The sequence below is a fragment of the Streptomyces argenteolus genome, assembly GCF_042902585.1.
GTDB lineage: Bacteria > Actinomycetota > Actinomycetes > Streptomycetales > Streptomycetaceae > Streptomyces > Streptomyces argenteolus.
In genome coordinates, this window is record NZ_JBIBEG010000019.1 from 1 (window position 1) to 48,820 (window position 48,820).

General features: G+C 68.4%; 43 protein-coding genes and 8 pseudogenes. 26 read left to right on the top strand and 25 right to left on the bottom strand.

Annotated features, from left to right (window positions below; all coding sequences use genetic code 11):
* A pseudogene (locus ACFY8O_RS33640) lies at positions 1-193 on the top strand (TetR/AcrR family transcriptional regulator); the annotation flags it as partial.
* Positions 194-289: 96 nt separating this feature from the next.
* Here the strand turns inward: ACFY8O_RS33640 and ACFY8O_RS33645 are convergent.
* A pseudogene (locus tag ACFY8O_RS33645) lies at positions 290-443 on the bottom strand (response regulator); the annotation flags it as partial.
* Between the two features lie 148 nt (positions 444-591).
* On the opposite strand from ACFY8O_RS33645, the gene ACFY8O_RS33650 reads away from it, so the two are divergent.
* The 3 genes from ACFY8O_RS33650 (at position 592) to ACFY8O_RS33660 (ending at position 4,352) form a co-directional block, all read left to right on the top strand.
* Positions 592-2,322: a sensor histidine kinase gene (locus tag ACFY8O_RS33650; RefSeq protein ID WP_387909091.1), complete on the top strand. Its 1,731-nt coding sequence runs from the start codon at positions 592-594 to the stop codon at positions 2,320-2,322.
* 474 nt (positions 2,323-2,796) lie between these two features.
* On the top strand, positions 2,797-3,699 hold the full coding sequence (locus ACFY8O_RS33655; protein ID WP_387909092.1) for a universal stress protein: 903 nt from the start codon (positions 2,797-2,799) through the stop codon (positions 3,697-3,699).
* Entirely contained in the window at positions 3,696-4,352 is a 657-nt protein-coding gene (locus ACFY8O_RS33660) for a CBS domain-containing protein (RefSeq protein ID WP_387909094.1), read from the top strand. Before ACFY8O_RS33655 ends, ACFY8O_RS33660 begins: the two co-directional genes overlap by 4 nt.
* A gap of 41 nt (positions 4,353-4,393) precedes the next feature.
* Here the strand turns inward: ACFY8O_RS33660 and ACFY8O_RS33665 are convergent, their stop codons facing one another.
* The 3 genes from ACFY8O_RS33665 to ACFY8O_RS33675 all read right to left on the bottom strand — a co-directional run bounded on the left by ACFY8O_RS33665 (position 4,394) and on the right by ACFY8O_RS33675 (position 6,591).
* On the bottom strand, positions 4,394-4,849 hold the full coding sequence (locus ACFY8O_RS33665) for a universal stress protein (RefSeq protein WP_387909096.1): 456 nt from the start codon (positions 4,847-4,849) through the stop codon (positions 4,394-4,396).
* Positions 4,850-5,320: 471 nt separating this feature from the next.
* Positions 5,321-5,509: a universal stress protein gene (locus ACFY8O_RS33670; RefSeq protein ID WP_387909098.1), complete on the bottom strand. Its 189-nt coding sequence runs from the start codon at positions 5,507-5,509 to the stop codon at positions 5,321-5,323.
* A 44-nt stretch (positions 5,510-5,553) separates the two neighbouring features.
* On the bottom strand, positions 5,554-6,591 hold the full coding sequence (locus ACFY8O_RS33675) for an alcohol dehydrogenase catalytic domain-containing protein (RefSeq protein ID WP_387909101.1): 1,038 nt from the start codon (positions 6,589-6,591) through the stop codon (positions 5,554-5,556).
* A gap of 343 nt (positions 6,592-6,934) precedes the next feature.
* On the opposite strand from ACFY8O_RS33675, the gene ACFY8O_RS33680 reads away from it, so the two are divergent.
* The 3 genes from ACFY8O_RS33680 to ACFY8O_RS33690 all read left to right on the top strand — a co-directional run bounded on the left by ACFY8O_RS33680 (position 6,935) and on the right by ACFY8O_RS33690 (position 8,739).
* Entirely contained in the window at positions 6,935-7,441 is a 507-nt protein-coding gene (locus ACFY8O_RS33680) for a flavodoxin domain-containing protein (RefSeq protein ID WP_387909103.1), read from the top strand.
* The gene (locus ACFY8O_RS33685; RefSeq protein ID WP_387909105.1) at positions 7,404-8,030 is read left to right on the top strand and encodes an Rv1733c family protein; all 627 of its coding nucleotides are present in this window, start codon (positions 7,404-7,406) and stop codon (positions 8,028-8,030) included. The genes ACFY8O_RS33680 and ACFY8O_RS33685 overlap by 38 nt, the downstream gene beginning before the upstream one ends.
* Before the next feature lie 79 nt (positions 8,031-8,109).
* Positions 8,110-8,739 (top strand): CBS domain-containing protein, encoded by a 630-nt coding sequence (locus ACFY8O_RS33690; RefSeq protein ID WP_387909106.1) that lies wholly within the window; start codon positions 8,110-8,112, stop codon positions 8,737-8,739.
* A 35-nt stretch (positions 8,740-8,774) separates the two neighbouring features.
* Here the strand turns inward: ACFY8O_RS33690 and ACFY8O_RS33695 are convergent, their stop codons facing one another.
* Positions 8,775-9,635, bottom strand: a complete 861-nt coding sequence (locus tag ACFY8O_RS33695; RefSeq protein WP_387909108.1) for a universal stress protein — start codon at positions 9,633-9,635, stop codon at positions 8,775-8,777.
* Positions 9,636-9,871: 236 nt separating this feature from the next.
* Between ACFY8O_RS33695 and ACFY8O_RS33700 the strand changes: the two genes are divergently transcribed.
* The 3 genes from ACFY8O_RS33700 to ACFY8O_RS33710 all read left to right on the top strand — a co-directional run bounded on the left by ACFY8O_RS33700 (position 9,872) and on the right by ACFY8O_RS33710 (position 13,334).
* Positions 9,872-11,302: a nicotinate phosphoribosyltransferase gene (locus ACFY8O_RS33700; RefSeq protein ID WP_387909109.1), complete on the top strand. Its 1,431-nt coding sequence runs from the start codon at positions 9,872-9,874 to the stop codon at positions 11,300-11,302.
* A gap of 83 nt (positions 11,303-11,385) precedes the next feature.
* A complete protein-coding gene (locus ACFY8O_RS33705) occupies positions 11,386-12,321 on the top strand; it encodes a universal stress protein (protein ID WP_387909111.1) in 936 nt (311 codons plus the stop codon).
* Between the two features lie 20 nt (positions 12,322-12,341).
* Positions 12,342-13,334 (top strand): Acg family FMN-binding oxidoreductase, encoded by a 993-nt coding sequence (locus ACFY8O_RS33710; RefSeq protein WP_387909113.1) that lies wholly within the window; start codon positions 12,342-12,344, stop codon positions 13,332-13,334.
* A gap of 35 nt (positions 13,335-13,369) precedes the next feature.
* Here the strand turns inward: ACFY8O_RS33710 and ACFY8O_RS33715 are convergent, their stop codons facing one another.
* Positions 13,370-14,056 (bottom strand): helix-turn-helix domain-containing protein, encoded by a 687-nt coding sequence (locus tag ACFY8O_RS33715; RefSeq protein ID WP_387909115.1) that lies wholly within the window; start codon positions 14,054-14,056, stop codon positions 13,370-13,372.
* A 52-nt stretch (positions 14,057-14,108) separates the two neighbouring features.
* A complete protein-coding gene (locus ACFY8O_RS33720; protein ID WP_387909117.1) occupies positions 14,109-14,984 on the bottom strand; it encodes a universal stress protein in 876 nt (291 codons plus the stop codon).
* A gap of 362 nt (positions 14,985-15,346) precedes the next feature.
* Here ACFY8O_RS33720 and ACFY8O_RS33725 point away from each other — a divergent pair, with 362 nt between their 5' ends.
* The 3 genes from ACFY8O_RS33725 to ACFY8O_RS33735 all read left to right on the top strand — a co-directional run bounded on the left by ACFY8O_RS33725 (position 15,347) and on the right by ACFY8O_RS33735 (position 18,867).
* Positions 15,347-16,051, top strand: coding sequence for a response regulator (locus tag ACFY8O_RS33725; protein WP_387909119.1), 705 nt, complete (start codon positions 15,347-15,349; stop codon positions 16,049-16,051).
* A gap of 875 nt (positions 16,052-16,926) precedes the next feature.
* Positions 16,927-17,931 carry a DMT family transporter gene (locus ACFY8O_RS33730; RefSeq protein WP_387909121.1) on the top strand — a complete coding sequence of 335 codons (1,005 nt, stop codon included), beginning with the start codon at positions 16,927-16,929 and terminating at the stop codon, positions 17,929-17,931.
* 3 nt (positions 17,932-17,934) lie between these two features.
* Positions 17,935-18,867 (top strand): LysR family transcriptional regulator, encoded by a 933-nt coding sequence (locus tag ACFY8O_RS33735; RefSeq protein ID WP_387909123.1) that lies wholly within the window; start codon positions 17,935-17,937, stop codon positions 18,865-18,867.
* A 249-nt stretch (positions 18,868-19,116) separates the two neighbouring features.
* Here ACFY8O_RS33735 and ACFY8O_RS33740 read toward each other — a convergent pair.
* A pseudogene (locus tag ACFY8O_RS33740) lies at positions 19,117-19,715 on the bottom strand (IS5 family transposase); the annotation flags it as partial.
* A gap of 64 nt (positions 19,716-19,779) precedes the next feature.
* Between ACFY8O_RS33740 and ACFY8O_RS33745 the strand changes: the two are divergent.
* From ACFY8O_RS33745 to ACFY8O_RS33775, 8 genes and pseudogenes are all read left to right on the top strand, one after another.
* Positions 19,780-19,928, top strand: a pseudogene (locus ACFY8O_RS33745) (IS1380 family transposase); the annotation flags it as partial.
* Positions 19,929-20,198: 270 nt separating this feature from the next.
* The gene (locus ACFY8O_RS33750) at positions 20,199-20,732 is read left to right on the top strand and encodes a ricin-type beta-trefoil lectin domain protein (protein ID WP_387909125.1); all 534 of its coding nucleotides are present in this window, start codon (positions 20,199-20,201) and stop codon (positions 20,730-20,732) included.
* A 120-nt stretch (positions 20,733-20,852) separates the two neighbouring features.
* A pseudogene (locus ACFY8O_RS33755) lies at positions 20,853-21,654 on the top strand (transposase family protein).
* Between the two features lie 62 nt (positions 21,655-21,716).
* Positions 21,717-22,033 (top strand): annotated as a pseudogene (locus ACFY8O_RS34480) (IS630 family transposase); the annotation flags it as partial.
* 106 nt (positions 22,034-22,139) lie between these two features.
* Complete coding sequence (locus ACFY8O_RS33760) at positions 22,140-22,487, top strand: hypothetical protein (protein WP_387909127.1); 348 nt, start codon at positions 22,140-22,142, stop codon at positions 22,485-22,487.
* Positions 22,488-22,960: 473 nt separating this feature from the next.
* The gene (locus tag ACFY8O_RS33765; RefSeq protein ID WP_387909170.1) at positions 22,961-23,479 is read left to right on the top strand and encodes a beta-ketoacyl synthase N-terminal-like domain-containing protein; all 519 of its coding nucleotides are present in this window, start codon (positions 22,961-22,963) and stop codon (positions 23,477-23,479) included.
* A 515-nt stretch (positions 23,480-23,994) separates the two neighbouring features.
* Positions 23,995-24,192 (top strand): hypothetical protein, encoded by a 198-nt coding sequence (locus ACFY8O_RS33770; protein WP_387909129.1) that lies wholly within the window; start codon positions 23,995-23,997, stop codon positions 24,190-24,192.
* Between the two features lie 176 nt (positions 24,193-24,368).
* Positions 24,369-25,832, top strand: a complete 1,464-nt coding sequence (locus tag ACFY8O_RS33775) for an SDR family oxidoreductase (protein WP_387909131.1) — start codon at positions 24,369-24,371, stop codon at positions 25,830-25,832.
* Positions 25,833-25,990: 158 nt separating this feature from the next.
* Here ACFY8O_RS33775 and ACFY8O_RS33780 read toward each other — a convergent pair whose 3' ends face one another.
* Both ACFY8O_RS33780 and ACFY8O_RS33785 read right to left on the bottom strand, forming a co-directional pair.
* Positions 25,991-26,506, bottom strand: coding sequence for an AfsA-related hotdog domain-containing protein (locus ACFY8O_RS33780; protein WP_387909133.1), 516 nt, complete (start codon positions 26,504-26,506; stop codon positions 25,991-25,993).
* Between the two features lie 662 nt (positions 26,507-27,168).
* Positions 27,169-28,254, bottom strand: coding sequence for an acyl-CoA dehydrogenase family protein (locus ACFY8O_RS33785; RefSeq protein WP_387909135.1), 1,086 nt, complete (start codon positions 28,252-28,254; stop codon positions 27,169-27,171).
* Between the two features lie 397 nt (positions 28,255-28,651).
* On the opposite strand from ACFY8O_RS33785, the gene ACFY8O_RS33790 reads away from it, so the two are divergent.
* The gene (locus ACFY8O_RS33790; protein ID WP_387909137.1) at positions 28,652-28,984 is read left to right on the top strand and encodes a hypothetical protein; all 333 of its coding nucleotides are present in this window, start codon (positions 28,652-28,654) and stop codon (positions 28,982-28,984) included.
* A gap of 53 nt (positions 28,985-29,037) precedes the next feature.
* Here ACFY8O_RS33790 and ACFY8O_RS33795 read toward each other — a convergent pair whose 3' ends face one another.
* From ACFY8O_RS33795 to ACFY8O_RS33805, 3 genes are read right to left on the bottom strand one after another with little or no spacing between them, the layout of a single operon-like run.
* A complete protein-coding gene (locus tag ACFY8O_RS33795) occupies positions 29,038-29,892 on the bottom strand; it encodes an EamA family transporter (protein ID WP_387909139.1) in 855 nt (284 codons plus the stop codon).
* The gene (locus ACFY8O_RS33800) at positions 29,889-31,064 is read right to left on the bottom strand and encodes a M24 family metallopeptidase (protein WP_387909141.1); all 1,176 of its coding nucleotides are present in this window, start codon (positions 31,062-31,064) and stop codon (positions 29,889-29,891) included. The genes ACFY8O_RS33795 and ACFY8O_RS33800 overlap by 4 nt, the downstream gene beginning before the upstream one ends.
* A complete protein-coding gene (locus ACFY8O_RS33805) occupies positions 31,061-32,566 on the bottom strand; it encodes a pyridoxal phosphate-dependent decarboxylase family protein (protein WP_387909143.1) in 1,506 nt (501 codons plus the stop codon). The genes ACFY8O_RS33800 and ACFY8O_RS33805 overlap by 4 nt, the downstream gene beginning before the upstream one ends.
* A 410-nt stretch (positions 32,567-32,976) precedes the next feature.
* Between ACFY8O_RS33805 and ACFY8O_RS33810 the strand changes: the two genes are divergently transcribed.
* The 3 genes from ACFY8O_RS33810 (at position 32,977) to ACFY8O_RS33820 (ending at position 35,338) form a co-directional block, all read left to right on the top strand.
* Positions 32,977-33,543 (top strand): hypothetical protein, encoded by a 567-nt coding sequence (locus ACFY8O_RS33810; protein ID WP_387909145.1) that lies wholly within the window; start codon positions 32,977-32,979, stop codon positions 33,541-33,543.
* Positions 33,544-34,055: 512 nt separating this feature from the next.
* Positions 34,056-34,973 (top strand): hypothetical protein, encoded by a 918-nt coding sequence (locus ACFY8O_RS33815; RefSeq protein ID WP_387909147.1) that lies wholly within the window; start codon positions 34,056-34,058, stop codon positions 34,971-34,973.
* Positions 34,970-35,338: an SET domain-containing protein-lysine N-methyltransferase gene (locus ACFY8O_RS33820; protein ID WP_387909149.1), complete on the top strand. Its 369-nt coding sequence runs from the start codon at positions 34,970-34,972 to the stop codon at positions 35,336-35,338. Before ACFY8O_RS33815 ends, ACFY8O_RS33820 begins: the two co-directional genes overlap by 4 nt.
* A 325-nt stretch (positions 35,339-35,663) precedes the next feature.
* Here the strand turns inward: ACFY8O_RS33820 and ACFY8O_RS33825 are convergent, their stop codons facing one another.
* From ACFY8O_RS33825 to ACFY8O_RS33840, 4 genes and pseudogenes are all read right to left on the bottom strand, one after another.
* Positions 35,664-36,206 carry a hypothetical protein gene (locus ACFY8O_RS33825; protein WP_387909151.1) on the bottom strand — a complete coding sequence of 181 codons (543 nt, stop codon included), beginning with the start codon at positions 36,204-36,206 and terminating at the stop codon, positions 35,664-35,666.
* 910 nt (positions 36,207-37,116) lie between these two features.
* Positions 37,117-38,309, bottom strand: a pseudogene (locus tag ACFY8O_RS33830) (IS110 family transposase); the annotation flags it as partial.
* Between the two features lie 709 nt (positions 38,310-39,018).
* Entirely contained in the window at positions 39,019-41,196 is a 2,178-nt protein-coding gene (locus tag ACFY8O_RS33835) for a polyprenyl synthetase family protein (RefSeq protein WP_387909153.1), read from the bottom strand.
* A 920-nt stretch (positions 41,197-42,116) separates the two neighbouring features.
* Positions 42,117-42,548 carry a winged helix-turn-helix transcriptional regulator gene (locus ACFY8O_RS33840; protein WP_387909155.1) on the bottom strand — a complete coding sequence of 144 codons (432 nt, stop codon included), beginning with the start codon at positions 42,546-42,548 and terminating at the stop codon, positions 42,117-42,119.
* Positions 42,549-42,644: 96 nt separating this feature from the next.
* Between ACFY8O_RS33840 and ACFY8O_RS33845 the strand changes: the two genes are divergently transcribed.
* Positions 42,645-42,995: a DoxX family protein gene (locus ACFY8O_RS33845; protein ID WP_053629749.1), complete on the top strand. Its 351-nt coding sequence runs from the start codon at positions 42,645-42,647 to the stop codon at positions 42,993-42,995.
* Positions 42,996-43,132: 137 nt separating this feature from the next.
* On the opposite strand, the gene ACFY8O_RS33850 is transcribed toward ACFY8O_RS33845, so the two are convergent.
* The 8 genes and pseudogenes from ACFY8O_RS33850 to ACFY8O_RS33885 all read right to left on the bottom strand — a co-directional run.
* On the bottom strand, positions 43,133-43,978 hold the full coding sequence (locus ACFY8O_RS33850) for an IS630 family transposase (RefSeq protein ID WP_387909158.1): 846 nt from the start codon (positions 43,976-43,978) through the stop codon (positions 43,133-43,135).
* A gap of 21 nt (positions 43,979-43,999) precedes the next feature.
* Positions 44,000-44,194: a helix-turn-helix domain-containing protein gene (locus ACFY8O_RS33855; RefSeq protein ID WP_387909160.1), complete on the bottom strand. Its 195-nt coding sequence runs from the start codon at positions 44,192-44,194 to the stop codon at positions 44,000-44,002.
* Between the two features lie 81 nt (positions 44,195-44,275).
* A pseudogene (locus ACFY8O_RS33860) lies at positions 44,276-44,409 on the bottom strand (IS21-like element helper ATPase IstB); the annotation flags it as partial.
* A gap of 13 nt (positions 44,410-44,422) precedes the next feature.
* Complete coding sequence (gene katG / locus ACFY8O_RS33865; protein WP_387909172.1) at positions 44,423-46,645, bottom strand: catalase/peroxidase HPI; 2,223 nt, start codon at positions 46,643-46,645, stop codon at positions 44,423-44,425.
* A 154-nt stretch (positions 46,646-46,799) separates the two neighbouring features.
* Positions 46,800-47,090: a DUF6510 family protein gene (locus tag ACFY8O_RS33870; RefSeq protein WP_387909162.1), complete on the bottom strand. Its 291-nt coding sequence runs from the start codon at positions 47,088-47,090 to the stop codon at positions 46,800-46,802.
* Between the two features lie 48 nt (positions 47,091-47,138).
* Complete coding sequence (locus tag ACFY8O_RS33875) at positions 47,139-47,849, bottom strand: ferredoxin reductase (RefSeq protein WP_387909164.1); 711 nt, start codon at positions 47,847-47,849, stop codon at positions 47,139-47,141.
* A gap of 2 nt (positions 47,850-47,851) precedes the next feature.
* On the bottom strand, positions 47,852-48,451 hold the full coding sequence (locus ACFY8O_RS33880; protein ID WP_387909166.1) for a sulfite oxidase-like oxidoreductase: 600 nt from the start codon (positions 48,449-48,451) through the stop codon (positions 47,852-47,854).
* 121 nt (positions 48,452-48,572) lie between these two features.
* Positions 48,573-48,820: alpha/beta fold hydrolase (locus ACFY8O_RS33885; protein ID WP_387909168.1), on the bottom strand; the 248-nt coding region annotated here is incomplete at its 5' end.

Consider the following 48,820-nt stretch of genomic DNA (forward strand, 5'->3'; position numbering starts at 1 on the left):
GTCGGCCGCGGCTGTGACGCTCGTGTGCGCCTTCTTCGGGCTCTGCACGCTGACCGACGACCTGCCGGGCGGGCGGGCCGTGGGGGAGCAGATCGGTCAGTGGTGGCTGCTGACGCTCAAGTCCCTACAGGCGACACCAGACCCAGCCGGCTTGCTCGCCCGTGCCCGGGTACGGATCCCCGTGCAGCGATAAGGGAGGCGGGACAAGACGGAGGCCAGGAGGTGAACCGCGGTGTCCGGGACGGTAGCGGGCGTAGTGGGTGGCCCCGGGCCCGAGCAGCGCATCAGAACCTGCTGCTCCCGCCATGATGGAATCGGCTAGGGCCTCCTCCTCGTCGAACGAGGTCAGAGAGGCAGGCAAGATCCGGCATGCGAGAACGCAGTTCTCTGCAGACGGTTATGCCGTCGCCGTCCGTCAACCGCACGTCGAGCACGACGACGTCCGTATCCCCCCCACGTGACGCCTGCTCGGCTCGGAGGAGGGTTTCCGCAGTTCATGACCGGTCGATCGCGTGGAGCGCGCGGCTTGTCTCCACCGGCCATACGGTGGAGGCGGATACCTTTGACCGGCGCTCACAGGAGGTGCCTGTCGTGAGTGAGGCTGATCCGGAGACCGGGCCGAGAGCGGATGAATCGTTGAGCCGGCTCCACGCCCGACTCGACGCGTCCCGCCGTGGCTCCGTTGATCGCGTACTCAGTCTTCTCGAGGCCGTTCTCTCGGTCGGTCGTGAACTTGAGCTCGCGCAGGTGCTGCGCCGCATAGTCGAGGAAGCCACTGCCCTCGTGGACGCCGAGTACGGTGCGCTCGGCGTGATCGGTGATGACGGCGGGCTAGCTGAGTTCATTCCGGTGGGCGTGAGTGACGAGCAGCGGGCCGCCATAGGCGAGCTACCCGTCGGTCACGGCTTGCTGGGCGAGGTGATCCGTCACCCGACACCGCTGCGACTGCCGGAACTGTCCGCGCATGCGGCGTCGGGCGGTTTTCCGCCGCATCATCCGCAGATGCATTCTTTCCTCGGTGTTCCGATCCGGGTCAAAGGCCAGATCTTCGGCAACCTGCATCTCACCGAGAAGCGCGGCGCTGCCGAATTCGATGCGGAAGACGAGTCGGTTCTGCTGACGCTGGCCGTTGCTGCGGGTATAGCCATCGAGAACTCACGACTGTACGAGGAGTCGTGTCGCCGCCAACGCTGGCTGGCAGCGAACTCCGAAGTCACGAACAGTCTGCTGTCCGGCTGCCCCAGGGCCGAGGTGATGGCCTTGATCCTCAACCGTGTCTGTGCGAACGTCTCCGCCGACCTCGGCATGATCGCGGTTCCCGTCGAGGGGACGAGCAAACTTCGGATCGTCCTGGCCGGCGGTGACGAGGGGGAACGGCATCACGGGGCGTTCGTGCCCATGCGTCGCGGCTACCTCGGCACCGCCTTCACTCGCACAGGAGCGTGCGAGAGCTCCGACATCGAGAGCGATCCGAGAAGCAGGGAGGACAATGGGCGATGGTCCGGCTTCGGGCCGGCGGTTGCGGTGCCCATAGGGTCGGGTGGCGTAGTGCACGGCGTACTGCTGCTGACCCGGAGAAGAGGGAAAACCGGCTTCTCCCGCGAGGAGACGGAGCCTTTGGAGGCGTTTGCCCGCCAGGCATCGTTGACCATGGAACTGGCTGAACGTCGCAAGGACGCCGAACGGACAGCTGTGCTGGAGGATCGGGACCGCATAGCGCGTGACCTGCACGACCTGGCCATCCAACGGCTGTTCGCCACCGGCATGACACTGCAGAGTGCACAACGGTTCGTGACCCATCCGCAGGGCGAGCAGCGGATCAGCAGGGCGGTCGACGATCTGGACAAGACAATCAAGATCATTCGGTCAACCATCTTCGGCCTTCGTACTCACGAGACTGTCGGTGAAGCCTCCCCGGGCCTGCGCAGCCGTATCGCGCAGGCGGTCGAGGCGGCCACGACGCTTCTCGGCTTCCCGCCGGCCCTGCGCATCGAGGGGCTCGTGGAAACCCGTGTGCCGGCACTGCTTGCCGATCACGTGGAGGCAGTACTCGTCGAGACGCTGAGCAACGCCGCGCGGTACGCACAAGCTCAGTCGGTCGACGTACACCTGCGCGTCACGCCCGACCGTCTGACTCTGACAGTCACCGACGACGGCGCGGGCATCCCGGAGGACGCCGGATACAGCGGCTTGAACAACCTCGACGAGCGCGCCCGGGCAGCAGGAGGAATTCTGGAGATCAGGACGCCGGAGAACGGGGGTACAGCAGTGACCTGGTCGGTTCCGCTTACCCCGGAGGGCAGCGCCGGCCCGTCTGAGTAGCGATCGCGTGGTGCTCGCCCGCCTCGACGCCTTCCTGGAATGGAGTGCCGCCGGCGGCACGAAGCGCGTTTCTGGGGAGTGCCGAGGGGCCGGTCGGCCACCGGGCTTGCGCAGCCACGCCACGCGAGCCGCTGACGGTTCAGCCGATCGACATCCTGCAGCAAGGAAGCGCGCATCCCTATGCCGACATGCCGTCGTAGCAGCTGGCGCTCGCTGGGTGTCGGATGGACCGCGCGCGTGATCAGAGCCGTGGAGCCGTCTCTCAGCGTACGTACGTCAGGGGCTCGCTCCATGCCTTTCTTCGGACCCCTCGCCCTTCCCCTGCCCCTGATCCCTGTCGTTCGTCTGCTGCGGAGGGCTCTCCAGGGCCGCCTGGTCTTCTGAGGGACCCGGTCGGCCCTGGGTTCGGGTGTCAGGCCGGTGGGACGGTGGCGGTACGCGGTAAGGCACGCAGCACACAGGGCGGTGAGTGCCATGGTGACTGGCCCCATGGTGGTCGGGGTGGACGGGAGCGCATCGAGTCTCCTCGCGGCCGACTGGGCGTCCGACGAAGCGCTCCGCCACGGAGTACCCCTGCGCCTCGTGTACGCCTCCCTATGGCATCGCTATGAGGGTTCTGGCCTGGTAACCAGCCTCGCGCGGTCTGGAAGCCAGGTGATGGCCGAGAACATCGTCGGCTCCACAGCTGAACGCGTTCGACGTCGGGTGCCGAGTGTGCGGGTGACAACCGACGTGCTGCCCGAGGAAGCGGTCGGTGCGTTGCTGGAAGAGGGACAGCGTGCTTTCGCGGTGGTCACCGGCTCGCGAGGGCGCGGTGGGATCGCGGGGATGCTACTCGGGTCGGTGAGCCTGGCGGTTGCTGCCAGGGCACACTGTCCGGTGGTCGTCGTGCGGGGAGACAAGGCAGGTCTGGAGGGGGCGCACGGGCGGATCGTGCTGGGTATCGGCGATGTCGACGTGGACTCGCCGGCAGTACGGTTCGCCTTCGCCGAGGCTCGGCTGCGGACCTGCGGGCTGGATGTCGTGCGGGCTTGGCGCTGGCCGTCCCATGAAACGGCTGATCACCCGCGTGTCGTCGGTGAGCCGTCTCCCTCCTACGAAGCGCAGGCTTCTTGCCTGCTCGACGAGGCGTTGGCGAAGGCAGAGCACGACTATCCGGACGTCGCCCTGAGACGAGTCGTCTCAGAGGGCCCGGCGCGGAAAGTCCTCCTCAGACTCTCGGCGGCGGCTGACCTCCTGATCGTGGGAGCACAAAGACGGCCGGGTCAGGCCGGCATGCAACTGGGCAGGGTCGCGCACACGGTCTTGCATCACGCGGCCTGCCCTGTGGCCGTGGTATCTCGCGGAGTTGCAGCCGCGGATGGGACGACACCATGAAGTACCGATCACCTCACCACGTGAGCGACGTGATGACCCGGACAGTCGTCGCGGTCGGCCTTGATGCGCGCTTCAAGGAGATAGTGACCACGGTCAACCAGTGGCAGGTGACCGCTGTTCCCGTCCTCGAGGGGGAGGGGCGAGTAGTGGGTATCGTCTCCGAAGCGGACTTGCTCGCGAAAGAAGAACTGCGGGACCGGGACGCGACCATGATCGGCCAGCGAGACCGCCTGACGGATTATGCCAAGGCTGGGGCAGTGACCGCCCGCGACCTCATGTCCTCCCCGGCCGTCACCGTCCCCCCGGACGCGACACTTCCGCAGGCTGCCCGACTCATGGCGCTCCACGGGATCAAGCGCCTCCCGGTGGTCGACAGCCAAGGGGTACTCAAAGGGATCGTGAGCCGAGCCGACCTGCTCAAGGTGTTCTTGCGCCCGGACGAGGAACTCGCCGACGAAGTGCGGCAGGAAGTGGTCGAACGCCTTTTCCCGGTCTCAGCCCGGAACATGCGCGTGCACGTAAGGGAAGGGCGCGTGACGATCAGCGGGACGGTCCGTGATGCCGATCTGATCCCGCTCGCCGAACGTCTGGCCGCAGCCGTCGAGGGTGTGGTGGACGCCCAGTGCCTTCTGGAGGGTCCCAGCACGCCGTGACACCCCCGAGCCTGGTGTGGACTCTCTCGTGCGGCGCGGCCTCAGTGCTCGTTACCTGCCTCAGCTCGCACGACGACAACGGGACACTTGGCGTGCTGCGCGCACCGCTGGCTCACCGAACCCAGCATGGCCCGGGCGAAGGCCCCGCGTCCTCTGTTGCCGACCACGAGCAGCTCCGCCCCTTCCGAAGCCCTGATCAGGACTTCGGAAGGGTCACCTTGCACCAGCATCTCGTGCACCTCGGCGGGCTTGACGTCGCCGAACACAGCACGGATCCCCTCTGTGAAGCGGAGGCGAGCGCGCTCCAGGTCGAATTCGGCTTCGGTCGCGGGCCCCGCCCAGCCGATCTCCGAAGGGGTGTCCCAGGCGCACACGGCCTCGACGACGGCCCCCGTGAGCTGAGCGTGATGCGCTGCCCAGCGGAGAGCCTCCTGGGAGGGGTTGGAGCCGTCGACACCGACCACGACGCGGGGGGTGGCTTCCGTATCGTTGCCCATGACCGCCTCATCGTTCGTCCAAGTCGTTCACCGACCACGGTGCCCGCGTTGCGGGAGTAGCGCCACTCGGGAATGCAGCGGCCGGTGACGTCCTGGTCCTGGAGGTCCTTCGTCGCGCATCCGGGCCCACGCTGCGCCGAATCGATGAGATGCGCGACGGCGTGGTACCGACCATTCGGCGGAGCTCTCTTGGCGCGCGATGGCGCGTCCCGGTGGTACACAGCCACCTGCTGGGACATGACGGATGCGCTTCGGACAGACCGCTGCTGATTCTCTCGGCCGCCCTGGCGCACCCTGCATTCCGGAGTGCAGTTCAGGCATAAAGGACGCATATGTCGCGGGACAACTATGAGAACTCTCTCTGTGCTTCTCACCAGTTGTTTGAGTACGGATCCTGTGAGGGAGCGGTGCAAAACACCAGCCAGGCCAGGGGTGGAGGCTTCTGCGACAATTACTGAAGCGGCATACCGTTCAGCGACCTGGTTGATGCGCAGCACCGGATTTCCTGTCGTTCAGGTCGATGACGTGCACCACGTGCAGCGTTGCTCCAAGTCGTCCGGCCGGCTCTGCTGCGAAATTCAGGGCGGCGCCACTGCGGAGCGAATCCTCGTAGTCGAGGACCAGATCCTCGCAGGGAAAATTCTGCATCGAGGAGAACATGATAATAGTCGCTCCGGAGCGTCACGGGCATGCCCAAGGGTCTTTCACTGACGGCCCGGGTGCAGGATCGTGCGCAGCGCGTTCGTCGAGGTCGCACGGGATGCGATGTCGTAGGCAGCTCGTATGTCTTCGATTTCACGTCTTTCTGTGATGATCCGTGAGATTGCTTCCACGTGTTCGGGCGTCAGCACGTCCAGAAGCCAGGGGATGGAGGAGGTGTCCACCTGGCCGGTGCTGATGGTGATGTTCTTTCGGCTCAGTTGTTCGAGGTGCAGGCTGACCGGTGTCTCGTGCATGCCGATGTTCGCGATACGCCCGCCGGAACGTACGACCTGTGTGCACAGGACGAAGCTGTCGGAGCTTCCTGCGGCCTCGATGACGACATCGGCTCCGGGGCCTTCCGACAGGTCTGCGATCAAGCGTCCCGGAAGTTCGGCGTCATCGGCGCCCATGCTCCTCGCAGCGCTCAGGCGCTGAGGCAACAGATCCACCGAGATCACTCGGGCGGGGGAGTAGATTCCCGCGATGATCATCGCGGCCAGGCCGATCGGCCCCGCCCCCACCACGACCACGACAGTTCCGGGGCGGACCTTTCCGTTGCGCACACCGAGTTCGAACGCGGTAGGCGCTACTTCGGAGAACAGCACAGCTGTGTCCCGATCCATGCCGTAGGGAAGTTTGTGGACCGAGTGGTCGGCGAAGGGGACTCGGACGAAATCGGCTTGGGTTCCGCCCACCTCGCGACCCAGGAGCCAGCCCCCTCCTTGTGTGCACTGGCCGAAGACACCCTGCCAGCAGGCCATGCAGTGACCGCAGGAGGAAATGGAAGAGACGATGACGTCGTCTCCCGGCACGATGTCGTGCACCTCGGTACCGACATCCAGCACTTCGCCGACGGCTTCATGTCCCAGGATGGTCCCTGGCCGCACGTCGGAGACCTCGCCCTGCAGAGCATGGAGGTCACCCACGCAGACCGTGGTCGCGTCCACCCGGACCACGGCATCGGTCGGCTGCTCGATCCCCGGGTCGCTCACGGACTCCCACGAGCCCTGGCCGGGGCCCTGATAGACGTATGCGTGCATCGTTCTCGCTCCTTGGGCCCGAACTCCGGCTCCCGCCCGCACGTCCGTGGGCAGCGGGGGCGCTTCCCGCCATCTCATGCCGCTGCCCTTGGATCAGTGTCGGTCCGATGGGCTGTCGGGGCCGAGAGACCGACGGGGCAAACCGGGGGGACCTTCGGCCCCATTTCTCGAGATTTCGACGGCCGCCGTACGTTCGCCCGTACGGGAGGGCCGATCGGTCCGCCCGCAGGGTTCGTACGGCCCCTTTTCCGCACGCCCGCTGTTGCGGAAGGTGGGAAGTGGCAGATGGCGAGGCAGCTGCGTCCACTCCGCCAGCGTGTTCCACGAAAGGTGATGAAGTGCGGTGCCCCACCGTGTTCTGGTCGCGTACGCGACGAAGTACGGTTCAACCGCTGAGCTCGCCCGGTTCATCGTCGGAATCCTCCGGGACGAAGGACTGGAGGCAGACTGCCTGCCTGCCTCGAAGGTGACCGCGGTGGACGAGTACGACGCGGTGCTGATCGGTAGCGCTTTGTACATGGGCCGGTGGCGCCGCGAAGCGGTACGCATGGCGCGACGGCACCGTAAGGCCCTGCGACGGCGGACTGTATGGGGTTTCAGCAGCGGGCCTCTGGATCGCTCGGCTTCCGACAGGAACATCCCGCCCGTTCCGAGCGCGCGCAGGGCCATGGACAGAGTTCGTGCCCGCGACCACGTCACGTTCGGGGGCCGACTTGAGACGGGCGCCCGCGGCCACGTCGCACGCATGGTCCTGGAGGAGGGCCGAGGCGGCGAATTCCGCGACTTCGACGCCGTGGCGTCGTGGGCGCGGGGTGTCGCCGCTGAAATCAAGGCACCTGAAAGCTCGTGATCCGATGCGTGCAGGGAGCTGGGGCCGTGTCAGGAGCGACAATCCGCTGAAACGCGGCGTCGACGTTCTCGAGACCCGGCTGCGTTTCCTCCTCTGTGCCGTCGTGGTCGCGTGCGCGTCGGTCCTCGGCGTGACGAACGGGATGGCGGCACTGCACCATGAACAGTCCGTGGTGGAGCAGCAGCGTGCGACACGCCATGCTGTGAGAGCCGAGATCCTGCGGGATGCCGCCAAGTCCGCGCCGTGGACGGACGAGTCGGGGCGTTCGGAACGCGTCCCGGTGCCGATTCGGTGGACCGCCGGCGATGGCTCCCATGCCACGGCGCAGGCACAGGCGCCTCCGGGCGCCGAACGAGGGCAGCACATGACCGTCTGGCTGGATCGGTCCGGCCGGATCACCTCGGCGCCGTCCGACGGCCACGACGTGTGGGCGACGGCCGTGACGGGAGGGTTGAGCAGTGCGGCCGTTGCCCTCGGGTGCGGCGCCCTGGCAGGCCTTCTCCTGCGGATCGCCTGCGACCGCCGGCGAGCAGCGGGCTGGGAGGCGGAGTGGAGCAGAGTGGAACCCGAATGGCGTCGCCGTATCTGAGCAACCCGACGCCGACCGGGCGCTCATCTGCCTCAGGCCGGGCGCCGGCATCCTGAGATTGTCCGAAAAGGAGATTGCGATGAGGACCTCGCCACACACTGTGAGCGACTTGATGACCCACACAGCCATCGCCGTGGGCAGTCGTGCCTCATACAAGGAGATCGTGCAACTCCTGGACCAGTGGAAGGTCAGCGCTCTGCCGGTGCTGGCCGGCGAGGGACGGGTCATCGGGGTGGTTTCGGAGGCCGACCTGCTTCTCGAGGAGGAGAGTCGTCCCGGCGGTGAGCCGGAGCCGGGAAGCCGGCCCGTGGACGCTGCCAAGGCGCACGCCGTATCCGCGGAAGACCTCATGTCGAGTCCCGCGATCACCGTGCACGCGGACGCATCCCTGGGCGAGGCAGCGAGGATCATGGCGCGGCGGCAGGTGAAACGCCTGCCGGTGGTGGACAGTGGCGGCCTGTTGGAAGGGATCATCAGCAGAGGCGACCTTCTCAAGGTGTTCCTGCGCTCCGACGAGGACATAGCGGCGGAAGCCACGGAGGTACTGTCCGGTCTCTCCGACACAGCAAGCCTGGAGGCCCGCGTCGTCGACGGAGTCGTCACGCTGGGGGGAGTGCTGCCCGACCGGGCCATGGTGCCACTCGTCGCGCGCGCCGTACGGGCGATCGAGGGTGTGGTCGACATCCGCCTCGGTCTCCGGCATTCGTAGACCGGCCGTCCCTCGCACATCGGGACGGGAACACCTCAGCCGGCCCCTGGCACTGTGATGACAGGACACTCGGCCCGGTGCAGGAGGCCGTGTGCCACGGATCCCAGTCTCATGCCGGTGTAGCCACCGCTGCCGCGTCTTCCGACGACGAGGCCCAGGGCATCTGCGGAGGCCCGTGCGAGTTCTTCCACTGGATGCCCGCTGCACACCTCTTGCGTGCAGTTCACATCAGGGTGATCTTGGACCTGCTCCGCGACGGTAGCGGCGAGAAGCCGCGCGCACTCCGCGCTGTCGAACTCCTCCCTCAGACCCAGGGCACGGTGCTGCCACACCCCCACAGCATGCACCCCGGCCCGGCGCAGCCCGGCCTCCTCGAATGCGAACCGCACGGCTTCGAGGGAGGGTCCGCTGCCGTCCACACCTACGACGAGGCGGGCGGAGGGATCCGCCGTGCTCTCCGGCGCCCGCACGACCACGACCGGGCAAGCTGCCTGTGCGCTGAGCGGCGCGGCCACCGAGCGCGTGCTGAGGAGCTCTGCCGGAGTACTGAGGCGATGCGAACCGACCACGACCATGCTGGCGGAGCCCTCTGAGCGCAGGCACAGCACCGCAGCGGGCCGACCGTAGGTGAGTTCGGTCACCACCTGCGCCCCCGGAAGCAGACGCAGAACAGTTTCACGGGCGGACTCCAGGGCCTGTCGGCCTCGAGCCCGCAGCGACATCCGCTCAGGCGTCGAATCGACGTGCTGCGTGTCGTGAAGAGGAGGAACGGCGAGCACGAGCCGGAGAGGCTGATTCCTCCGTCCCGCTTCGCCGGCAGCCCAAGCAAGCGTCGGCACCGAAGGGTCGAGTGGATCGATGCCGACCACGATCTCCTGTTCAGCGGAACGCGTCATGCGTCCTCCTCGAGTGTGTGCCCCGTATCCACGGTGGCTCGGTGACCCGCTGCGGGGCAGGGGTCACGAGGCCCGCTTCGCGGGCCGACAGTCCCTGGTGCACGCTGTTGTGCCGCTTGCCGAGGTACCCACTCGGCCCTGTACATCCGGTGCGCCTTCGTACGAGCCTGGATGTGGAGAAAGGCCACGCCGGGGCGGAGTGGGGCCCGGTGCCTGTCGACGAGAAGTGGTAAGCCATGTCGCACGCGACCACCACGGATCTGTACGAGGCGACGATGGCTCTCTCCTACCTGCGGGAGGGCATGACCCGGCAAGCGACCTTCAGCCTGTTCGTGCGTGATCTGCCCCGAGACCGCGGTTTCCTGGTCAGCGCGGGGCTGGAGCCGATTCTCAGCTTTCTCACGGACTTCGAGGTGACCGAAGAGGACGCACGGGATTTCGCCTCGGCTCTGGGGCGCAGTGAACAGGACGTGCGGGCTCTCGTCGGTCTCCGCTTCGAGGGCGAGGTCCGAGCGGTACCCGAAGGACGGATCGTTCTGACGGGTGAGCCGTTGCTCGAGGTCACTGCTGCCCTGCCACAAGCACAGATCGTGGAGACATGGCTGCTGAGCCAGATCAGTCACCAGACGGCTGTCGCGTCGAAGGCTGCCCGGTGTGTCCTGGCCGCGGCGGGGCATCCAGTCATCGACTTCTCGCTGCGCCGAAGCCACGGCCCGGAGGCGGGAATGCAGGCCGCCCGGGTCAGCACCATGGTCGGATTCGCGGGCACCAGCAACGTCGCCGCCGCACTGCGCTGGGAGACGCGCGCTTCCGGCACTATGGCGCACTCGTACATCGAGGCGTTCGGCGACGAGGAGGCGGCTTTTCTGGCGTTCGCGCGCAGCACTCCCGGACCGGTCACACTCCTGGTGGACACCTACGACACGTTCAACGGTGTGATGACAGCGGCCCGTGTGCTCAACACCCTCCAGCGTGGCAGGGGCTGCGCAGTCCGTCTCGACAGTGGGGACCTGGAAGCCCTCGCCCGCCAGGCACGCGACATCCTGGACCGGTCAGGCCTACCCGAAGTCGCTGTCATCGCAAGCGGCGGCCTCGACGAGTACCGGATCGACCGCCTCGTACGAGCTGACGCCCCCATAGACGTCTATGCCGTCGGCACCAAGGTCGGAACCTCGGCCGACGCTCCTTACCTCGACTCGGCATACAAGTTGGTGGAGTACGACAGCATGCCGGTCATGAAGCTTTCCGCGGCCAAGGTCACGGCGCCCGGACGCAAGCAGATCCTGCGGGCGGACGGCCTGGACGACGTGATAGCGCTGGCTGACGAGGCAGTACCCGATGGCCGGGAAAATGTACTGCAGACGGTGATGGAGTCGGGGCGCCGTGTCGCGGAGCCGGACACTCTGGCCGCGGCGCACCAGCGCTTCATCAAGGATCTGGCCGCACTCCCACCCGACGCCTGCCGGATCAAGGAGCCGAAATCGCCCCTCCCCGCCACTTCCGCCCGGCTCAGGGAGCTGACCTCCAGTGTCCGCAGCCATCTCGCGAGTGACATCGAGCAGCGTCGTGCCCGGGAGGCCGGTGAACAGGACACGAGTGTCTCGCATGCCTCGCCGGCAGCGGCTGATCCGAGCCGGCCTTCCTGCGGACAGGCGGAGCGGCGGTGATGTGCAAGAACCGAAGCCCCGACGTGCGCTCTTGCGATGTCGCTCCTCAGGAACGCGCAATCCTTCCCTGAGAGGAGAGCGACATGCCAGGCGGTGTGACAGTAGGGCTGAATGGCTCGCCCGAAAGTTTCGCAGCCGTGAATTGGGCTGCGAAGGAGGCGGTACTGCGGGAGGTGCCGCTCCGGATCATCCACGTTCAGGACCGGCCGGTGCCGCCTGAAGACGTCGAACACGTCGCGCCCTGGCCTCCCGCCAGCGCTCCTCCGTCGGAGCCGAAGGGCTCCCCCGGATTCGAGAGAATGCTGGAGGCGGCATCGGCGGAAGCCGAACACGCGCATCCAGGCCTGGCCGTCAGCGCAAAGAACGTGAGCGGCATGGGTCTCGCTTCCAAGGCACTCCTGGCCGAGGCCGGCACGCCAGGGAGCATGGACCTGCTGGTGCTGGGGTCACAAGGGCTGGATCGCATCGCGGGCTTCGTCGTCGGCACCACGTCCCTGCCCGTGGCGGCGGCCGCGCCCTGCCCCGTAGTGCTTGTCCGCGGTGGGAAGACCGCCCGGGGGGAGCAGGAACCACACATCAAACATCCGCCGGGACAGCTTCTGCTCGGTGTCGACCTCAGACGTTCAGAGGCCGACGAGTCCCTCCTGGGATTCGGCTTCAGTGAGGCAGCGCGGCGCCATTGCAGGCTCCGGATTCTGCATGCCTGGGCCCTGCCGCCCACCTACGCGCACGCACAGACCACCGATCCCGGCCTGGGTAATGAGCTCGCCGACAGGATCGTGCAGGCACTGGAACAGGCCGTCAAGCCGTGGAGGCAACGGTTCCCGGAGGTCACCGCGCAGGTCGGTGTGGTGATGGGAGCCCCTGGGGCGGAGCTGGTGTATGCCTCATCGGACGCCGATCTGGTGATCGTAGGCCGTCGCGAGCGGCCGTTCGCCGTCGGACCCCTGCTCGGGCATGTGGCGCACGCGGTCATCCATCACGCCGCATCACCTGTCGCAATCGTTCCACATCCGTGAACTGGCCGGAAGGAATCCTGATGTCGACTCGACATGCCGATCCTGCGGAGGTGACCGCCTGGGTGAGTGACGCGATCCTGGCCCCTTCCATGCACAATGCTCAGCCGTGGCACTTCCGGTACGTGACGGCGAGCGGGCTCCTGTATCTGCGTCTCGACATGACACGGTCGATGCCGCGCACCGACGCCGACAACCGCGGCATGCACGTAGGCTGTGGAGCCGCGCTCTTCAATCTTCGCGTGGCCGCCGCCCACGCCGGGTGGTCCACGCGTATCCGCCCCTTGCCGGATCCGGCCGATCCCGGTCTCCTCGCGCGCGTCCACTTCGCCGCGACAACGGCCTCTGACAACGTCACAGACCTGTATACAGCGATCGCCAGGCGGCGCAGCAGCAGGGAGCCTTTCGCGGAGGAGCCGGTTCCGCCGGCTCTGCTCGGAGCGCTCCGCGACGCGGCCCAAGCAGAGGGGGCCGGCCTGTCCGTGCTTGGAGCGTGGCACGTGGAGGCGGTATTGGATGTGGTGGAGGAGGCTGAGCAGGACGAGCACCTGTCATTGGAGGAACGGGCGGAAATCGCGAAGTGGACGGGGACGGGCCCGGGTGAAACGGATGGCATTCCGACCTCTGCCTTTGGACCGCGTCGTCACGGAGGCCGGGCACCGGTAAGAGACTTCGCTTTCGGGCGGCCCACGCCGGACCGGCGATCTGCCGTCTTCGAGCACTCACCGTGTCTCGCTGTGCTGGGGACGCCCCAGGACCGCCCGCAGGATTGGCTGCTGGCCGGCCAGGCCCTGGAGCGGGTACTACTGCGGGCAACGGCCGGAGGACTGTCCACGTCACTCAACTCGCAAGCGCTCGAACATGCGGGACTTCGCTGGTTGTTGCGTGATCCGCGTTCCGGCTCGGACGCTTCGTTTCCTCAGATGCTGCTCCGCCTCGGGTACGGCCCCTCGGTCCCCGCCACTCCTCGTCGTGATGTGGACGATGTGCTGGAGGTCGATGCCGGGAGGCGGTGAACCGATAGGGGGAGGGCGGGCCGAAACCGGCCTTGTCAGGGGTCACCGGTGGTGATGCGGCGCCCGGTCACCCTGGTGGCAGTCACTTCCACCCACAGATCTCTGTCGCCGCCGGCCCAGGGGCTGCGAGGGCCCGCCTCCTTCTGGAGCAGTTCGACTGTCGGAGGGTCCGAGACAGCCCTGGCCTCGCCGACGACCAGGACACTCCATCCCCGGCTGAAGGCGTCGTCGATGTGGTCCACTTCGAATGCCGTCTCTTCCCCGGCCGCCTGCGCGGGACCGGAGGCCGGAGAGGTCCTGAAGGCAATCCTGTTCCCGACCGTGATGTAGTTGACCGGGTACACGGCAGGGCGACGCTCATGGCTGACGACCACCCGTCCGACGCCGTGGCCGCCGATCAGTTCCCAGCACTCCTCCACGCTCAGCTCCACCAGCTGGGGGTGAGCCGCCGCACGTCCTGATCCTGGGGGGAGGTCGGTGGTGGCGCCTGTGAGTTCGTCGACGGTCGTCTCGAGGGCATGGGCAAGGCGCACGATGAAGCCCATTCCGTGGCTGCCGGGCTGTGTCTCCACGTACTCGATGTATCCCGGAGCCGATGCGGTGCGGTGCGCGACGTCTCGTCGGGACAGACCGAGGTATTCGCGGCGTGCGGCTGTACGCCTGCCGAAATCGCCGGTCGCAGGAGCCTCGACTTCCTGCTCGTCCTTTCCTGAGTCCGCCATCGTTTCTCACTTCCTGGGCTCGGGCCTGGTGCATGCGGGGTGCATGCGGGGGCTAGTCGTGCGGTACCACAGCAACTGGTGCTGCCGTGTGGTGCAGGACCGAGTGGACGACCGGCCCGACGTGACTGCCGAGCGGCGCGTCGCGGTGGCGCAGCCCGACGACGACCAGTCCGGCCTCGCCCGAAGCCTCGACCAAATCTTGTGCCGGGTGCCCCTGACGGCAGTCCCGTGTCACAGGGACGTGCGGGTAGGCCTCGGTCCACGGCGCCAGCGCCACGGTCATCTCCTCTCGGCGCTGGTTTGCTGTCTCCCTCATGAGTGTGGGGACGACATCCGTCGCACCCATCCCGTACACCGGGGGCAGGGACCAGCTGTGGACGATCCTCATGCCGCACCGGTAGCGGTCGGCTGCTGCGAAGGCGAAAGCCAGTGCGTCGGTGCTCGCCCTCGGAAGGTCAAGTCCGAGAACCACGTCCCCGCGATCAGACGTCTGCGCCGCTTCCCGCCCGGATCGGTTGCGGACAAGGACCAGAGGGCTCCGCATTCGGGCGAGTACCGCCAACGACACCGACCCTGCGACGAACCCCCTGATACCACCGAATCCGCGCGATCCCAGGACCAGAAGCTCTGAGCGGGCGCCTTCCCCGCTGAGCTCCTCCGCCGGCGACCCGGACTTCTGCTGGGTCTCGATCCGCAGGTCTGGATGTGCCGGTCGAAGATGTTCCGCGGCTTCGTTCAGCAGAGCTTCCGCCGCACGGCGCTCGATGTCGGGGTCGGGGGCGTAGATGCCGGCGGGCGAGGCCGTGTCCTTCCACACGTATACGAGGCGCAGGAGGCACGAACGCAGCCTTGCTTCACCTGCCGCCCATTCAGCGGCGACCAGGCCTTCTTGTGAACCGTCGATTCCGGCAGTGACGACGCGGGACATGGTCAGCTCCTCCTGGGGGCGACGCCTTGCTCCAAGCCTCGCCTGCATGGACCGCACGAGAGGAGGGCCGGAAGGGCCTCCGTGCGGGCCGTTCGGCCCCCGCGCAGTCAATACGTTCCCGTGTGGCGCGGCCCCGCAGCTGCGGGCAATGTGGAAGTGAGGGGACGTGAACGAAACGGCGAGGCGGTCATGGGCAGCGATAGAGGGAAGGCGCGCGTCGTGGCCGGGGCCGACGTTTCCCTGCCAGAAATCCCTGATCAGGACGGGCGGGACCACTGTCTGCGCCAGCAAGACACGATGAAGGGACACTGGTCCTGCGAGGTGACACGCACGCCCCGCGGCAGCGGAGCCGGAGGACGAGAATGACAGATGTGCGGGCCGGCGCAGTCGGGGAACGGCCGATCCGGGTGTTTGTCGTTGACGACCACGAGGTCGTGAGGTGCGGGCTGCGCGACCTCCTCGACGCCGAGCCCGACCTCGAGGTCGTGGGCGAGGCGGGCACTGCGGACCAGGCGACAGCCCGGGGGCCGGCGTTGCGACCGGACGTGGCGGTACTCGACGTCCGGCTGCCGGACGGCGACGGGATCAGCGTTTGCCGGGAGCTGCGTTCCCGCCTGCCAAATCTCGCCTGCCTGATGCTGACGTCGTTCGACGAAGAGGACGCGTTGCTCGACTCCATCATGGCCGGCGCGGCCGGCTACGTGCTCAAGGAGATCAGGGGAACGGACCTGGTGGCGGCTGTCCGGACCGTGGCAGGCGGGCAGTCGATGCTAGACCCGGCAACCACCAGCAGGCTCATGCAGTCGCTGCGTGTACCTGCAGCGCCCCACTCCGAGGGGGATGGGCGGCTCTCCACGCTGTCGGACCGGGAGAGGTCAATCCTGGAACTGATCGGCGACGGTCTCACCAATCGACAGATCAGCAAGAGGCTCTATCTCTCCGAGAAGACGGTGAAGAATCACATCTCGCGTCTCCTCTCAAAGCTCGGAGTGGAGCGCCGCGTCCAGGCTGCTGTCATCGCCACGAAGGCGCAGGACCGAGAAGAGCAGGAGGGCGCAGACGGCTGACGTGGAGCCGCCACAGGGCAGCGCGGCGTGGGTCGCCCACGCGCGTGGGCGCACACGGGTTCGTCCGACGCCGACGGCCGTCAGCTCGCACACCAGCCGCATGCCGATGACCGGCCCGCCCGTGTCCCGGGCCAGCGTGGACGCCACCGGCGCAGCGCCCCATGCGAGCTCGGCGCACCGGCGGGGTGAGGTGGTGATGGTGGCCGGGCCGGTGGGTGAGTGCGTACGCCTACGCACCCGGCGGCACACGGTCGGGGCCGCGGTGGCTCTCGATGACGTCGCGGACCGCGTGGACCGCGGCCAGATGGTTCCCGGCCGGAGCTGGGCCACCGGCGTGGGAGGTTACGCGGTCGCTCGTCACGGGGGACTGGGGGGCGTCCTCGTCTCCCAGCCCTCAGCCTCAGCGGCCCGGTCCGGCCGGCCAGCAGTCGGTGGTGGAGGTGCCTTCAAAGCGGCCACCCAGGACACCATGAGCGGCGTCATTGCCCGGCTATCAGCGCTGGACCCGAGCGGGGCCCAGGACATCGATCAGCACGGAGACCATCAGATGATGCACGCAGGGCCGCTCGGGACGTGGAAGCCTGCTGGGCAGCAGTCCAGCCCGTCGTTCTTGACCATGTAGCGGCCGTTGACAAACAGGGCTGGAACCACGACGTAGGGCTGCCGCTGGGTTCGAGGAAAGATCGTGGGGCGGGCCGGAGCGCTACTGGCTACGGTCCGATCGTGCCGGTGAGATCAGGAGCGGTTCGCCACCGAGACGGTGGCGGGCACGGTGACGGTGCCCGCCGGGACAAACTCTCTTTTAAGCGCGACTAACGGGTTCTGCATCCAAGTCTAAATGGAACTTTACCTTCCGGATGTGGATGCTAGACCGTATGCAGTCACGCCTCGTTTCTTCGCCCTTCCTCGCCCTGACGGGCACCGTGGTCCTGTGGGCCTCGGCCTTTCCCGCCATCCGAGTCGGAGTGGACGGTCTGGGGGTACAGGCCCTGTCCTTCCTGCGGATCGTGATCGCCGCCGGTGCTCTGTTGCTCGTGGCGCCGTTCGCGCATGTCCGCGTGCCCCGGTTCCCGGATCTGCCCATGATCGCCTTGTGCGGAGCGACCGGCATCACTGCCTACCAGCTCCTGCTCAACTGGGGCGAGGTGAACGTGGCTGCCGGGACGGCAAGCCTGTTGATCGCGATCGTCCCCGCCTTCAGCGTGCTGCTCGGAAGTCTATTTCTCAGGGAGCGCGTGAGCCGCAACATCGTCCTCGGCAGCGTCGTTGCGCTCGTGGGCGCGGCCATCGTCAGCATGGCCAAGGGCCCCGGCGGGCTTAGCGTCTCCGCCCTTGTCGTCTTGGCGGCCGCAGTGGTCCAAGGCGTGTACCACGTCGCCACCAAGCCCCTGCTGCGTCACTACACCGGCCTTGAGATCGCCACCTACGCGATGGTCGCCGGCACGGTCTTCGCTCTGCCGCTGGCCCCCGCCACCTGGCACGCAGCCCTGCACGCACCGGCCGACGCCTTGGCCTGGGCGCTCTACCTGGGCCTGTTTCCCTCTGCGCTCGGCTTCGTCATATGGGGGTATGCCGTCGCCCGACTGCCGCTCGCCGCCTCCACCGCCGCCCTGTACCTGGTCCCGCCGGTGGCTCTGTGCATCGCCTTCGTTTGGCTGGGTGAGGTACCCCACTTCATCGAGCTGGTGGGCGGAGCGGTCAGCGTCGCGGGAGTGATCGTGATTAACCGACGCAACCAGCCACAGCGCGCCCGCAGAATGCCGGGAGGCACCCCCGTCCACGCGGCGGCCGACCAGCCCCTGACCCCGAACAGCGAGAACACCCGCAGTCCGCGCCGCATCGTGGACACCGTCTCCGGCCCCGGCCCGACCAAGGAGTAGACCGTGCTCGATGTACGCCGCCTGCGCATCCTCCAGCACCTCGCCGTGTACGGGACCGTCGCGGCCACCGCGGAGGCGCTCCACCTGACCCCACCTGCGGTCTCCCAGCACCTCGCCGCCCTGCAGAAGGAGGCTGGTACACCGGTGGTGGAGAAGCAGGGACGCACGCTGCGCCTGACCGCAGCCGGGGAACTGCTGGTGGCCCATGCCGAGATCATCCTCGCGGAACTCGCGGCAGCCGAGTCCGGCCTGGAAGCCCTGCAAAGCGGCCGGCGCGGCATCGTGCGGATCACCGCTTTCGCCTCCGCCGCCCGCACCCTCATCGCGCCTTTGTGGCGACGACTGGCCGACAGCGATCCCGCTCCCGAACTGTCGCTGCGGCTGTCCGTGCAGGAACCCGACGAGGCCCTCGACGAACTGCACAAGCGTTCCACCGACCTCGCCCTGGTCCACAGCTACACCGCGCTGCCACGCCACTTCCCCGCCACCTACGAGCAAACCCTCCTCATGGAGGAACCGGTCCTGCTCGCCCTGCATCCCCGCCAAGCCGGCGAGCTCGGCCTGCGGCCTGGCCAGCCGGTGGACCTGTCCCGCGCGGCAGACCTGCCCTGGCTCACCCCGGGGCCGGAGACCTCCTGCTACGAGATGATCCAACGCGCCTGCGGCGCAGCCGGCTTCGTCCCGGACATCAGGACCCGCAGCAGCGACTTCGGCGTGCTGGCGGCCCTGGTCGCCGCGGGAGCGGGTACTGCCCTCATCCCTCGCATGGCACTACCCGACACCACCGAGTTCCTCAGCCTCCACCCCTTGCTCCACCCCCTCTCCCGGTCCGTCTTCACCGTCAGCCGCGCAGGAACCAGCAAGCGCCCCGACCTGCAGCGCGTACTACGACTCCTCCACGACGCCGCACCTCCCGGCGCCGAGCGGCCTGCGTGAACGGTCAGGTGAGCTCGTCACACGATCATGAGCGATGTTCCTTCAGGCCTCGCCGGCGGATGAGGCTGCAGGAGGGGGAGCCGAAAGCCTTGTGGAGTCCGTCGTCCCCCGCGGTCGCGGACACAGCCGCGCCGATCTCTCCCAGGGCCTGCTCGAACTGGCCTGCAGCCGCATATGCCTGCATCGGCTCCAGCGGGTGCTCAATGGCGCCAGTTGTCGGCGTACTCGCGTATGTGGCTCTGGCAAGATGTATTTGCGGGCGAGGCGGCGGTGATTCATGAGCCAGCCGAGTGTCCGCTCGACGACCCAGCGCCGGGCGATGCCCTTGAAGCCCTTCTGGCCAGGGTCGCGGCGGGTGACCTCGACGTCGATGCCGAGGGTGGCACCGTGGTCGATGACCTTGGTTCGATAACCGCTGTCGGCCCATGCCTCGGTGACTCCGGGATGGGCCTTGGCGATGTGCGAGAGCAGATGGATACCGCCGACGTTGGCGGAGACGCTGGCTGCGGTGACCCCGGACCGCCACGAGGAGGCCGAGGGTCGACGCCGATATGGCGCTTGCGGCCCGCGATCTTCTTGACCGCGTCGATGCCCTGGCCGGCGGCCGGGACGTTGGCCGACGTTCTGATGCTCTGGGTGTCCAGGACGCATGCGCTCGGTTCGGCGTCCCGGCCTGCGGCCTTCCGGACAAGTCGGCGGAGCAGGCCATTGAGCTGGTCAAACACGCCATCCTGCTGCCAGGCGGCGAAGTATCCCTCGACGGTTTCCCACGGCGCGAAGTCGTGGGGAAGATAGCGCCAGGGAATCCCTGTCCGATCCACGTACAACACCACGTCCATGATCCGGCGCGGCGCTGGTCACTGCTCCGGTACGGGCCGCTGCCGACGCCGGCACAGGCGGGCAGACGTGCAGTCTGCCGGCAGGCCGATCGCCGAACTCGGGCTGCTCACCGGCTGCGGGCGAGAGCCGAGGACCGCATTCGGGCTGCCCGGGCCACCGGCCTGCGGAACCTGCCCCTGCACCGCACGGCCCAGTGCATCTGGCTGGAGATCGTGCCCCTGACACGGAAACGGTCCACCGACTCCGTCGGGGGACCGCCATGAAACTTCGAGGTTAGGCACGCCTTCAGGCTTATTTCTTGACATCGCAAGAAACTTTGCACACCTTCTGAGCCCACCTCTGTACACGCCTTCAAATTCTCGCCAGCCTTAATGGCGGGTGACATCCTTGTTTTGAGGAGAGTCATTAGTGAACTGCGGTCCGGGTGCGGGCAGTATCGCTCTCGTCCAGTGCCGCTTCCGAGGTACCGGTCTCCAAACACCAGTGTCGGCATGGAGGAAGTAATGATATTACGTCCGTTCAAAACATTGGCGCGGCGTCGGATCTTCAAGGGGGTCCTGGCGTGCGCTGTCCTCACGGGGGCGTTGCAGGGCACCGCGGAGGCCGCGGAGTCTTCCGGCCCGCTGCCGCTGACGTTCCAGATCCGCAGCGTCGAGTACGGCGAGTGTGCCTACCCGCAGAGCGATGCGCCGCACACGATCCGCATGGACCCGTGCTCGGCGACCGACCTGTCCGAGCGATGGCTCTTCAATCCGCTCACCTCTCAGGTCACCAATGCCCGCGCTGCGACGCTCGGCCTGTGCATGACCGCCGAGCTGAGCGGCCTGGACAAGACGGTGACGATGCAGCCGTGCGACACCTCCAGCTCCTACCAGCGCTGGGAGCTGTACACCTTGAACGGCGCGATGTACATGGCAGTGGCAAACGGGTCCGGGAACGTCCTCACCCCGCGCCAGGAGGGACGCGACTGGGACACATGGCAAATCGGGGGCCCGTTCCAGCGGCTGACCTTCCCGCTCCTCTGAGCCCTACCCCCACTGACTTCGGCGCGTCAGGGTGAACGAACGTCTTTCATCCTGGTGCTTGAGGGATGAAACGGGCTGTTCAGCAGGGGTGGTGACGTGGCGAAGCCCCTCGTCGTTGGTGTGGTGATCCCCTTCATCACGCCGACGGCGGAGGGCTTCGTTGGTTCCGTATCCTTCCATGCTTGACATCCCGCACGAGCTGGTCGAGCACGTCTCGTGGCTCATCTACGCCCGAAGGCGTGAACTGCGCTCGCCCTGGCGAAGGTTGACCTGCTTCAAGCAGGCCCTTCTGACGCTGGCCCACCTGTGAAAGAACGAGACCTTCGCCCAGGTCGGAGCCGGGTTCGGTGTCCCCGAAGCAACCGCCTGGCGGTACGTGGACGAGACCCTCAAGGTCCTGGCCGCCAGGGCGCCCGGCCTGCATGAGGCCCTCGTTGGCCTAGGCGAAGGAGACTTCGTCATCGTCGACGGCACACTCATCCCCACCGACCGGATCCGCGCGGACCAGCCGTACTACTCCCAGAAATATCGCAGGCACGGGATGAACGTCCAGGTCGTCGCGCGTCCGGATGGCACCCCGCTCTGGTTCTCCCGCGACGCCGGGCCGCACCCACGACCTGACTGCGGCCCGAGCACGCGGCATCGTGCAAGCCTGCCCCACCCGGCAGATCCTCGTGCTCGCCGACCGCGCATACCAGGGTGCGGCGCCACCTTCCGCACCCCCTACTACCACCATCGCGAGCAGCCCACGCACTACCAGCAGTTCAATTGCGACCACGCCCGACTCCGAGCGCCCGGCGAACGAGCCTTCGCCCGACTCAAGACCTGGCAGATCCTGCGCCGGGCCAGCAGCTCCACACGCCGCATCGGCACGATCGTCCAAGCCGTCCACACCCTGCTGACCTGCGACTATTCAGCATGAAAGACGTGCAATCTGTGCTAAGTGCCTGATGAGCCTGAAGCGGTGGCTGTATCCGATGGTGTGTGAGATTTACAGATGGTGACGGGCTGACCGCCGCGGGACGGCTGCGCCGGGGGTCGGTGCGGGTACAGGCGGCCCAGCTGTTCGGGCAAAGGGTCAAGCGTCGGAGGTGACCCAGCCACTGCGGGTAGCTTCGAAGTCGGCCTACCAGCACACCAGTTGTGGCGCGACGGGCGGGATCGAGGCGCTGGCATCGCGCGGCCCGGCTGGGTCGCGGTGTCGCCTGGCACCGCGCTGTCCGGAGAAGCTCGCCGTGTATCTGGACCAAGGCCCGGCCGCGCACGGCTGGGTGGAGGACCAGGGGTGGACGGCCTCGCGGGGAAACTCCACGTCTCCTACAGCCGGCCGGAACGACGAGAACTGGACAGCATTCCACCACCTCGCCCGGCGCGAAGGAACGAGTCGCGTAGACCCCGCGACCGTGGGTGGCTGAAGGGCGAATCTCAAGATCACTCACTGCGACCGGCTTCCGCTGCGCTGCGGGTCTTTCACGGCTCTGTACCAGCAGTTGGGTTCGCCGAGCATGCCGAGGTCACCGGTCTGGGCAGAGCCTCATCGGGCACGCGGGGTGGGCCGCCGGCGCCGCGTCCGTGGCGCACGTGTTGCTGGCCATGCGGCACGAGCGCATCCTGGCTCAGCATGGTTTCCGGCAGCCATCCCTGCCGCTGGGCAGCCTGGAGATCCCCACCACGGCCAAGGCCCGGCCGGCCCCGGATCGCCGGCGTCTCGGCGTTCGGCTTCGCCGGCACCAACGGGCACCTTCTCCTCGGTGACCCGTGGTCCGGGCCACCAACGGTTCCCCCGGTCCGCGGGAAGCCTGTACGGACCCCCTGGTCCTGGTCGCTGAGCGCGCACCTGCCGGGCTTCTCCTCCACCGACGCGGTGCGAACCTGGCTGGCCGGGACGGGTCCCGCTCCCCGCCCGCGCTTCGACGAGGAGCCTCCGTCCTTCGCCTCGGTGGGCCTGCCCGCCCTGACGGTCCGCGCGGTCGACAGAGCTCAGACGCTGGCTCGGGAGACGGCGCACCGCTTCGCCACCGAGCACGGGCCGATCTGGGAGCCGGTCCGCGACCGCACCGCCGTTCTCGCCGCCAATAGCGGCGTGCCGTCCGCCCTGGTGCACTACGCCCTGCGCGCCCACGCCGACGCCCTGACCCGCGCCGTGCGTGACCACCCGGTGGCTCCGCAACCGCCGGGTGGCTCCCGACCGGGCACGCGCAGCCGTGCCCCCGGCCGGCCCGGACGCGATGCCCGGGGTCCTGCCCAACGTCATCCCCTCCCGCCTGGCCGCCCGGTACGATCTGCGAGGAGCCAGCATCTGCCTCGACACGGGCCGCACCTCGACGGCCACGGCTCTCGACACCGCGGCCGCGTACCTCGTCACCGGCGAGACGGAGCTCGCCCTCGTACTGGCCGTGGATGCCGGATCCCAGCTCACGGGCCCCCACAGCTGTGCCCCGGCGGCCCACGAGGGCGTCTTTCTCCTGGCTCTCGCCCAAGAGTTCCACCGCACGCCGCCACCACTGGCCGGTGCTGGCTCGCCTCACTCCCGCGCCAACCCTTGGGCGGCCGGCCGACGACAGCTTCGCCTCCTCCACCGAGGACGCGGACCACGTCGCCGTGACGGAGTCCGCGCCCTCGGCGCAGGAGTTCCACGTCGCCGCCGACGCGGTACGACTTCTGACCGGGCTCGGGCGGCGGCGCCCTCGACGACGCCCACACTCGCACTGCCCTCCCCGGGCTCGGTCTCCCCCCGGGGAGCGTGACCACCTGACCGTGCGCCACGTGACCCGGCGCCGACCCGCGCCAGGGACGGACGGCGGCAGTGGCACCATCCCGGCTCTTGCCACCCGCGCCCTGCTGCTCAGTGACGATGCCCTCACCGCCGCCCGCCTCAGGCATCTCGCGGACCGCGCGGATGCCGTCCTGCTGTGCACCGACCCGAAGCAACACCGGACCTCAGGCCGGGTTCGCAGGCGGCCGTGCACGACGCCGTGGACCGCGCGGCCGGGCAGACACGTGTCCTGGCTCGCCCCGATGCGTGGCTGCGGGCTCCTGGCCCCGCCGCCCAGGGCCTGCAGGAACTGCGCCTGCGGGCGCTCGCCCGGACGCGCACGGGAGCGGCCGTCGGATCGCTGGGCGTAGCGGTCCTCGGTCCCGCGGAACACCCCCAGGCAGCTCTGTTCACGGCACTCGTCCCCGCCCTGCGCGCCGATCACCCGGAGCTTCCGCTGCGGGTCGCGCGTCCGGTACCGACGACCCCGGCTCGGCGTGGGAGCGCATGGCGCGCGAGTGGCGCAGCTCCGAGGAGTCCGGCGCCGTGGGGTATGACGACGGCCGCCGCCACGAGCACGAACTCGTGTTGCAGCCGCTGCCCCCGGGGCAGGAGGCCGGTGGCGACGCCGGCCGGCAGGTCGTCCTGGCGAGCTACGGAGCGGGCGGCGTGACCACCGCCCTCGTCGCGAGCCGTGACGTCTAGGCGCTGTGGCTCGGCACCACGGACCCGGACCGGCTGCCGTCGGAGGTCCCGAACACGCCCGACGACCAGCTCCCGGCACTGCGCGCGGACCTGATCGCCCGCCACCTGTGCTCCGGTGAGCGCCGGGTGGCAGATGCCCCCGTCTGGCCGACCGCGAGCTGGCGGGCCGGAGGGCGGTGCTCAACCTGGGCAGGCTGCGCGAGGCCGCAGGCCGTACGGCTGTGCACTACGTGGTCTGTGACATCACCGATCCCGAGGCCGTCGACGCCGCGGCCCGTCAGGTCCGCTCGTGCCACGACCGCGTGGACCTGTTCGTCCACGCCGCGCCTCGTCGCCGCACCGCTCCCCTGGAACGGAAGACGCTCGACGACTTCCGCCTGGTGCGTGAGGTCAAGAGCACCGGATATCACCTGCTCCGGGAGGCCTTCGCCCGCCCGCGCCCTCGCCTGTGGTGCAACGTGGCCAGCGTGGCGGCCGTCCATCCGTTGCGCGGGGAGATCGACTACGGACCGGCCAACGCGTATCTGGCTGCCGCCGCCGACCTCCCCGAGGCGACAGGGGAGGTCACGCTCGGCTTCCCCCTGTGGCGCGAGAGCGGCTACTTCGCCGCGCCCCGGCCCTCGCAGACCGGCTCACCGCGCACGGTCGCCCACCGCCGTCGGCGATGCCGAGGGCGTGGCGCACTTCCTCCGGGAGAACGGCCCGGACCGTGCCGGACCTGGTTCCAGCGCTACCTCGGGGAGCGTGAACGCGCACTGCTGCGAGGAGAGTTGCCTGCACTGTTGGCGAGGGAGGAAGAACACGGAACCGCTCAGGACCGCGCATCGCGAAGGGCGCCGGAGCCGCGCACCACCGGGATGTCGGCGGGGCGCACGAGCGGCCAGCCCGTCTTCCACACCGGCGACGTTCGCTCCGGATCCGACAGGGAAGCCTGGTGGGAACTCGATCTGGACGGTCCCGAACACCGTAACCTCGGCCACCACCTCGTGCGTGTCCGTCCCGCGGTTCCCGGCACCTTCGTCCTGGCCGCCGCCACCGAGGCGGCTCTCGCCCTCCACCCCGGCAGCACCCCGGCCTGGATCGTCGGCGCCTCGTTCGAAGCCTTCGTCCGCCCTTCACAGGGCCTCGCCCGACGGGCCTACACCCTGCGTGCCCGCACCGAGGGCGGCGCCGGACCCACCACCGTCTCCGTCACCATCCATGGCGGCACCGCCATGACCGGGCACGCCGCGCGGGAACACCCCTGCTTCGCCGCCCGGGTCGTCCTCGACGATCCGCCCTCCGCGGAACGGGTGCCGCCGTTGGCCGGCCCGGTGCGCCCACTGCCGCCCGACTCGTACTCCTACCCCGACTCACCTGTGCGCCTGACGGGTCCGCTCGTCAACACCTGGCGCTGGCGTGACACCGGGAGCGGGCCGGCCGCTCTCTGGCGCCCCCGGCCGGAAACACTGCGGGGACAGTCCATGCTGGAAGGCCTTCCCGTGCACGGTCCGTTGCGGTGCGCGGCACTGCGGGCGCGCACCCTCGTACCCCGGAGAGCGGCACGCACGACGTCGTGGTCCCCCGCCACATCTCCCGCATCGACCTGTACGCCCCGTGGTCCGACACGGATCTCGCCCTGTCCCATCCGCAGGGCCTGACCGTGCACCACGACTCCGCCGACGATGTCTACCGGGCTGTCGACGCGAACGGGGCTGTTCTGCTGCGGATCAGCGGCTTCCATGGAGTCGTCCTGGCCACCGCGGCAGCGGCACGGACGCCGGATCCATGATCCCGTCAGGTGGTCGCGGACGCCGGGTCACCTGAGCGTCTCGGCAGTCGCAGCGCACACGGTCGTCCTCGCCTTGTGGAAGCTCACCTGCCACGTGGCGACGCCTGTCCGGGAGGTCACCACGCCGCCTTCGATCCGCACCGCACCGTCCAGCGTGCACAGATGGAGGAACGCGAGCCGCAGCGCCGACACGGTGGCGCCAGGGGCGGTCCCCGCGAGGACGATCTGTCGCGTCGCCTCGGCGAACAGGCGGCCTGTCACGTGGTCCGAGGGCGGCGGCAGCAGGTAGCGGTGCGGGGTCGGCAGGCGCAGGAAGGCGACGACGCGGCCGTCCGGCCGCCGGCTCAGGTCCGACAGGACTTGGTTCTCCGGCCGCTCCCGGACGGCTCGTAGCGCATCCCCTCCGTCCTGGGGCGGGTGGTGCAGGTTGCCGGCACGAGTGACCGACGGGCCGCGCCACGCCCGGTAGAGACGCCGCTCCAGGACGCCGGCCAACGTCTCGCCGACAGCGACCGCTTCCCCGCTCGTGGTGGAGGTGAGCACGCAGGACGCCTTCACCCCCCGGGTACGTCCACTGTGCGAGGCACTCACTGGATCGACCCGGCACCGCGCGGCCAGCCTGTCTCGGGTCTCGTCGAGCACACCGCCTGCCACATGAAGCCGACTGCTCGACATGGTGTTTAGAGGCACCTCCGTGTCACGGAGCAGACCGGCGGACTGGAGGGAGGCGTAGGCGCACTGCTCCACGACGGTGCGGACCAGAAGTGCGTCGTGGGGAAGGTTTCGGCTTCCGCGATCACCGAAATAGGGATGTCCGTGCGGAATGCGCAGCCGAAACAGGTACACATTCTCCCCCGCCGCACGGAGATGCGCTATCACGGTGTCTTCATCAGACGTCACTCCGGCCAGGCCGGGTGGCACGCGCGCTGCGGAACAATCGTCGCTCACATGTATCGTCTCCGCGAAGAGGTTGATGTTGGCCGGAGAACGACGAACCTGCCGGTCTTCCAAAACCGCCCGTGGAGGCAGAGGCGGCTGCGCGAGGAGCGTGCGGCAGGTCCTCGTTCAGACCAGGCTCACCCGGCGGCTCCGGTATTCGTTCTCGTGCATCGCAGAATCGCATCGCGGGACAGAGGCGTAAAGAGTGCGGCGATTCTCTCGTTGCTCACCATGCGGCGCCTCGGGCCCAGCCGAGGACGAAGGCTTCACACTTCGCCCTCCAGCGGTTGATGCCGGAGTTCGACCGCTGCGGTGAGCGACCGCAGGTGCGCCGACCGGGCCTGCGCGGTCTGTCCTTGGATCAGCAGAAACATGCCTTCCCGGGCGAGACGCTGTGCCGGGCTGTCCAGGTCCATCGTGCGGCCGCCCCCGGCGACCACCGCGGCGGTCGTGGCCGCGCGCATCAGGTGGTACGCCTGCGTCCGCAGGTGCAGGCGCTCGGCCAGGTGTTCCTCCGGCTCCGGGTGCTCTGCGAGGGTGTAGGCGCGCCAGCGCACCTCGTCGAGCCGCACGCGAAGCGTCCGGCTCGACTCCGCCGTACCCGATGTCTGCTCCAGCAACCGCAGGGCGGCGTAGGCGACACCGAACACCGCTGGGGAGGCGTTGGCACCACGTGCCGCGTCATGACGCGCCCATGTCTCTTGCGCTGCCCTCAGCATCACGGACGCCTCAGGGAGCCACAGGCCGTCCAGCTTCAGCGACACCGTCCGGCTTGCGGACAGAGCCGCGAGCCGCATCGGCGGTGACGCCTCGAGTCCGGGCTGGTCCCGGGCGTCGGCGAAGGCGAACACCACTTCGGCCTCGTCGCTGATGCCTGCCAGCAGCATCACGTCATTCAGCCCCCAGCCCGTGTACCAGGGCACGGCTCCGTCGAAGCGCCAGCCCCGTCCCTGCGGGGTGGCACTCACGAGTGCGCGAGGATACGCACGCACATGGGCGTAGGCGATCCCGGCCATGAGCGCTCCCGTGGCAAGCGGACGCAGCAGGCTGTCCCGCGCGGAGCTTTCAGAGCGGGCCAGAAGGCGAACCGGGGTGTGATGTTGTGTCTGGACGAACCATGTCGAACAGCAGGCGCCGGCCAGAATCTCCTGGACCTCCCGGGCGATCGCGTCGGGCGCCCCGGCCCCTCCGTACGCCGTGGGCGCGCTGGTACCGAGAAGACCGGAAGCACGCAACGCGTCGACGTGGGAGAGGGGAACGCCCTCCTGATCGATGCGCTGGGCATGCGGCGCGAGGAGGTCTTCGGCGAGCCTGCGTGCCTGGCCGGTCAGGGGGTGAGGTGTCGTGTCCACCAGAGACTCCTTCGGCCGACGCTCGGTCCGGGAATGCCTCGCATCAGCATGCCTGGCGCCTCATCGAAGTGTCGAGGAGACCCCAGGCACCGTACGGCGCGCGTGGCGCGATCCGGGTGGTGAGACGCGCGCATCGGGATACCGGCGCGGGGCAACGTGACCAGCGCATCCCGACGGCGCGCAATCAGCGAAGTGCGCCCCTTGTTCCACCCTGTGCTTCGCCTCGGCCGTACACAACGGCCCCATCGGACCCACGTCCAACCTTCGTGGTTGTCATGCGTGCATCCTGCGAGCACGGTGGCATCACACCCACTTCCTCCGTCTCATCCGCGCACCTGTAACTGGGCTCCTCTCAGGCTCGGATGCGGCGGGCGAGCTCTTCCCCTTAAGGAGACCCATGCACATCTTCCGTCGTATCGCCCTCTGTACGGTTGCGGCAGCGTCCAGCGTTCTTCTCGTGGGGGCGACCGGTATCCCCGCCTCGGCCTCCGAAAGCACCATCACCGGTTCCTTCGAGTACAGCGACCTGCTGGGCGGCAACAACCGCATCGTCGATCCCAGCGAGGGAACCTGCTATTACGTCACCAGCACGGCGCTGAGCGGCTTCAACAACACCAACGCGCGCGCCACCACCTACACCGACCTCAACTGCACCCTCCTGGGGACAGTGGTCAACCCGGGCAACGCCGCCGTGTTCCCGTTCGCCTCCGTTCGGTTCACCTTGCCGTAGCAACGGCGGCGACCGCCAGCGGCCGTTGTCCCCTCACAGGCACGGGCCGTCACTCATCCGGGAGAGGCGAGCGCGAGCAGGACGACGGCGCCGACCGCCAAGGGGTATCCGGCCAGCTGCGTCCGGGTGGGGCGTTCCCGTAGCACGACAGATGCCAGGAGGGTGGTGGCCGCGGGATACAGGGCGGTGAGGACAGCGGCGATTCCCAGGAGACCCTCGCGTGCGGCGTACTGGTAGCAGAGGTGGGCCGCCAGTTCGGTCAGCCCGGCGGTCAGGCTCAACCGCCAGGGAAAGCCGGTTTCTTGCAGTCGGCCTGAGCGCTTGCCGCGTACGAGCCGGGCGGACGCCGCGAATGCGCACGTGGCGGTGAGGTAGGCGAGGGCGAGTGGTGTGAGTCCCGAGGTGGGGTCGGTGCGGGCGAGGAGGACGAAGAAGGCCGAGAAGGCGGCGCCGGAGACGGTCGCGTGGAGGACCGTGGCTCGCTCGATCGCGGACGACGGCGCGGTGCCGGGCCGGGCGATAAGTGCGACGGACAGCACGGCCAAGGGTGCTCCGGCCCAGGCGGTGGGGCCCAGGCGTTCTCCGGTGAGGAGGGCGAAGCCCAAGGGCAGGGCGGCGACGAGCACCGCCGTCAGGGGGGCGGCGGTGGTCATGGGCCCGCGGGCGAGCGCCGTGTACAGGCACAGGCTTCCTACAGCGGCGCACCCACCGGCACTGGCACCCAGCAGCAGTTCCGTGCCGTCGGGCCGGCCGGTGGCGAAGGGCAGGCAGAGCAGCAGGGCCGCGGTGGCCGTCGTCTGGGCGGCCAGGAGGACGGCGGCGGGACGGCGGGCGCGGGCGGCCAGGCCGCCGGCGAAGTCCGAGACTCCGTAGAAGAGGGCGGCCCCCAGCGCGAGAAGCGTGGTCACGGCGCGGAGTCGTCACTCGTGGTGGCGCGGGTGAGGCAGCGGAGACCGGAGGGCGTGACGGCAAAGTTGTCCTCGATCTTGAGTACCATGAGGCGTCCCTCGACCTCGACCGCGGTCTCGGGTTCCAGGGCGATGACGTGGCCGACGCGCAGGGTGTCGTCGGTGTCCATCCGCGTTGCCGCATTCACGGACGGCAGTTCGCAGCAGCGCAGACCGACGCCGTGCCCTGTGCCGTAGGGCGTGGGCGGCAGGTCGTGGCGGAGGAGGTAGGCGTTCATGGTGTCGTGGACGGTGGAACACCGTACGCCGGGGCGGGCGGCGTTCCGTCCTTCCTCGTAGGCGGTGAGCAGGTGTGACCATGCCCGGCTCACGGCCGGGGGAGGTTCCCCGAGGAAGCCGGTGCGTGCGGCGTCGGAGGCGTAGCCGCCGGGTCCGTGGCAGCCGGTGTCCAGGAAGAAGGGTTCACCTTCGCGCAGGGGGGCGCCGTCGGCGAACCAGCTGCCGCTGCCCTTGCGGATGTTGCAGACGGAGTGGGTGAGGAACTCCGCGCCCAGGCTGTGCTGGTGTTCGGCGGCCACCGCGAGCAGGTCGTGGTCCCGCATGCCCGGCTGTGCCGCTTGCACGGCCTTGTCCAGGGCGGCGGTGTTGATGCGGCAGGCGATGTCGATCAGCTGGATCTCGCTATCGTCCTTGACCGCCCGTAGCGTGAAGAGTTCAGCCGCACAGGGCAGGAAGCTCAGTCGCGGCAGATCGGTCCACAGGTCGTGCAGGAGCGCCGCGTCCAGGACGTCGAAGCCGACGCGTCGGGCGCCGCGGGCCCGCAGGACGACTGAGAGGCCGGTGACCCACTGGCGGGGCTGACACGCGGCGGGAGCCCAGGACGGCGCCGGGTGCAGGCGGCGGAGCCGGTCAACCGCGGGCTCAGGCCGCTCCATGACGTGGTCGGTGAAGGGCACGAAGATTTCGGCCTCGCCGTCGGCGTCGACGACGGCGGCGTACCAGTCGGTGCTCTCGCTCACGAGTTGGGCACGGTAGTCGGTGGCGTAGCGGATCTGGTCCGGTGCGGTGAGCAGGAGATGGTCCAGACCCTTGTGGCGCATCCACGAGGAGAGCCGGTCGGCGCGGGCGGTGCGCGCGGCGGCGACGGGTAGGAGCTGCGGTGCTACGGTCACGAGGACTCCCCCTGGTGAGCACACTCCTCGGCCTCTCCCGCGCGGACGACGGCGTCGATGAGGTCCTCGACGTCGCGGGGTGTGGTGACCGGGTTGATGAGCGTCAGTTTCAGATGGATGCGGGGGACGGCGTCGATATGCCGGACGGTGCGTCCGATGACGACGCGGCCCTCGTTCAGCAGCCTCCTACGGAGGCCTGCGTTGATCTCGTCGGTCAGGTCGCGCCGCTCCGGCAGGTAGCGGAAGACCAGACGGGTGAGGATCACCGAGGCGGCCGCCTCGAGCTTCGGATGCGCGGCGACCAGTCGTTCCGCGTGGCGGGCCATGGCGTGGCAGTGGTCGATCAGCTCCGCCATGCCGCGCCGGCCGAGGTGGCGGAAGGACGCCGCGACCTTCAGGACGTCGGCCCGGCGGGTGGTTTCCAGGGTGCGGCCGAGCTGGTTGGGGAAGCCGGCCTCTTCGTCGTCCGAGGGGTTCAGGTAAGGAACCTCGCGGCTCAGCGGGTCGAAGTTCCGGGCGTCGGCGAGGAGCAGGACGCTGGAGGAAGCGGGTTGCCATCCGAATTTGTGCCAGTCCAGCGTGACGGAATCGGCCTGTTCGATGCCGGTGAACAACGGCCTCAGACGAGGGGAGAAGAGCATGCCGGCTCCGTAGGCGGCGTCGATGTGCAACCACATGCCCCGTTCGCGGGCGAGTGCGGCCAGGCCGGGCAGCTCGTCGACCGCGCCGAGGTCGGTGGTGCCGGCCGTGGCGAGCAGGGCGAACGGCAGGTGGTCGGCCGGTAGACCGGCAAGGGCCGTGCGTACGGCGTCCGCCGTCATCCGCCCGTCGGGACCGGCGCCGACGACGAGGGCCGCCGTGTTGCCCAGGCCTGCGGCGGCCACTGCCCGCTCGACGCTGACGTGCGCCTCGGCGGAGCAGACGATCCGCAGCCGGTACGGTGCTGCCTGCAGCCCCTCTTCGGTGAGGTCGATGCCGCTGAGAGCGGAGCCTCGCACGTCACGGGCGATGATCACCGCGAGGAGATTGGCGATGGACCCACCAGGGGTCATCACTCCGGTCGCCGTGTCGGGAAGCCCGACGAGTCGGCAGAGGCCTGCCATGACCGACTTCTCGAGTTCGAGGGCGAACGGGCCGCTGTCCCAGACGTCCACCGACTGGTTGAAGGCACTGACCACCAGGTCCGCGGCGGCGGCCACGGTCAGCGAGGGGCACTGCAGGAAGGCCGCGGTGGCGGGCGAGGCCAGATCGACACTCCCCCAGGCGAAGGCCTCCACCAGCGGGACGAGCGCCTGCACGTCCGTGAGCCCTTCCTCGGGCAGGACCTGCCGGAGCACATCACCGCTCCGCTCCGCCGCCCGGACGGGGCCCCCGGGCGCCACCGGTCCCGGTCGCCGACGCGCGCCCGCCCGGGCTGCCTCCGTCACCGCCTGCACCAGCCCTTGCAGCGCTCGGAGGCCTTCGTCGCTCCCGGCCAGGCTGCTGAGATCTATACCGGTCATGTCATGTCCCTCCCGGAGGTGCTGGCGCGAGAGGTCTCGCCGGGCCGCGGGCCGATGCCCAACGAAGGGCTGCCGACGGGCAGCGATGCCTCACGGACCAGCGTCACAGGGGGAGCGCGTAGGCGCCACGCCCGGGAACTCTCCAGGAGAAGCAGTGAGGGCGCACGGAGTCGTCCGGCGGGATCCGGCGCACGCCCTCGGTCGCCCGCACGCCGGTGTGACGCCGTGTCACCGGGTGCCTCGCGGGATCTGCCTGGGTCGCCGAACGGGTGCGCCCGGCGTGCGCGGGTGGTCCGTCAGGACACACGGCGGTGCCGGTGTCGTGCGCTGGCTCGAACAGCCCATGTACCGGGTCGACGCCTCGGTGGCAGCGTGGAACACATCCCGTAGGAGCGAAGAAAGGTTCTGCCATGAAAGACAAGAAGCAGCCGAGGAAGCCCCGTCGTGTTGTCCCGGCCGTCGTCGCGCTGGGGCTGGGAGCGATCGGTGTGCTGACGCTGGCAGCGCCGGCATCCGCGACCCCCGTGGACATCACCTGCCTGACCGGCACGCGCAACACCGCGTACACGCCGCCCCTGACCTACACTCCCCAGCCGACGAACCTGTACATCACCGACAACTTCAGTTGCACGTCGCTGCTGAGCGGTGTGAGCAGCGGGTCCGGCAGCTTCTCGGCCTATGCCCCCTCGACCAGTTGTCTGGCCTCCGTACAGAGCCCGCTGACCTCGATCACCACGACGTACCACTGGAACACGGGCACCTCCAGCACCATCGTCTTCGCGAGCAGCACCGCGGTCCGTGCGGCGGACGGTACTGTCACGGTGACCAGCATCGGGGCCGTGACCGCGGGCCTGGGCGCCGGGCAGACCGCCACCCGGGTGACCGTCGAGCCGAACCTGGATCTGACCGCCTGCCTCGACGGAGGGCTGAGCGAGACGAACAGCGTGGTCAACTCGCTCGTCATCGCTCCGGTCTAGCGGAGACGGGTCGGTCCGGCAGGCAGCACGCCGGGCCGACGGGCACGAGCCGGGGCGTCGTCGGTTCCCCGTCCCCAACGCACCGGGTCGGCACGCCGGACACCGGGCAGGCCGGTGGGCCGGGGCGGCCGACAACCGCGGCCCCGGCACAGTCGTGCGGGAACGGTGCGGCACGCTCCTTGGGGGAGGGCCACGAAGGGATGCGTCGGCCTCGACCCGCTTCTCTGCCGGCGCCATCGGCGATCTGTTTTCCGAAGGGGATGGTGTGCGAAGCGGGTCTACCCGCAACGGGCCATGCACGCCACCCTTTGTGCCTATGGCGGTCTCACCCGTTTTCAGCGGATGCTGGAGGTCACGTGTGCGGCTGGCCGCACCACACTGCTGCATTCGCCGTCCTACGCGTCCGATCCGGGGCCACATCGCAGCTGAGCGCGTCGTCAGCTGTGCGTGTGGAAACTCCCGCAGCCCGACAGTCACGGGAGGAAGGTGTTCCGGTGTCCGAGCCTCTACGCGTGCATCCCATCCGCGGGGCACGAGCGCGGTGGGGGCGAGATCTGCTGCAGTTGGTCGAGGAGCACTACGACAATGAGCCACTGATGCGGTTGGCCGGTGAGATCCACTTCGACATGCCACTCAGCCGGGCCGATGTGGAAGCGGTCCTACGTATTTACGACCGCCCGGCACCACGGACCGTGTATCTGCCGTGCGCGGGCACCCTGCGCCACGTGGCGCCTCTTTTGGAGCGAGGCTGCCACGAACTGATAGCTGTTGATCTGTCGTTGGGCAGCCTATCCGCAGGCCTGTCGCGCAACGTGCCGTCGTCCGTCGCCGACAGGCTTACTGTCTGCCAGGGCGATGTCCGTGACGCGGGAGAGGTGCTGCCCCGCGAAGGTGCCGAACTCGTATTCCTGGGCGGGAACAGCTTGGGTGACCTGACGGACCCGGATGGTCACGCAGAGTTGATCGCGGCTCTGGCCCGTGCGCTGGCTCCGGAAGGTGTGCTGATCTTCGACTATGTCGGGGACCGTTACCTGCCCGGTCCCGGCACCCTTTCCACCGAGTGGCCGGAGATCCTTCGCACCGCCGACGGCGATATCGAGGTGCTCGACCGCAGGACGCGGTCGGTCTCGCCGCTCAGCGGATCGCTGATGTCGGTCCTGACCTTCACCTGCGAAATTCTGGAGGTCACGAGCGGCGCCCCGGTGGTGCCGAAGCACTCGTACAGGAAGCTGATAGTGCCTGAAGCACTCCTGATCCAGCAGTTCAGGCAGGCTGGGCTGAAACTGTGCAATGTCGGCCCCGTGGCGGAGTGGTCGACCTACCACCGCGACCGCATTGCCCAGACCGGTGACCTCGGCATGCTCGGCGAACCCAACTGCTGGTACAGAGCCGTGAAAGACCCGCAGCGCAGCGGAAGCCGGTCGCAGTGAGTGATCTTGAGATTCGCCCTTCAGCCACCCACGGTCGCGGGGTCTACGCGACTCGTTCCTTCGCGCCGGGCGAGGTGGTGGAATGCTGTCCAGTTCTCGTCGTTCCGGCAGGACAACGTGTACTCCTCGACCAGACACTCCTGTACGAGTACTACTTCTACTGGCAGGGCGGAGCCGCAGCCTTCGCGCTCGGATACGGCAGCCTGTACAACCACTCCCACGAACCGCTCGCCCGCTATCGCAAGGACTTCGACGCCGGCACGATTCACATCGTGGCCGTAAGGGCTGTCCTTCCGGGCGTGGAGATAACTGTCGACTACACCAACGGTGGCACGAACCCTCTGTGGTTCGCCCCGGCAACGTGAATGGCCACGTCCGTGAGCTGATCTACCGCGCCTTCAGCCCGGTCGGGCTGAAGGCGGTGCCGTTGAAAGCCCCTCCCCGGCCGTGGGCCGGGGAGGGGCGACGTGGTGGGGAAGCAGTCGGCTTCCCCGGCCAGGCGAAGGTGGGCCGGGCCGAGTTCACCGCGCCGCCGACACAGGTGTAGGTGGCACTCGCGGCGAGTGCGTGAGCCCCGGGCGTCAAACTCGGTCGCGTCGCCGGAGGCCTGTCATGAAGTGCTATTCACGATGAGCCCGCGGAATGCGCCGAAGGACTGAGTGGAGTCGTCGTCCCGTGCGACGGGTCGGATCACAGCGCAACCGTGAGACTCAGCGCACCGCTGTCGTTCTGCAGACCGTCGGTCGTCAGGCAGTCCAGCAGGTTCAACGCAGGCAGCACCTTGGTCTGCGTGACCGTCGCCCCTTCGAAAAGACCGTTGGTCACTTCACCGACGCGGACGAGAACCGTCTGGCCGCTGGGCTTCAAGTTGATGGTCAGCCGTCCCTCGACCCTGCTGGTCTGCCCGGTGTTCCAGCGGTAGATGCTGACGTCGGAGAAGTCCGCGCCAGTACAACTTGCTTGACCCTGGCCTACCGCCGTGAACTCCGCACCGACGATCTCCGGGTGGCTGAGAGACACGCAGGGCGCGAGACTTCCCTCAGCTGTGAACGTCGTCTGGCGCGGCGTGTAGGTCAGACCAGGCTGATAGGTGCTGGTCTGCGTGCCCAACGGGCAGGTGACGTCCACCAGCGACGAAATGCTGCCTGCGGATGCGGGGGCTGCGCCCGTGACGCCGAGGGCGACGGTGAGGGTCAGAGTCAGGGTGGAAAGTACGACCGGAGAGCGGCGCATGAGCGCTCCTTCTGCGTGGGACGAACAGGGGTGTCCGGGCCATCACCTTGCTCCTGGGACCCGTGCCACGCCATAGCCCTGACGGGCCAGTGTGCATACCGCCCCCAGGACGTGCTCTACTCGCGCGTCTTGCACACGGGTGTGAAGCGGCGGTTGTCCGCCATCTGTGTGCGGCCCCGAAGCTTGAGGCCCACATGGCAGTTGCGAGGTCGCCCCCACCGCACGAGCTCGACAGGCCATAGCCTGCAGTGTGAGCGAAGGGCGGCCGTCGCGTGGCGGGTCACCTACCAGACGCGTCGGCCGATCACGGTTCCGGCCCACACCGGACACACCCCGGGCCTGCGCCACGTCCATCCGCAGCGCGAAGCCCAGCAGGAAGCAGGCCGAGCAGGTGACCGCGAACGTACCGACGGGGAAGGTGCGCCGCTCGGTCGACCCGCCGAGAACACCGCCCCAGTACCGCACGGGGGCGTCGACCGCGGCGCCGAGCGCGAGCCACACCCCAGTCCGACCCCGTCACCTTCCCGTCCTCGCCCCCGCAGTCGGCCTCCGTGACGTCACTGCCGCGCACGCGGCGACGGCCACGAGCGCGCCCGTGAGAGTCGCCGCGACATAGGCGACCGCGGTGAGACGGTCCCCGGTGCTCAGCAGCCGGTACACCGCGGCGAGAGCGGACAAGGTCGTGAACCCACCCAGGAAGCCGGTGGACCCAGGACCGGTCCGAGCCACAGTGGCGCCTTCGGGCTGCGCGCCAGTACCGTGATGAGTCCGCCCATGGCCGCACAGCCCACCCTGTCGATAGTCCACGTAACCCACGGGAAGCCGCCGGGGGGCCTCTATGTCGTTCGTCAATCCCGCGCTGTCGGTGTCGGGGTTGTTGGTCCCGTTCATGCGGCGAGGGCGGCGCTGGGGGGGGGCGAAGCTCGTAGAAGGTGCCGCCGCGGAGCATCGCGAACAGGACGCTGATGCGCTGGCGGGCGAGGCGGAGGAGGACTTGGGTGTGTGTCTTTCCGCGGGCTCGTTGTTTGTCGTAGTAGGCCCGGGAGGCGGGATCGGCGCTCATGCAGACGAAGGCGGACAGGAACATGGCTCGCTTGAGCTGCTGGTTTCCGCCTCGTGGGGCGTGTTCGCCGTGGATCGAGGTCCCCGACGACTTCGTTGTCGGGGCCAGGCCCGCGTAGGAGGCGAGGTGGGCGGCGGTGGGGAAGTTGGTGCCGTCGCCGACGGTGGTCAGCAGGACTGCGGCGGTCCTGACGCCGACGCCGGGCATCGAGGTCAGGACTGGGGAAAGAGGGTGGGCCTCCAGTAGGGTGCTGATCTGGGTTTCCAGGGCCCGGCGCTGTTCGTGGACGGCGGCGAGCGAGCGGGCCAGGGAGGGCACGACGATGTCGAGAGTGCCGGTGCCCGGGACGGTGACGGTCTGTTCGTCCAGGGCGCCGAAGACGTCGTCGATCAGCCGTGCGGCCATGCGCGGGGCTTTCGGGCAGATCAGCTCGACGAGTCTGCGTCGTCCGGCTTTGCGCAGGGCGGCCGGGGACCCGTAACGATCGAGGAGCCAGGGGACGGCCTGGTGGTCCAGCCGGGGGCCCAGGACGCGCTCCAGGCTGGGGTGGAACTGAGTGAGCAGGCCGTGTATTTGGTTGCTGGTCCGGGTGGCCTCGGCGGCGAGGTCCTGGTCGAAGCCGGTCAGGACGGTGAGCTCGGCGCTGATCTCGTCGGCGAGTTCGAGCGAGCGCAGGACGTGGGGCAGGGTGCGGCGGCGTCCGCGATCACTGCCGCGTCCTTGGCATCGGTCATCGCCTCGCCCGGGTAAAGGTCGGCGATCCGGCGCATCGCGAGTCCTGGCAGGTAGGCGACCTTGCAGCCGGTGTCCCGGGCCACGGCCAGGTGCAGGGCGCCGATGGAGGCCGGCTGGTCGACGATTACCAGCACCCTGCCGAACTTCGCGGCCAGCTTTTCGAAGACGGCCCGCAGCTTCGGCTCACTGTTTGGCAGCTGCTTGTCGAAGACCTTCTTCCCGGCCGGAGTCAGACCGTGCCCCTGGTGGGCGCTCTTGCCGACGTCCAGGCCCAGGAAAATACCCACCTCGGTGGTGTCGAGCATCGTTACTCTCCCTCTCCCCAAGGTGTGTCCAGGGTGCCGGCCTCGGCATCGGTGTCGTGCGCGCGCATCCACGAGGTCACCGGTCTGGGCAATGCGGTCGCGGTGGTAGGTCGACCACTCCGCCACGGGGCCGACATTGCACAGTTTCAGCCCAGCCTGCCTGAACTGCTGGATCAGGAGTGCTTCAGGCACTATCAGCTTCCTGTACGAGTGCTTCGGCACCACCGGGGCGCCGCTCGTGACCTGCAGAATTTCGCAGGTGAAGGTCAGGACCGACATCAGCGATCCACTGAGCGGCGAGACCGACCGCGTCCTGCGGTCGAGCACCTCGATATCGCCGTCGGCGGTGCGAAGGATCTCCGGCCACTCGGTGGACAGGGTGCCGGGACCGGGCAGGTAACGGTCCCCGACATAGTCGAAGATCAGCACACCTTCAGCTGCGACGCGCTCAGCTGCGATGTGGCCCCGGATCGGACGCGTAGGACGGCGAATGCAGCAGTGTGGTGCGGCCAGCCGCACACGTGACCTCCAGCATCCGCTGAAAACGGGTGAGACCGCCATAGGCACAAAGGGTGGCGTGCATGGCCCGTTGCGGGTAGACCCGCTTCGCACACCATCCCCTTCGGAAAACAGATCGCCGATGGCGCCGGCAGAGAAGCGGGTCGAGGCCGACGCATCCCTTCGTGGCCCTCCCCCGAGGGGACGACGCTCAGCCGTTCAGTTCGGCGTCACGGGTGACGGCGTAGAACCCGAGGGAACGCAGTACCGCGGTAACGGGGTAGTTGGGAAGGTGGGGTTCGAGCGCCGCCCACTTCCGGTCCACCATTGTCCGTGCGCGGGAGAGCGCCAGGTCGGTCGCTCCGCAGCCGGTGATCATTTCGATGCAAGAGGTGATGTCGGGCTCGCGGTGTCCACGAGTCCGGACTTGGCTCCAGAGCCGGCGTGCCGAGTCTTCCGGAAGGATCTCGAGGGCACAGGTGAGCGGGTAGGTGAGGCGGCCGTTGCGGATGTCCTCGCCCGGATCCTTGCGGACGGTCCCCTCATGTGTCCGGTGCCCGAGCAGGTCGAAAACGTCGTCCGCGATCTGGTAACCGAGTCCAAGAGCCTCGAAGTACGCGCACAACCCCTCCTGCTGGGCGGGTGTCGCTCCCGCCAGGACCGCGCCGATCTCTGCGAGGGCGCGGACGGGTAGAGCGGTCTTGAGGCGGTGCACGGCGAGGACGCGTTCACCCAGGACCCGCCCGTCCTCCAGGGGAAAGTCGGCGTCGTCGCTGCCCGCGATGTCGAGCGCCTGCCCGGCATGCGCGGCACGCAGCATGGAGCACAGCACCTCGTAGGCCCGCAGCCGATCGTCGGGGTCCAGGGGGATGAGCCTCAGTGCGCGGTCGAAGGTGAAATACGCCGCCGTGCCGGCGTTGATCGCGGTGGCCTGGCCGTAGAGCCGGTGGGCGGCCGTCCGGCCGCGGCGGAGTTCCGCAGCGTCCTGTACATCGTCGACCATCAGGCTACCGGTGTGCAGCAGTTCCACTGCCGCGAGCAGGGGCCGGTAGGGGTCGCTGTCGCTTCCGAGCGACTCCAGGACGGCAGCGAAGGCGAAGGATCGCCAGCTCTTGCCGATGCCCTCGATGGTGTGCCGTACCGGAGCGGCCAGGGAGTGGTGCAGCACTTGGTGGGGTACCGCTGCCAGGAGCGACGGAGCGACGGGGCCGATGAGATCATCCGTCGTGTCCGGTCCCGGTTCGGCCGGGTAGAACAGCTCGACCTGCGCCCTGGTCTCGGCGCCGATCGTCGCCATCAGCGGGTCGAGGCTGGGCAGTACCTGTGCCGGCTTGACCTCGACGAAACCGGTGCCGCTGACGGGGCGGTGCCTGAAGGTGCCGACGGCTTCGACCCTTCCTTCCCAGAAGCCGCGGTGCACGGTGATGGTCCGCACCTCCTGCTGTGGGTAGGAGGCCCGCAGTTCCAGGTCGATGCCGTGTGACGGGGCCGTCAGTCGCCATACGACGGGGTACCGGTTGCAGGTGGCCAGTGAGGTCCAGCTTGCCTGCGGTTCCAGTGTCCAGTCGGCGAGTGCCATCGCGCTCGTGCCCCGCGGGTCGACCAGGAGAGACATCCGGTCCGCTGTCTTTCTGGTCCCGGTTCGGTGGTCGGTCTTTCGCCAGGTGGACACGGAGAGGTCGTAGCCGTTGTCCAGGTGCAGGCCGCACCAGTCCCATTCTGGCTCACTGCGGGCGTAGCCCTGCTCGGCCCTGATGAGGTTGATGCCCCACTCGTGGTCGTACCAGGCACTGCCAGTGGCGATGTCGTGGAGGGCACCGTCGAGCGTGACGCTGCCGGTGGCGTCAAGTCGGGTGATGCTGTAGTAGCGCATGCCCTCCTCGCCGTCACCCAGCCCGGCCACCTCGCCGGTGTCTCCCTGCCACAAGGCCGGCTTCCGCGGTGTCAGCACGCAGCGCAGTGCGTACTCGGTGCGTGGGTGCGTGAGTTCGAGGTGGTAGCGCCCTTCCTCGTCGCGCAGCAGTCCGCCGTGCGGACCGTAACCGATGTGGAAGGGAGAAGAACCGAAGGTGACTGCGCCCTCGAGCGGCAGGTCCGGCAGCGGAGGGACGTCGGCCGACACCAGCCGTTGCAGCGCCTCCCGCAGGAGGGGGGCATAGGCCCGGTCGTGCCGCAGCACCGACCGGATGAGCGCGAGATTGGTCGGGTCTAGGCAGGTGAGCTGGGTGTAGCGGTGGCGTCCCGGCTCACTCCACGCGGCCGCCATCGTGTGGGAGTACCTTGCCGTCCCGTCGGGGCGGCGTTCACCGACCCGGAAGAACGCGGCGAACACCGACACAGGCTCACCGCCCGCAGTGGTCAGGTGGAGGTTGACGTACCACCATTCCATTCCGGCAGCCTCGTGCGGCGCATCCGGGTCACCCTGTTCACCTAGCGGCGATAGGTACCGAAGCGCGGTGGGCTCGTTCGCCGGGACGGCTTCCGCCGAGTGATTGCCTGTCAAGTCCGACATTGGGCACCCGATATCCATCTGATTGAGGGCATCGTCCCGTTCAGGCTACTCGGTCAGGTGATGACCAGGGTGGTGATTCCGGCCTGGCTCGTCAGGCCCTGCGCCGACTGGCAGGCCGTCAGGTCCAGTGCCGGCTGCATGATCGTGAGGACAGCGAGACGTCCGTCGAAGAGAACCGGAGGCGGCGGGCCCCGTGAGCGTGAGCATAATCTGGCGGTTGAGGCTGGTGGCTGCGTAGGCGAATACGAAGAACGGATGTCGGCCAGTGCTGGCAACGCTTCTAGCTTGAAGTGTCTGGAGATGTCGGTCAGAACCAGGAACGGCTGGAGGTTCAGACACCTATTCGACGCATCCACCAGGGGAGGTCTTGGGGTGCGAAGGGGTTGTTGAGCGTGCGGTCAAGCACGCGTTCGTCTGCGGGACCGATCACTGCGCTCAGCTCGCGTCGTGCCTTGGACCTCAGAGCATGGAGTGCGATCTCCAGGAGTGTGCGGACGTGATACTCCCCGTTGCGGAGGTCTGCGTCATCGCGCTCGTAGAACAGTTCGTGGTCTGCGCGTGACCAGCGGACAGACGTGTTCCAGCGGCGGAACGAGTGTGCGACTTCGCCCGCGGGGAGGCCGTGGCCTCGTTCGAAGTCGGCGATCTGCCTGTTTGCCGAGGCGGACAGTCCGCGGATCATGGGTGCCCGCCGATGGTGCGTTCGGCGTTGCGTGAGCTGCGTCCTGATCTCGCCCGGTGACCGGCGAGGCATGAACACTTCCAGTGAAAGACGGTGGGTGGACCGATCCTATTGATCAGAAACGGCTCGGGTTCTCATCGACATGAGGAGTCTTCACCAAGGTCGCCTGATCCGCCTCGATGGTCCTGGCCGCCTGGGCTGCTTCCCGGAAGGTGACGACCGCCTCGCCGTTCTCCCGCGCCCATGCGGTGAGCATCCTGATGGGCTCCTCCAGGGTTCGCCCGAGATTGGTCAGGCTGTACTCCACGCGCGGCGGCGCCTCGGCGTACGCGTGCCGCTCGACGAGCCCATTGGCCTGGAGCCGGCGCAACGTCTGGGTCAGTACCTTGCGCGAAATGCCACCGCTCAGCTCGACCAACTCGCCGTGGCGCAACGGGCCGTCGGTCAGCGCGAAGAGCGTGACCATGGACCACTTGCTGGCGATGATCTCCATGGCCAGGAGAGCGGGACAGTCGGCGAGGAAGGCAATTCCGGGTCGCAGGCTCATGCCCCGAAGGTTACCTAGAGGTACCTGACGGCCGCCTATCGTCGTCAAGGTGCGCACGCCCCCTTACTCGCATCTCGCACGATTGAGGTTTCAGGTATGTTCGTCTCCCTTGCCGTCGTCACCGTGTTCATGTCGGCGCTTCTCCTGGTATCGGCCGGGGCCAAGTCTCTGCGGACGCGGCATATCACCGAGCAGATGTCCACCCTCGGAGTGCCGCAGGGCATGATGGCTTTCCTGATCGGCGCTCAGATCGCGGGCGCGGCCGGTGTGATCGCCGGGCTCTGGTGGGGACCCGTCGGAATCGCCGCCGCGATCGGCCTGGCGCTCTATTTCGCTGGGGCGGTCGCCTTCCACCTGCGCGTCGGCGACCGCAAGGGCGCGTCTCCGGCGGTGGTCCTCACCATGGCCTCCGTCGCCCTGATCGCATTGCGTGCTGCCACCCTCTGACAGCGGACAGCTGGTCTGACGCCCGCCTTGATCGTGCCGAGTGGGGTCGGTCTCCGATGACGACGGCCACCGTTGATCATCGTGAGTTGTATCGACAAACGAAGATCAGCCGGTGGCCGTGGGCCACAGCGCATTGATCAGAAACTCATGGGGTCCTCGTCCAGGATATAGCGGACGTGTGGGCCGCCGAAGTAGCCGCGGACTATGTGCGGCTGGCGCTGGCGCCGGCGGAAGAAGCGGCTGGTTTCGGCCACGAGTTCGGCTTGATCGCGGGCTCGGTGCTGCCGGGGCAGGCTGTGCTTGAGGTCGGCGTTGACCAGCTCGTCGGGGTCCAGCTCGGGTGAGTAGGCGGGGAGGAAGTGCAGCTCGACGTCGTCGGGGTGGGCGGCGAGCCAGTCGCGGACCTTCTTGGACCGGTGGGCGGAGTGCCCGTCGACGACGAGGTGGACCCTGTGGTCGAAGTGGCCGGCCAACCGGTCCAGGAAGCGACACATCACCTCGGCGGTGAAACTCTCGGTGAAGACCATGAAGTGCATCCGGCCCCTGGTGCTGATCGCCGACATCGCGTTCAGGGAGAACCGGTTCCCGCTCCGCCGTACGACGGGCGTCTTCCCTTTCTCACCCCAGGTGCGGCCGGTGACCTGGTCCGAGCGGATGCCGACCTGGTCGGCGACGAGAATCTCGCCGCCGTCCCTCCTCACCTTCGCCCTGATCGCCGGCCAGGTCTCCTCGTGCCAGCGGCGCACGGCCTCCGGGTCCTGTTCCACAGCCCGTTTGTCCGGGCGCTGGAAGGACAGGCCCCACCGCTTCAGGTACTTGCCCACCCCCACCTCGGTCAGCCTCACCCGGTACAGCTTCGCGATCAGCTCGCCCACCAGCCGCCGCGTCCACAGTTGCCCGCCCAGGTCCACGTCGCACGGGCGATGGTCGAGAACCGCCTGACGCACGGCGGCCTGCTCGGCCTCCCCGAGTACCTGGTGCACCCCGACCGGCTTGCCCCGCGGCTACATGACAAGCGCCTCTCGCCCGCCGGCCCGCCACTTCGACCACCAGATGTCGACGGCCTTCAGCGACACGCCGAAGACTGCCGCCACGTCCGCACGGTCCCGGCCCGCCACCAACGCGGCCACCGCCCTCAACCGCAGGGCCTCTTGCGCCGACGGTGACAGATGCCGCGCGTCCCCCACCAGATCGCTCACACCCCACCAACGACCCAGAACCCAAACCGTTTCGGATCAATAGGACTCGTTCGCGATAGAGATCAAGTCCTCCGGGGTGGTTCAGCTGACCTGCTGTTGTTCAGTGCGGGCACGGGTGGTTGCCAGCCGGTAGGAGTCGGTGCTGATTTCGATGATGTCGCCGCCGAAGGTGAGGCGGTCGACGATGGCGCGCAGAGGCGGGGGTGGGTGACGGTCGAGGGGCGGTCTCTACCTGGAGTGCCGTGTCAGGTCGAAGCGGTCCAGGTCCATGACCTTGGTCCATGTTGCGGCGAAGTCCTCGACGAACTGCGCTTTCCCGTCGGCGGCGGCGTAGATCTCGGCGACGGCGCGGAGTTCGGCGTTGGAGCCGAAGACGAGGTCGTTGCGGCTGCCGGTCCAGCGCGGCTTTCCGGCGGCGTCCTTGCCCTCGAAGATCTCCGGGTCGTGGGCGCTGGGGGTCCAGGTCACGTCCTGGTCGAGTAGGTGGACGAAGTAGTCGTTGGTCAGTACGCCGGGCGTGGTGGTGAGGACACCCAGATCCGACTTCTGGTAGGTCGCCCCGAGGACACGGAGGCCTGCGAGCAGGACTGCCATCTCCTCCGGAGTGAGGCCGAGCAGATCGGCCCGGTCGACGAGACGGTACTCGGCTGGGAGGGTGTCGTCCTTGCCGAGGTGGTTGCGGAAGCCGTCGGCCAGGGGCTCGAGGTTGGCGAAGCCTTCGATCTCGGTGTGTTCCTGGCTGGCGTCGACCCGACCTGGAGTGAAGGCGACCTCGACGGGATGGCCCGCGTCAGCTGCGGCCTTCTCGACGGCTGCGGTGCCGGCCAGGACGATGAGATCGGCCGTCGAGACCCCGTGCCCGGCGGGGCGGGAGGAGTTGAACGTCTCACGGATGCGCTCCAGCTCCTCCAGGATGGTATTCAGCCGGTAGGGCTCGTTGACGCTCCACCCCTTCTGGGGTTCGAGGCGGATGCGAGCGCCGTTGGCTCCGCCGCGCTTGTCGCTGCGCCGGAACGTGGACGCCGAGGCCCAGGCGAGCCACACCAGGTCCGCGACCGGGACTTCGGATGCCAGGACGAGGGACTTCAGCTCCTGGACACCGTTCTCGTCGAGTGGTGCATTGGTCTGCTCGGGCAGTGGGTCCTGCCAGAGCAGGTGCTCGGACGGTACCTCAGGGCCCAGGTAGCGGGCCACGGGTCCCATGTCCCGGTGGGTCAGTTTGAACCAGGCGCGCGCGAAGGCGTCGGTGAACTTTTCCGGGTGGTCGAGGAAGTGGCGGCAGATCCGTGCGTAGTCGGGGTCCACCCGCATCGCGACGTCGGTGGTGAGCATGGCCGGGGTGCGGCGCACGGACGGATCGTGCGGATCCGGGGCCGTGCCCTCGCCGGCGCCGTTCTTGGGCTTCCACTGGTGGGCGCCGCCGGGGCTGGTGGTGAGTTCCCACTCGTATCCGAGGAGGATCTCGAAGTAGCGGTTGTCCCAGCGGGTCGGCGTGTCGGTCCAGATCACCTCCAGGCCGCTGGTGGTGGTGTCGTTGCCCTTGCCGGTCCCGAAGGAGCCCTTCCAGCCGAGGCCCTGCTGCTCGATCGGCGCGGCCTCGGGCTCGGGGCCCAGGCTGTCGGCGCCGGCCGCGCCGTGGGTCTTGCCGAAGGTGTGCCCACCGGCGCAGAGGGCGACGGTCTCCTCGTCGTTCATCGCCATGCGGGCGAAGGTCTCCCGGATGTCCGTGGCGGACGCCATCGGGTCCGGGTTGCCGTTCGGTCCCTCCGGGTTGACGTAGATCAGGCCCATGGTGTCGGCGGCCAGCGGTGCGAGCAGTTCCCCGTCGTCCTTGTGCCGTTCGTCGGTGAGCCAGTTCGTCTCGGGGCCCCAGTACACGGCTTCGTCGGGGCCCCAGACCTCTTCGCGACCACCGCCGAATCCTGCCGTCTCCAGACCCATGGACTCCAGTGCGACGTTCCCGGAGAGCACCATCAGGTCGGCCCACGACAGCGCCCGCCCGTACTTCTGCTTGACCGGCCACAGCAGACGGCGGGCCTTGTCCAGGTTGACGTTGTCCGGCCAGCTGCCGACCGGGGCGAAGCGCTGCAGCCCCGCGCCGTTGCCGCCCCGGCCGTCGGTGACCCTGTAGGTGCCCGACAGGTGCCAGGCCATGCGGATGATGAATGGGCCGTAATGGCCGTAGTCGGCCGGCCACCAGTCCTGGGAGGTTGTCAGCGTCCGCAGGATCTCGCTCTTGACCTCGTCCAGGTCCAGGCCGCCGAACGCCTCCGCGTAGTCGAAGCCGTCGCCGTACGGGCTGGTGGAGCGTTCATGACGGCGCAGCACGTCGAGGTTGAGGCGGTTCGGCCACCACTGGCGGATGCCGTCGCCCTTCATCGGGTCGGCGGCGGTCTGCTGCATGGGGCAGCCGTCCGCCGCGGGGTCGGTGTTGTCGGGCAGCGACTTCATGTCGGCCGGTACACGCTCTTCGTGCACGAGAAGACCTTTCGGGTTCGGAGATCGGTGAGCGAAGGGAACAGATACGGTCGAGGCCCGCACCCGGCGGGGACGGGCGCGGGCCCGGCAGAGCGGGTGGACCGCCCAGGAGGGCGGCTGCCGGTTCTCAGGCTCTCCGGTCCCGGCTGTCAGGGCGTGGGAAGCGAAACGCTCCTTGGCCTGCACCCATCTGAAGCCAGAGGTGTTCGGGGTGCTCGACCAGGCGCAGGGACAGCGCTTCACAGCCGGGACACCGCCCGGTGAGTCCGGGCTCCGGCCCGTAGACACGCAATTGGGCGAGAGTTCCGGTGAGCCCGCAGTTCGGGCAGCGCCGCCAGGCGAGAGTCGGGTCCACGGAAAAGATCTGGGACAGCGGGCCGGCGAGAGAGTTGCCATCGCGATGGATCGGGAAGGTCACGGTGTTCTCCAGGGAGCAGAGGCTGCGTGCGGCAGCCGTGGGGGCGGGTCAGCCGAAGCGTTCGGTGCGAATGCGGTCGGGTGCGTGACCGGCATCGGTCAGAAGATTGGCGGCATGTTCAACGAAGCCGGTGGGCCCGCAGACGTAGCAGAGCAACGGCCGCTGACCAGCACCCCGAGGTGGCATCAGGTCGTCGGCGGTGACCCGGCCGGGCGGCCGGGCCGATCCCCGCGGTGCGCCTCGGGTATAGACGAGGGCGGTGGCCGAGTTCTCGGCTGCTCCCGCCGTCAGCTCGTCGCGGTACCAGACCTGATCGGGATCGCGGACCGAGTAGACCAGACGCATCGGCGCGGCGGAGCCGGACAGACGATGGGTCCGAATCATGGCCATCAGAGGCACAACCCCGCAGCCTCCCGCCACCAGGAGGATCGGGTCCTCCTGCTCCGGCCGCCACACGAACCACCCGCCCAGCGGCCCTCGCACCTCAACCTCGGCACCGATCGGCAGCTGCTGCGCCAGGTAGGGGGAGACCTCGCCGCCCGGCACGGCCTGCACACCCAGCTCGAGACCGGTCCCGCTCGCGGCACCAGCCAGGGAGTAACTGCGAACGGCGTGATAGCCGTCGTCCCCGGTCAGTCGCACATCCACGTGCTGGCCGGCGAGGTGTCCTGGCCAGCGGGCAACATCGAACAGAAGGGTGCGGCCCGTCGCGGACTGCTCCAGCCGCTCGACCAGGCGGGCGCTGCGCCACACGCTCATGGTCAGTCGCTCCAGGTCCGCTGCTCGCGCCACGGATCACCGTAATTGTGGTAGCCCACCGACTCCCAGAAGCCAGGATCGTCCTGGAGGGACAGGCTGAGCCCGTCGACCCACTTCGCCGACTTCCAGAAGTACAGGTGGGGGACGAGCAGCCGTACGGGACCGCCGTGCTCGGGCGACAGGGGGAAGCCGTCGTAGGTGTGGGCAAGCCATGCCTTGCCGTTCTGGAGATCTTCGAGCGGCAGATTGGTGGTGTAGCCCCCGACGCTGTGCGCGACGGCGAACTCCGCCGCTGTTTCCACCTCGGCGAAGAGGGTGTCGAGGGAGACTCCGCGCCAAGCGGTGTCGAACTTCGACCACCGTGTGACGCAGTGGATGTCGACGGTCAGGTCTTCCTGGGGGAGTGACATCATCTCCTCCCAGTCCCACCGCCGTGACCGTCCGTCCTCCGCCGTGACGGTGAAGGACCAGTCCTCGGTGTGGACGGTGGGTGTCGGGCCGGCTGAAAGCACGGGAAACGACTCGGTGGGGTACTGCCCCGGGGGCAGTCGGCCCTCGAAGCGGTGCGTACGACCGTGGAAACCTGGAGAGAAATTGCTCATGTCCTGTGCATCCATCCTCGTGTTCGAGGCCCGCCGAGACCGGTAGGAGGCCATCAACGGCCGAGGGCCCGCCCCCGAAAGATCCAGGTGCGAGCCCGCAAGCGTGGACCGACCGACCGCCTCAGCTCTTGAGGAAGTCCAGGAGGTCCTTGTTGAACTTCTCCTTGTCGCCCGGGACGAGGGCGATGCCGTGGGAACCGCCCTCGTAGACCTTGAGCGTCGCGTTCGCCACCAGCTTCGCGGTCTTGCGGCCGGTGGCGTCGATCGGCACCACCTGGTCGTCGTCCCCGTGGACGACGAGCGTGGGGATGTCGAACTTCTTCAGGTCCTCGTGGAAGTCCGTCGAGGCGAAGGCGTCCACACAGTCCA

Coding starts and splice junctions, on each gene's coding strand:
- ACFY8O_RS33700 (WP_387909109.1), top strand. CDS start 9,872: ATGTCGCACGCGACCACCACGGATCTGTACGAGGCGACGATGGCTCTC.
- ACFY8O_RS33725 (WP_387909119.1), top strand. CDS start 15,347: ATGACAGATGTGCGGGCCGGCGCAGTCGGGGAACGGCCGATCCGGGTG.
- ACFY8O_RS33825 (WP_387909151.1), bottom strand. CDS start 36,206: ATGCGCCGCTCTCCGGTCGTACTTTCCACCCTGACTCTGACCCTCACC.
- ACFY8O_RS33675 (WP_387909101.1), bottom strand. CDS start 6,591: ATGCACGCATACGTCTATCAGGGCCCCGGCCAGGGCTCGTGGGAGTCC.
- ACFY8O_RS33880 (WP_387909166.1), bottom strand. CDS start 48,451: ATGAGCAATTTCTCTCCAGGTTTCCACGGTCGTACGCACCGCTTCGAG.
- ACFY8O_RS33665 (WP_387909096.1), bottom strand. CDS start 4,849: ATGGGCAACGATACGGAAGCCACCCCCCGCGTCGTGGTCGGTGTCGAC.
- ACFY8O_RS33875 (WP_387909164.1), bottom strand. CDS start 47,849: ATGAGCGTGTGGCGCAGCGCCCGCCTGGTCGAGCGGCTGGAGCAGTCC.
- ACFY8O_RS33690 (WP_387909106.1), top strand. CDS start 8,110: ATGAGGACCTCGCCACACACTGTGAGCGACTTGATGACCCACACAGCC.
- ACFY8O_RS33730 (WP_387909121.1), top strand. CDS start 16,927: ATGCAGTCACGCCTCGTTTCTTCGCCCTTCCTCGCCCTGACGGGCACC.
- ACFY8O_RS33845 (WP_053629749.1), top strand. CDS start 42,645: ATGTTCGTCTCCCTTGCCGTCGTCACCGTGTTCATGTCGGCGCTTCTC.
- katG (WP_387909172.1), bottom strand. CDS start 46,645: ATGAAGTCGCTGCCCGACAACACCGACCCCGCGGCGGACGGCTGCCCC.
- ACFY8O_RS33720 (WP_387909117.1), bottom strand. CDS start 14,984: ATGTCCCGCGTCGTCACTGCCGGAATCGACGGTTCACAAGAAGGCCTG.
- ACFY8O_RS33765 (WP_387909170.1), top strand. CDS start 22,961: ATGCCCGGGGTCCTGCCCAACGTCATCCCCTCCCGCCTGGCCGCCCGG.
- ACFY8O_RS33655 (WP_387909092.1), top strand. CDS start 2,797: ATGGTGACTGGCCCCATGGTGGTCGGGGTGGACGGGAGCGCATCGAGT.
- ACFY8O_RS33770 (WP_387909129.1), top strand. CDS start 23,995: ATGGCGCGCGAGTGGCGCAGCTCCGAGGAGTCCGGCGCCGTGGGGTAT.
- ACFY8O_RS33705 (WP_387909111.1), top strand. CDS start 11,386: ATGCCAGGCGGTGTGACAGTAGGGCTGAATGGCTCGCCCGAAAGTTTC.
- ACFY8O_RS33840 (WP_387909155.1), bottom strand. CDS start 42,548: ATGAGCCTGCGACCCGGAATTGCCTTCCTCGCCGACTGTCCCGCTCTC.
- ACFY8O_RS33790 (WP_387909137.1), top strand. CDS start 28,652: ATGCACATCTTCCGTCGTATCGCCCTCTGTACGGTTGCGGCAGCGTCC.
- ACFY8O_RS33805 (WP_387909143.1), bottom strand. CDS start 32,566: ATGACCGGTATAGATCTCAGCAGCCTGGCCGGGAGCGACGAAGGCCTC.
- ACFY8O_RS33715 (WP_387909115.1), bottom strand. CDS start 14,056: ATGGCGGACTCAGGAAAGGACGAGCAGGAAGTCGAGGCTCCTGCGACC.
- ACFY8O_RS33810 (WP_387909145.1), top strand. CDS start 32,977: ATGAAAGACAAGAAGCAGCCGAGGAAGCCCCGTCGTGTTGTCCCGGCC.
- ACFY8O_RS33835 (WP_387909153.1), bottom strand. CDS start 41,196: ATGGAATGGTGGTACGTCAACCTCCACCTGACCACTGCGGGCGGTGAG.
- ACFY8O_RS33695 (WP_387909108.1), bottom strand. CDS start 9,635: ATGACGCGTTCCGCTGAACAGGAGATCGTGGTCGGCATCGATCCACTC.
- ACFY8O_RS33660 (WP_387909094.1), top strand. CDS start 3,696: ATGAAGTACCGATCACCTCACCACGTGAGCGACGTGATGACCCGGACA.
- ACFY8O_RS33710 (WP_387909113.1), top strand. CDS start 12,342: ATGTCGACTCGACATGCCGATCCTGCGGAGGTGACCGCCTGGGTGAGT.
- ACFY8O_RS33670 (WP_387909098.1), bottom strand. CDS start 5,509: ATGTTCTCCTCGATGCAGAATTTTCCCTGCGAGGATCTGGTCCTCGAC.
- ACFY8O_RS33750 (WP_387909125.1), top strand. CDS start 20,199: ATGGAGGAAGTAATGATATTACGTCCGTTCAAAACATTGGCGCGGCGT.